This window comes from candidate division TA06 bacterium, from assembly GCA_004376575.1.
Lineage (GTDB): Bacteria > Hydrothermota > DG-26 > E44-bin18 > E44-bin18 > E44-bin18.
Map to the genome: position 1 here is coordinate 1 of SOJN01000078.1, position 49,944 is coordinate 49,944.

The following is a 49,944-nucleotide window of genomic DNA, read 5'->3' on the forward strand; positions in this document are numbered from 1 at the left end:
CTCATGGCTGAACCCGAACCAGGGAATAATCTTGTGAAAATCCTTGCCCTCCGAAGCCACAAAGGGCGAAGGAGGGTGTGTCAATCTGTGGTTAGGAGGTTTCCCGATTTGAGAGCTGAGAGCTATCTCACGTCTTACATCCTAGGTCTTGGACAGATGTGGGGGAGGGATGCAGGGCTTTCGTAATTCGTAATCAGGAAGTCATCATTTCTTCAGCAGGGTCATCTTCTTCGTATCTCTGAAGCCTCCAGCCTGCAGCCGGTAGAAGTAGATGCCGCTCGAGGCTGTTTTGGCCTTCCATTCTATGCGATAAGACCCAAGCTTTTGATGCTCATCCACGAGAGTCTTAACCAGTCTCCCCGTGATGTCATAAACCTCAAGGGTTACAGCACCAGCCGCTGGTAGACTGTAACCAATTACAGTCCTTTGACCAAATGGATTGGGCTCGTTCTGGAGTAGCTCGAACCTCAAACCTCGAACATTGAACTCTGAACTCTGTTCCTCCACTCCAACCGGGTTGTACGCAAAGATGGACTTCTCTCCACAATCATTGGTTGAATCCACATCATCAAGAACACGGGTGCAGACGGTCATGGTGTAACTGACAGAGTCTGTGGAAGGAACCTGCCAGTTCTCGAAGGTCACCTGGATGGAGGAGTCAGGAGCAAGACCTGATACTTGAACAGTGTCACCATGTCCATCAATGGTGGCCACTACATTGAAGGTGAGAACAACATTGCCCAGATTCAGAACAGTTGCCATAACGCCATAGCTCGAGTCAACGAAGACGGTATCCGGTGGTGCATCGAGACTTAACACACCGCCGTCCTTTTCAATGCTGGCCGTCCGAGTGAAAAAGACAAAGGCTTCTCCAGCAGTCTCCATTCCATGTACATCGCCCAGGGGAGCGCCAACGACCAGATCGGAAAGGCTATCCCCATCCACATCTCCGGCTCCAGACAGAGAGTAACTAAAGCCGGCATCCGAATCTGGGGCAGGTTCACTGAACGAGATGACACTGTCTAAATCAGGACCGAGAAATAAAAAGGCCTCCCCGGCCATAGCTAATCCGTCCACGGTCCCGGCTGCTCCCACCAGGACATCATTAAAGCCATCCCCATTCACATCCCCTGCACCGGAGACAGACCAGCCAAAGAGTGCGAGCTCCTCCGGGACGGGCTCGCTCAAGGGAATTACACTGTCCAGGTCAGGACCCAGAAACAGAAAGACCTCACCCGCAGCAGAAATCCCCCAAGGGTCGGCGTAGCGGGCTCCGACAATCACATCGTCAACGCCGTCGCCATTCACATCCCCTGCACCGGAAACAGAGCCAGCGAAGAAAGCACTCTGCTCCGGGACGGGCTCGGTCAGGGGAATTACACTGTCCAGGTCAGGACCCAAAAACAGAAAGGCCTCACCTGCGTCAGTAATTCCCCAGGGATTGGCGCCGCGGGCTCCCACAATCACATCATCAAAGCCGTCCCCGTTCACATCGCCTGCACCAGATACCGTAGCACCAAAGCGTGCGAACTCCTCTGGGACGGGCTCGGTCAAAGAGATTACACTATCCAGGGCGGGACCCAGAAAGACAAACGCCTCTGCGGCGCCATGAAGCCCCCCAACCTCGGATTCCTCTGATCCCACAATCACATCATCAAAGCCATCCCCGTTCACATCCCCCGCGCCAGAAACGGAAATGCCGAAATTTGCCCATCTCTCTGGGACGGGCTCGGTCAAGGGAATTGCACTCTCTAGGTCCGGACCCAGAAAGACGACAGCCCTCCCGTCCGAACCAGGCGCACCCACAATCACATCGTCAAACCCATCCCCGTCCACATCCCCAGCAGCGGAGACAGTGCGGCCAAAGTATGCTGCACTCTCTGGAACCGACTCGGTCAAGGGAACCACGCTAATCAGATAGGGACCCAGAAACAGAAAGGCCTCACCGGCACTTCTGAGTCCATCCACCTCCGCCAATCGTGCTCCCACCAGGACATCATGGAAACCATCACCATTCACATCCCCTGCAGCGGAGACAGACCAGCCAAAGAGCGCGTCCTCCTCCGGGATGGGCTCCGTTAAGGAGAGAATGGTGAAGGGCTGGGCAGAAACCGTTGAAAAGAGAAGCAGAATTGCATAGATGATGAGCGTTTTCATCGGATATGCTCCTTATTTACTGTTATACTATTTTCTACTTCGCTGTCAAGAAAAATCTAGTTCGATAGACATGCCCTTTACAACTCGTCATTTTTTGCAGTGTTGGGGGGGGGACCACCAGAACAGCCCTCTTGTTCCCGCGGCTCCTCCCCATCAACAGAACACCTTCGTGCCAGTTGATCAGGTCACTCGGGACATGGATCGTCGCAATCCACCTGCGCGTTCGCGCAATCAATCCCCAGGTCGAAGTTGACATGGATGTCGCCGGGATCAGCGTCTTGTGAGGGTAGTTCGACCATCTCCCAGCACTCAAACCCGGAGATCTGGCAGGGGTCCGCGGTAATACAGCCAAAAAGCCCCCAAACCTTGTACTCCCACAGAGTATTAAGGCCGGTGAAGGCATATTCACCGCAGCAGTCGGTCACCGTCATATGTGGTTCTGCCTCGCCCTCAGCTTTAGCCCAGATTGTAATATCTGTGGCACCTGAATCATGCTCCGCTTCGTTCCAGAACACTTTGCCGCAAATGTAATCTTCGGCAGACGCCTCGCCTGAGAGGACCAGGCCGAGAGTCACCATTACGGCAGCGAGAATCAGCCATCTTGCCATTTTCTTTCACCTCCTTTCTTGTAGAAATCAAAAACCCCTTCACAGACGCGCGCATCTGCAAAAGGGAATCTTGGACCTAGCCTTTGTATTTTGGGTGTAACTATCTCAAGAGAGAGAGAGTATCATGGTTTGCGCCCTCCCTTTTCCTTGACCAAAAGTCTTAATTCATTATATGGGCTGCCCTAGTTCCTGTCAATACAGTTCTTAAGAATAGTGGGCAAAAGGCAGGAGTCCTTCTGAGATAAGGCACGCACTTCTGCAAACCTGGATATACACGACAAAATGGAAGCCGCGTCCAGCGACTAACACTTCGAGGTGACACTGACAACTGTGCCGCGCCGGGGGCTCAAAAGTCCATGCCTGGCACCATACGATTTCGTACTCTGTCCTCGGCACTTCGTCTACGGTGTCTCAGAATAAAGGTTTTGTTCAATGAATGATTTCATCTTTTTTGCATAATCCGAACGTGTGCCCAGATAGTATTCATTATGGCTCCCCGTGAGCTCAAAGAAATCCTTTGGCTCTAATGCAGAATTGAAAATCTTTTGTCCGTGTTCGAAAGGAACAAGTTCGTCATCTCTGCTGTGTATTATGAGCTTCGGCATCTTCACCTTCGAAATCTTTGATTGAGCATCAAAATGATTTGACAGGACCCATCTCGGGGGCCTCACTCCATAGATAGCTCTGGCCATGTCTTCTATTGAGGCAAATGCGCTCTCACTTATGAGACAGGCTGCCTTGACTCTGGTTACTAGGTCTATTGCGACGTTTCCTCCTAAGGACCGACCAAAGACTACCACCCTGTCATAGGGTATGCTTCTAACCCTAACCAGATAATTGTATGCAGCCAGGGCATCGGCATAGACTCCTTTCTCGGTTGTCCACCCCCTGCTTCTTCCGTAGCCTCGATAGTCAAATATGAAGACGTCAAATCCCATCTCCTTGAAGAGGAAAATCGATTCGAGCCTGTGGCTGATGTTTCCTGCATTGCCGTGACAGAAAAGAACAACCCCTTTGTTAGTATCGGCCTTCACAAACCAGCCATTCAAGCTCAACCCGTCATCTGTTCTGAAATACACGTCTTCGAAGCCCAGACCTATATTTTTCGGTGTCATCCCAATTATCCTGGTGGGATAAAATATCTGGCTTCTCTCGAAATACTTGAGAGCCAACCATAGAAAAGCTATTAAACAGACAATCGTAAGAACTCTCACAAGTCTCCTACCTGCACGCAACAGGTTCTATCTCCTCTTTGTTCCACGGCGGCGCAGAACAGCAGTCATGGCGAAGAAAGCTATCAAGACGACGGACAGCCCTGGAAGCAGGATCCGCCACCGCGGTTCGTTCAGTACTATAAGAGTGTCCACAGCGGAGTACCGAGCGGTCCCTGGCCCGAACGCAAAACCGTAGTTGATCCCAGATGAGTTGTCTCTCCAGTTGATAAGACCTGTGCTGCCCGGGTTCTCTTCACATTGAACAGCGAATTCGGCCGGCCTGGTTTCACTTTTTGAGACGAAAACAATGTGATTGTGGTCCCACTCTGCAACTGACCATCCCTCTGGGGCCGTTGCCTTCCTTGCGCCACTCATGTTGAAAAGCACCAAAGTGTCACCACGTCCAGTGTAGGTGTAAACCTGTCGCGTTCCCTGAGCCACAGAGCGTCTAACAGAAATTTCCGCGGCGCTTGACCAGTAGTCAGTAGTAAACTCACGTGGCTTCTCCTCACAGGTTCCATAACCCACCCTCAAAGGCCTATTTGCCAGGTCGATAGTCTCAGCTACTGCCAGAAAGAAAACGAGATCTATCGTCGCATTTTTCTCTATGCCTCCCAATTCGCATTCAGCAGCCCACATCCTGTCCGGCGGAGGAAACCACAACTCCTCATGCACGAGGCTTCTCCAGACACCCATACCGCCCCTTTCAGAACCCCTGATGTCCATGAAGGATCGTCTCCATCTAGCCTCGCGTGGCTCATGCCAATTCCAGTCAACCTGATCGTAAGGAATCAGAAGAGCCGAAAGAAAGTCGGAATCCCTGTTGCGGAGCTGAAGATTCACTCTGTAGATTCTATCACTCCCTGAAATACTGACCAGGTCAAATCCTCTTCTTATCTCGGGCTGTACTCCCGCCTGAAGCGACGCACTCGTCAGGAACGGGATGGTCATAGCGACCAAGAGCGCGCGTCCTGCATTTGCCATTTTTGTCCTCTGTACTTCGGCCTCCTCCGCCGGCCTATGCCGACGAAGGACGAAATATGCCCCGTGTATCTCACTTCGTGAGAAACGGGGCAGGCCTCACACCCTCTTCAATGGCGTGGCCCTATTTCGTTCGCCCCTCATCCTTCTTTCGTGATTAGTAACCTCTAATTCGTAATTGATATCTTGTATCTCGTTCTTTGTGCCCTATTTTTTGTGGACAATACTTACCCCCACACTGGTCCCGATTCTCGTGGCCCCTGCCTGAACCAGAGCGACTGCCTGTTCAAATGTTCTTATTCCACCTGAGGCCTTGACCCCCATATCGTCCCCCACTGTCTCCCTTATCAAGCGCACATCCTCCACGGTCGCTCCGCCAGTTCCGAAGCCCGTCGAAGTCTTCACGAATTGGGCTCCGGCCTTCTTAACAAGTCTGGACGCGCCTGCCTTCTCTCCATCTGACAAAACGCAAGTCTCAATTATGACCTTCGTTACTCTATCTGGACCAACAACTTCCACTGCTCTCTCTATCTCTTCAAGCACGAACGAATAGTCACGGTCCTTGAAGGCACCCACATTCATTACCATGTCGATTTCATCTGCCCCATCATCTACACCCCATTTTGCCTCCAGAACCTTTGCTTCAGTGTTCGAAGACCCCAGCGGAAATCCTGATACAGAGCAGACCTTTACGCCCGAACCTTCAAGGATGTCCCGAACAGTTTTAACCCAATGCGGGTTCGTGCAAACAGAAAAGAAATTGAACTTTCCCGCCTCATCGCAAAGCTTTTCTATCTCCTTTTTTCTTGCATCAATCCTGAGCAGAGTATGATCGATCAGCCTGGCCAGTTCACCTTTCGTCAAATCACTTCACCCCTTGTAACCACAGATTAGCACAGATTTCCACAAGATTATTCTCTGGTTCGGGTTCAGCCATGAGGATGTGGTTTGAATCTGTGTTAATCTCGTGTAATCTCGTGGTTCCAAGTGTTGGGCCCAAACCTCTGTAACCACAGATTAACACAGATTTCCACAAGCTTATTCTCTGGTTCGGGTTCAGCCATGAGGATATGGTTTGAATCTGTGTTAATCTCGTGAAATCTGGTGGTTTCAGTGTTTTTGATTTCGGAATTTCGTAGTTTCGCAATTTCGTGTTTCGGACCAACATCCGGAGGATGTTGGTCAGGGTATTACGAATGGCTGTGGTACAAAGGTCATGACAAGAACCACCATAGCAAGAGCAGCTACGGCCTTGTGCACAAATGACAGTGGTGTGACATCGTCAAGAGGTGGTGGATGTCTGAATCCGACGAGGAGTATGAGAATCCCAAAGAAAGCGTAGCCAAGGAACCTGAACACAATTCCGAATGCGACAAGCATCCCCAGGAAGACAAGTCCCAGCTGCCTGTGTGACCTCCCAAAAATGGAGTAGGTGATGTGGCCTCCATCAAGCTGGCCGATTGGAAGAAGATTGAGCCCTGTCACGAACATACCCAACCAGCCAGCAAAAGCAACGGGATGCAAGAATACACCCTGGGTATCAGAGACTCCTTTGATGAATACTCTTTCCAGTAACGAAAACATGATTGAACTTCCTATTATCAGGCCACCCGTCACCTCTTCCATGGGCGCCACCGTGGAAAGCTTCAGGCCAACTATGACCAGTGGTATGGCCACAACCATTCCAGAAAGAGGACCAGCAGCTCCCATGAGTACTAGAGCTTTCTTATTGGGAATGGGAGATCTTATTCTTATGACTGCACCAAAGGTTCCTATGAAGTGCGGGAAAGGTATGAAATAGGGCAGAGTGGTGTCGATCCCCAGCCTCTTGGCAGTGAAGAAGTGCCCAAGCTCGTGTGCACCCAGTATGCAAAGCAGGGAGAATGAGAAAGGAATTCCTCTTTGCAGGTTGAGAAGAGCATCCAGCAAATCCTCAGACTGCCAGAGGGAGCCTGCAAACAAAGTAGTGAGTATGGTGAGGAGGAAAAGGAGAAGGTTGAGAGATGGCCTGGTTTTTGAACCAGGAGATCTTATTCGGGCCAGTGTCAACACGATGGATTCTCCACGTTTTGAAAGCATGGGAGTAAGTCCCTTTTCCTTGAACCTCTCTTTGAGCGCCTCCAGCGCCACCTCTGGTTTGACCAGAAGCTTGCCCCTGAGGCGAAGGGCACCTCCGCTAATCCCACCGGTTTCCGCGTGAAAGACATCGCCAACCAGCACCGATATCCCCTCTACATCCTCTCTCTCTTCTTGCTCTTCAACAGAGTTCACACTGCCCGCCTTCTAGACTTCGCGCTTAGTGATTTGCAGTTCGCAGTTTGTAGTTTTGTCATCGTACTTTGTCTTTCGTAGTCCGTCCATTACATTCAGATTGCCACGGCTCGCCTCCTGCGAGCCTCGCAATCACAGGGAGGGAAGAGTACTTCGTTTTTTATAGATTTTTTGATCGATTTGTCAGATTTGAAGCTTACCATCTTTGACAACGATCTTCCCGTCAACAGTAAGCACAGGGTTTCTTATGATACCATCCAGATGGACGGGGACAGACACCGAGCCTCCAAACGTGGAGTTGTCTCCCACCGCAACGTGAACCGTCCCAAGTACCTTCTCATCCTCGAGCACATTGCCGGAAAGTCTAGCCCTGTCATTTGTGCCCACGCCAAGCTCAGCTATATTCCTGGCCTTCCTGCCGTACTTCTCCATTATCTTTTCAAGTTCCCTTGAGCCTTCAATCTTGACTGCCTCACCTTTCTCGATTGTCAATGTGATTGTCTTTTCAACCATCCCAATGCCGGCCATCGAACCATCAACCACCAGTATGCCTTCCGCCCGTCCTGCAGTCGGAGCTATGAATGCCTCACCAGCTGGAAGGTTGCTGAAGTTCCCGGGATCATGGATTATTCCCGTGTCGGCGTGACCGGCCATTCCTTCCAGCGATAGCCTAAGATCTGTGCCTTTGTCTGACTGTATGTGAGCAATCTTTCCTTCGGTAAGTATGTCTCTAATCTGGACAGTCCTCTGTGCAATCGTCTTATAGTCGGCTGAGAGTCCTCTTATCAAGATGTCCTTGGTTATCCCCGGAAGGGTGGCCACCCGTGCTCCGGCTTCGCAGGCCTTCTTCCGGGCCTCCGTGTGGGAAAGGGACCTGCTCGTAGGTGCCACTATGCACTTCGCCCTTGCCATCATGGCTGCCAGGGCAGGAGGCGGCTCTTCTCCATGGCTGGACCTAGGAATTATTTCCGCGTAAATGGATTCTGCATTCATCTCTTTTGCTACTTCCCAGAATGCAGTAGCTATCTCTCTTGACGGTTCGTCACCTATCGAAAGAAACTCTTCCCCTTGCTTCAAGGCCATACAATCCTTGAGGGCAGTCGCAATGGCTTTTCTCATCTCATCCATCATTTGACTCCCTGGAGCTCACCAGCCGTACGGACACGATTCCTTCCGTCGTTCTTGGCAAGATAAAGAGCCCCATCAGCTAATTCTATCAGATTTGATTTGTCATAAGCGTGCTCTGGGTACAGAGCCACTCCTATGGAAACTGTAACTGAAAATGTGTGTTCATCATATGTAGTTATGTTTGCTGCAACCTCCTTTCTCAGGTCTTCAGCTATCTCGTATGCCTTCTCCGCTTCTTTGGTGATCAGTGCAACGAACTCTTCACCACCATATCTGGCAGCCAATCCTAATTCCTTCTCCCAGTTTGTAAGTATCTTGCCTATGGTTTTCAACACCTGGTCACCAGCCATGTGACCATAGGTGTCGTTGAAGTGCTTGAAATGGTCTATGTCCATCATTAGAAGCGCGATGGACTTGTGGTTTTTTTTGGCCTGCATCACTCTCTTATCAAGTTGATCCTGAAAATACCTGTGGTTATATAGGCCAGTCAGGCCGTCACGTATGGCCATAGCTTCCGTATGCTCGTGCAGTATGGCCCTCTCTATTGCATTTGATGCCTGAGCTGAAAGAAACATCATGTTGTCAGAATCCATCTTTTCGTAGGATGCCTTTCTCAGGCTGAAGACAAAAAGACCCCCAAAGACTTTTCCTTCAATGAGCAAAGGGGCTCCCACGAAGGATCTCAGGTGGCCCAAGCCTCTTTCTCCAGCGTAGAATATGGGTAACCGAACCTCTCGTTCCCGCAGGTCCTCGTTAGCCATAAGAATAACATTCTTTACCATTATCGCAGTCAACGAGTTCCCCAGTTCGAATTCCAGGCCTTCCTTGAAATCGCCACCGGTTCCTTTCGCCCAGAGAACCTTGCACCCGGATGTCTCGTCTATGTCGAGTATGACAAAGACATCACAGTCGAATAGCTTCCCTGCAGCATCGTCAATCACCTCCAGAACATCTCTCAGCTTCAGCTTCTTTGATAAGTCCTTCGCTAGTTCCTGCAGTGCTGAGAAATGAACAACAGCCTTTTCCATCCTGGTACCCATTCTTGCATAACCTATGAGCACCGATGCCTGACGCGCTAGGCCCTCGAGCCTCTCCCTGTCATCAGGCTGGTATGCATTCGGTTCCCTGGAGTCAACAACAAAAACTCCCTCCAACTCCGCTCCGAGAGCAATGGGCACGCAAACCAAAGATCTGACCTGTTCTTCATCGTGATAGTAGCCCAGCGTATTGGGGGGATTGACGAAGTCCCCGGTAAGGAGGCTCTTCCGTTCCTTTGCGACCCATCCCACCACGCCGGCACCCACAGCCATTTCCACACGCTTCGTAATCGTCTTTCTGCTTGTTCTATTTGGACCCATGAGGAGAAGCCCTCTCTTTGAATCGTACGTGAACATGCACGCGGTCTCACACTTGAAAGACCTGTAGGCAAGCTCAACCAAATCAGACAGCGCATCTTCCAATGCCTTGTGGATATCGAGCCCGACTTCACCTTTCCTGGCCAGCGTCTTGACTACAGACTCGCGATCGATGTCTGTGGCCGTAACCCTTTCCTGACGACCCTCCTTTGTGCCCCTTCCTTTCTGAGACACGTATTCGACGACCCTCCCTACGAAAACAGATAAGACTCCGAGCAGAAGGAGAGCCGAAAGGTGTGTTCCGAAGGTGGAGTAGTCCTCTCTGACAACAGAAGACCCAACCTCAGCGACGAAGATACCTGCAAAGGTGGCGATTGCCAGTCTCACGTCTCCCAGAACAGAAGCAACAAATATCACTCCGAAATAGACGAGGAATATGGGAGAGGCTAGCCCTCCAGTTGACTGGACAGACAGATTTGCAACCAGAGCCAGCCCCACAAGAGTGCCCACCATTTGCCTTCTGGTGGGAGGGAGCTCCTTCTTCAGCCTGTAGTAAATGAGGAAAAAGAATACACCAATGGGCAGAAGGAGGAATATTGACAACCAAATCTGGGGCGGCCGGTAAAAGGCCCCAAGCAGGCTGCTCAGGAAAATTGTTCCGGCCAAAACGAGAAGCAGGATGCTTGAGCTTCTGCGGCTTCGCGCGATTTCCATGGTGCAAATAAACTATCAGAAGTCACAACGTATTTCAAGAACGAAGTACGAGGTATCCGACAATGCCGAAGGGAACAAAATGGGGGTGATGCGGATTCTGCAGTGGTCGAGCCTGCCGAAGCAATCTCGTGTTTAGGTTTTCATTTTGACTTTTGATTTCTGCAAACTTCAGTTAGTAGATTTTTGCCAAATAGGCCCCCTTATAGTAATGCCTCAGTATCTTATCATATGTGAAGCCCTTTCTGGACATACCAATCGCACCCCATTGACACATCCCCACCCCGTGCCCCCATCCTTTCCCTTCCATCGTGTACATCCAACCATTGAATTTGAGCCTGAAGTTGTTAGACGGCAAATCAACCCACCCGCGTTTGGGATCTCTGAACAATCTCCTGATGTTACCCTTCCGGATTGTGTACGTTGCTACAGTCGTCACAACTCTGACACTCACGACTCTGCCGAACCCATCCCTCTTGGTCACCTGCATAGATTTGAGAACGCCTTTTGGGGAGATGCCTAGAATTGACGCCAGGTTTGCCTTCACCATACGCTCAAAGTCTTCCTTGCCCCACGACCTGGTCCACTGATACATTGGTGAGCCTCTGCAAAATGGCCGGGACCCACCAAACAGGGAAATTATCCTGTCAGGGCGAGCCCGGAGGTAGCGCACAGCAGAACCAAACCATGCGTCTTCATTAGAACACGTGTGCCCTCCACAAGTAGAATGATATGCAGCTCTTACGGGCTTACCCTTGTGCATGAGGATTATCCCCTTCGTCTCAGAAACTGCCCTGTTTGTCAACCGCGATTCCTTGATTACTCCAGAATAGACCTGGTCGCTGGTAGTGGCAACCACATCGTAGCCAAGTGATTTACGCTTGGTCATTTTGGCAACTGCGTATGTCCTTGCGGCAACAGCCTGTGCTTTTGCAGCTTCAAAGGCCGTGGAATCTCTGTTGCCGATTTCTGATGGAACGACTGAGCGAAGGTAGTCCTCCATAGGCAGTATGTTTGTGACAAGCAGATTGTTCACACCAACCCTGCTGACCTTGACGATCCCCCTGTAGGGCAAACCATTGACTGTGATGAAACCATTCTTGACCTTCTGCGAGAAGATTACTGGGAATGCTGGATTCTTGATCACTCCTTTTGTAGAGCCTCTGGTTTCAATTTTCTGTTTGCCCTGGACCAGTTTTATGTGCCATTCCTTTCCTGCAGGAAGAGTCGCCTTCTTCCGACCCATAGCAACTCTGCAAGAACGCTTTCCTGAAATTCTAACGTTATTGGTGCTCTCCAGAATGTTTACTCGTATGAAGACAGTTTTCCCTTTTTCTTTCGCCAGTTGTGGTATTTCTGTTCTGATTATGCCTCTTGGCGCACACCCCCCGACCACAAATAACGAAACTACGAAAATCGAAATTGCGAAATTAGCAAACCTGCTCTTTTCCAAAGTCACTCTATGCCCCCCAGCTTCCGCGCTCTGTACACTCGTTTCTCTGCATTACTGTTTTGTAATTAGTAATTCGTGATTTGTAATTTTGTTCATCGCTGTTCATTCGTTACTCGCTTCCAAGATCCTATCGATGTAGGCTTTCATGGACCTCGTGTGTGTTCCCGGCCAGTAGATCCTGCCGCAGGAACCGCACATCTTGAATCTGCCCTGGGTTTGGAAGACGTATAAAGGAACCTTCCCTTTCACGTCATCCTTCTCTACATCATTTAGCTCAACATTACATACATTGCACCTTGTAAAAGGCGCAAGCCTGTGCTCCAGGTGCAGATCTTTAATGACCTGTACTATTTGCTCCTCAGGAATCTCACTTTTGACAAGGAGGACCTCTACGCTGTAAGCGGAAGGTATTCTGGTATTCCGGGTAACTACTGTTCTTTCTTCATTGAGCGCTCTCTTCAGCAGTTTGGTGGACTCTGTCTCACCATAGTATTCGGCATCCACACCCAGCACCCTCAGCCACCTCGCCAGCTTGCCGCACATGAAGTCTACTATCAGCCGCACACTTGCCGGTTTCCCAGGCCCCTGCACAATAGACCCATCCACATTCTAACAGACTTCAGGTTTGCCTTCTCCGAACTCTAGTATGCGCCACCTTTTTCTTCTCGTCAACCACTAACTGAATCCGGACAGTTTTCGGTTGACGCATATCTTCAATCCATGTTACTTTTACAGCAGTCTTATTGGTGCCTGGGGAAGGGATGAAGACGATGGGCAAACCTCCGCTCTCAATTTCACTCTTCACACAAATACAGAGAAGCATGCTCGTCGTTCGATTTTCCGCGGTGTAGTCGTACGAGGTTTTAGCTTGGCGAAAGTAAAGAACACAGGTCCAGACAGAAAGTTGTATCGCGGTGACCGCCAACCCCCCATGTCATTGCGAGACTCGCCAAGCGAGCCGAAGCAATCTCGTCGTTCACTTTTCTGAAATATGGTTACATGAGGTAGTACGTTGGCAAAAGCAAAGAGCAAGGGTCCAGACAGAAAATTGTATCGCGGTGATCGCCGAAGAAAGAAGAGGAACATCTGGCTCTTCCTCGGCAGTCTTTTCTTCTTGTGGATGGCCTACCTTTTCCTTGGTGGCGACTACGGCCTCATCCAGGTTATCTCTCTGAAAAGACATGAACTCGAGCTCAAGTCAAGGTTGCTCAAGGTTAGAGCAAAAAAAGAATTACTTCTGAAGGAGACCGAAAGACTCAAGAACGACCTGGGAACCATTGAAAAGATTGCCCGTGAGGAACTCGGGATGATTGGTGAGGACGAAACCCGTTACCAGTTCCCGGAACACTTTGCAGAGGGCCAAAGCAATCCTCCCAAAACCCCTTGACATTCCCCTCTGCCCCTGATACTCTTAACCGATGAAGAAGAAACCCGTAACAACGGGTTTTGAGTTTCGATTTGACTCTTGCATTTTGATATTTGAAATGCTTCCCTCTTACGGGGGAACCCTCCACTTTTTCTTCCCCTTGATGGGGGAGAATAGAAGAGAGGGTGTGTAAGAAATCGCAGATCGTAGAGCTAAGATCGAAGATCGCGCACTTTATCTTTCGTATTTTGTGGTTTTTCATTATGATTTTTGTACTTTGAAATTTGCAATTTGATACACTTCCCCATAGACGGAGATACCTTCCACCGTTTCTCCCCCTTGATGGGGGAGATGAAAGAGGGGGTGAGATTTAGGTTTCAATTTCTTAATTTCTAAATTTCCTAATTTCGTTGTTCTTGGTCACCGCGGGGTGGAGCAGTCTGGTAGCTCGTTGGGCTCATAACCCAAAGGTCGGAGGTTCAAATCCTCCCCCCGCTACCACCGCAAAAACAGATGCCGCATCACCAGATGCGGCATTTATCTTCCTCACTAAAATAACCCTTACAGCCCTCTGGAGTAGCGCCACTTGCCTGGCTCGTTTCACGGGGTGGCGCGCGCGCTGACATCGCCCCTATCCTTCCCCCCACGGGCGAAGTTTGGAAGAGCATAGTCTGCTCATTGCGAACCAAAAAGGTCCGGCTTTTCCAGAGAAAAGACGAGGCCTGGCGCGTTCCACGGGGCATTTTTGGTCCTTCGTTGGCGGGAGCCAACGGAGGAGGATCTACTTTCTTAGCCCGCATCAAAACCTTCCGAACCGCTACAACCCCAAGCCCATCAGTTTCTGGATAGAATCTATGTTTTCTTTTGCCTCTTTCCGTTCAGGGTTTAGTTTCAAAACCTCCTCGAAGTGCTTGATTGCCCTCATTCCCCAGATGTCGTCGTCATATTTCTTTTCGAACAGCTCGTCTTTCTTCAGATCTTCCTCCACCTTCCGCATGCAGGTTACTCCCATGCCGAAATGAGCATCTTCATTATTCGGATGTGACTCCAGGACAGCTTCGAGCTTTTTGATCGCGCCACCCACATCACCCTCTCTTAGCAGAGAATCAGCTTCTTCTATTGACGACCTGCTTTCATCTTTCGTTGCCATCACACTCCTCCTCTTTCGCCTATCTAACTTACCACTCCCAAACTAATAGTTTAGCCATCGAACCAGATTTATCAAGAACAAACCTGCCTGTGCAGGCGAAGTACGAAGCACAAGTTGCAAGGTACCAGGTGCGTCACACCCGGTGTTTCGCCCTTCATAATTGGCCTTTCGACTTTGCCCGCCTACGCCCTTCCTGACTTCGCCTTCGCTGGCTACGACAGGCTGACGCGTGGTTTCCCCACTTCACTTTTCCAAGCTTCGTGGGACTTCGCGCCTGGCTTCGCTCATGATCTTTGAGAGTTTGCGGTTTGTAGTTCGTAGTTGGTAATTGTGCAAAGTGTTTTGAGTGGTATCATACAGAGTCCTATGTTAACATATAAAGGTAATCGCGAACATTGCCAAGCCGGCAGCAGGGACAATGGAGGTCAGCATTGTCTTCTACGATTATCAAGAATATGATAAAGGGGCTCGACGCCGAGCTAGCCGCCGTCCACAAACAAGGTGGCTCGTCTCAAGTTGAGCTGCGCGGAGGCAAAAGTAAAGGTAAAGTTGGCGATGGTTTTCTTTATGCATTCACTCTGACAGACCAGGTCTACCTGAGAGACGATGCACCCATTGAGATAACAGTGGAGGGAGAGCGGGTCGGAGGAAGAATGGTCTCAGAACGAGATGGTATTGTGACTCTCATCTCGGAGAAGGGTCTCGGTTCCCGTCTCCCCTCGGTCCATTTAAAGGCAGACAATTCCATCCTCCCTCAGCAGTTGAGAGACAGGCTATCGGAGATCATAACGGGCGACTCATATTTCAACAGCGTGCTTGCAGACAAAGTAATAGGCCACGACAGACCGCGCGTTTCTGAATTCTCATATTCACCGTCCCCGGACGCCCTGCGAATGCCCAGTGATGAGCAAAAAAGGGCCATTGAGCTTGCCCTCGGCACTGACGTCTGCTACCTCTGTGGAGCCCAGGGCACTGGAAAGACGACTACTGTCGCCAGGGTTATTCACCAGCTGTACCGCAAAGGACACTCTGTGCTACTCGTTTCAGATACGAACTTCGCCGTAGATACAGCACTTGAGAAGGTCTTTAAGCTCCTCCGGAATGAACAGGATTTCGGTTTGGGTGCTGTGGTGCGGTACGGACCTATAGTAAAAAAGGAGCTCGCAAAGTTTGCCTCGAATGTATTACTCGACAACATTGTTGAGAGACTTTGCATAAAGAGACAGAAATCAAAGAGAAAGGCACGCTACCTAAAACAACTGCGTCCTGAGACAGCCGTCCTGGTTCTGGCAAAAGATTTGGAGAATGTGAGAGAGGAAGTCATGCACCTCTGTAGAGTCATGGCAACAACTGCCCACATGGCTTGCGACAAAGACCAGCTCGACCGAATGTTTGATGTAGTTGTAATAGATGATGCTTCAACGCTTCCGTTGCCCCTCGTATATTTTCTTTCTGGTCTAGCCAGGCACAAGGTGTTGATCGCAGGAGACTTCCAACAGCTTCCACCAATTGTCAGGGCCAACAATCCTGCATGCGAGGAATGGTTTAAGAAGGACGTGTTCCGCAAGTCAGGAGTTGTCGCAAGTCTGAAAGCAGGCGAATATCACGAGGGATTGGCTGTCTTGCATTCTCAATACAAAATGCGTGAGCCAATATCCAGGCTGGTGAGCGATCTCTTCTATGAGCACACCCCAATTGTAACGGATTCGCGCGTGCGCGGTAGGCGTCGGAGTAATTTCCCGACTGAGCTTGGCGCAAAGGAGTTGCTGTACGTGGATACTTCCTCTGTGGCTCCTTGGGCCAGTCAGCGTCAAGGAACCCGTTCTACATATAATTTTCTCCACGCCCTCGTAGTTAGAAACATTATATGCCGCCTTGGAAAAAAAGGTCTTATGGCAAAGAAGACAGGCCGGAACACCAAAATCGGAACCGTAACCCCGTATTGGGCACAGGCAGCTCTAATCTCTGCCCTTGCAAGCGAGAAACTGGACTACCACGGCACTGACATAGCGGCGACGGTGTACAGGTCTCAACATAACGAAAAAGATTGTGTCGTCGTTGACCTGTGTGACTCGATCGGCGTCAAACCAAGTCGTATTATGAGTGCACACGAGCTGGATGCTGATGGCGCCAGGCTCTTAAATGTAGCTCTGAGTAGAGCAAGGGATGTCCTTATGTTGGTGGCGAATTTCGACTACGCGAAGACTGAGATTCGTGAGAATTCTTTTGTGAGGCGGATCATCGCAGCTTTCGAAAAAGACGGTGAGCCACTTAAGGTGGAGGACATACTTCCCCTGGGGCCTGAAGATTGGCTCGACGGGCTGTCAACAGAAACTGGCCGTGAACTGAAGATGTCTCCAGAAGCATCGGGACTCTTTAATGAAAGCACTTTCTACCAGGCGTTTAAGCAGGATCTGATGGATGCCAGAAAAGGGATTGTGATCTTTTCTCCATTTTTTTCTGAGAGAGGAATTTTTCGCTGGACTGACACTTTGCGGGTCAAACGAGAAACGGACGTTAAGGTCGAGATTGTCACCCTTCCTCCCTATCAACAACCTGCGGCCGGTGAAGAGACTGGCAAGGTTCTTAAAGGACTGGAGGAGTCCGGGTTCACCGTGGCTCTAAGATCCAATATGCACGAGAAATTCGCTATGGTGGACGGTCGAATTCTCTGGCTGGGACCCCTCAACATTCTTTCACACAAGGACACGGACCAAGTCATGCTAAGACTGAGCAGCAAAGCAGCGTGTAGAATGATGACTGAGATGCAATCCTTGCCTGAGAGGATGAAGGAGGTGCCGAGTTTTGCGAACCCCAAATGTGGAAAGTGTGGAGGCCTGACAGTTTGGAAATCAAGCGCATACGGTGTCCATTTTCAATGCTTCGACTGCGGACACAGGGAGGAACCAAAATAGAGACGAGGTTGAAGAAACCGCTGCCGTTGAGGAACTCTCCGGAACGCTCAGCAACACATTTAAGAACAGCTGCAATCCACACAGAACCACTACTCTACTCCATCAACGCTTGCACCCATAACTTGACTTATTGTAGGGGCGTATTGCGATACGGCCCTACAAAGGTAAATGACTATTCGCTCCAATGGGCCGAAGGTGGTGGTATTGAGGTCGAATTTGCAACCTGAAGGCTCATATGGGCAAGGACTATTTCGATGGGGATTTCGCATCCGGTACCAGGTTTTACATTTTTACATTTTCAGACGGATGGTGAGAAATTGCTGCTCCATCTTGCTTTTCTGGGCCACACAACCGCCAAAAACTCAATACCTTACGTCAGAGCTAGCTTCTCGGCTGGCAAGAGAGCCAAAATGTAAAAATGTAAAACCTGGTACGAAGCAGTTTGTTCTGCCATTTTTGGGATTTACGTATATGTCATGCTTTTTGCCGCGACGCTTCATGTAGCATCCGGCATCTACGAGTTCTCGGATGAGAGCATACCGCTTCAAACCTCGACCCCGATTTCCTTGGTCTCAACCCCTGTCCGAGGTGGTTCTTCCTCCTCCTGTATCATCAATCGGTATGCGTCCCGGATATTCTCCTCCAATTCCTGTATGGATTCTCCTTGACTAAACACCCCTGGAATTTCTTTTAGTCTGCCGACATACCAGTCTTCATCCTTCCAGTACTCCAGTGTAAAACGCCTTAGCATGATTTTTCTCCTGTTACCGTTTTCTGATTGCTCGATGGGCCGTAGAGTCGAGACGGCAACCAGTCTCCCTCTCCATCGAGAACTCCCTCATCTACATGAATAACCGAAACAAGCAGTCCCGTCAACAGAAAAACTGCGCCACTTGTGATCGGAAACTCAGGAGCGCTTCAGTTCGTGGATCCCCATGCAGGCAACGATACTTGCATATTCCCAAGAATTCGAAAATACGCAAGTGTGGAAATGCGGGAATGTGAAAACGCATTTTATGAGGTTCGTCCCAGGATGCACCCTGACCAGATCACTCTTCTCATATGCTCATATGAACATATGCTCATTTGAGCAGATGTGCACGGCACAGGAGGACGCAGTTGTGTATCTTTCGGTCTAAGTTCTGCGATCTACGTTCTAAGTTCTAAAGGGGCCTGTCGTGCCTGTCCTGAGAGGAGCAATCGAAGGGAGCCCAGTCGAACGGCACCGTCCCCAAGGTCTCACCCTATGTTCTGCGCCGGAGACGACCCGACCGGCTCAAGACGCTCCCTGTGTAGCCCCCGACCACCCCACTCAAAACGTCGACTGCGGTCAACCTGAGCAACATGAGTCCGCTCTGTAGTCCGAGGTGGCTCAGAAAGAGACTGAGAGGATAGGGTCGTATGTTAGCGCGCCCAATCAGCCACAGAACCATCAAGGTGAACAATATGTCAATCATTCCGATAGTGACGCCACATATCGGCCCCTGCTTCCTGGCAATATATCCAGCCACTACCGCGGCCAGAAGCACCGGGATGCCATTCCTCACTGGTCGGCAATTCTCGAGACTAGGGAATAGGCCGACAAGCAGAAGCAGGACGGCCCATGCCGGCAATCCAATAGCCAGCCCAAGTGCGAATTTCTTCATTCACCACCTCAAGGGTCTGGAGGTAATACATCAGGAATGACCTGGCCAATGCAAATGTAGTACCTGAGCCAGCACAACAGTTCCTCCGGAGTTTTCTCCGGGCCTTGGCACTCCTTCTTCTCCATGGCGTCAGCGACGCAGTTCGTCAAATCAAGACCGCAGCAATATGTGACATGGGCCCTCTTACACATCTCGTTAATGATGATATGGCATAGCGCTTTGGGGATAGTTGGGAGCCAATCGCAATACTTATACCTGCTGAACCCAGATGGGTCCGTCCAATCGGGTGGACTGTTTGCGACATATAAGTACCTGTTCAAGTCTTGGGGAAAATCCGTGAACATCCTGTTCTCCCGCAGGCGGCCCACGCAATCTCTCCCGCAGATCGGAGCAATCACTGCTCCGGTTATCAGGTCTTCTTGCGTGAACCTGCCGATTTCGGGCTCGTAGTAGCGGGCAAGGTAATTGTAAAGTTCAGAAATGGTGCCGTCATATTCCTGGGCTGTGTATTTGTAGTTGCTGTGTGGACCCGTCGGTGACGCCTCCTGCAACAGTCTTCCGAACTCATCATAGCGGTACGACTGCACGACGCTCCCCTGTTTGTCTGTCATGCCGATTATACTGCCAAGCCCATCGTGATGGTAGAAATATTTTGGCATTATCACCCTCTCTCTAACTTCCCTCGACGGGCTCGGGACAAGCTTCCCCCATCAAGGGGGAGAGAAGTTGAGGGATCTTGCATCATGAGAGCTCGTGAGAAGCGCGCCGCAAGCGGCGCTACTCCAATCAATACTCGCAAACTGACTATTCGTTCCAATGGGCCGAAGGTGGTGGTATTGAGGTCGAATTTGCAACCTGAAGGCTCATATGGGCAAGGACTATTTCGATGGGGATTTTGCGCGCGGACAGAACAAAAAAGATATGCTGTGCTCAGGCACCATCTGAAAGGCTTCAGTAAGGGTTATGGCCATCTCGCCTTCAGGCTTCAGAATGGAGAATATCTTCTTCTGCTCTGAAAGGTCTGGCCACGAAGGATATCCAGGGCTGAACCGTCTGCCCATGTCTTCCGGCAACGCTAGTTCCTTCCTTATCGCTGCCTGAACATAGCCCGCCAGGGCTTCTGCCATCTCGGCTGAAAACCCATGCAGATAGAAGGCCTTTTTCGTCTCCCCCATTTCCGTCAGCTCTCTTTCCACTTCTGCTGCATCCTTGCCAATCGTTACCACCCCGAGGACTGCAATATCCTTCTCTTTGGTGGGAAGGAAATACCGTGTGATAGGAGATCTTCTGGCGAAGTTGAGGGTGACGCTCTCACTGTCGTTTTCAATAACAAGAGAATCTCCCGACACCTCGCAATTGAAGTATCCATACGATGCCGACAGGTCGAAGATGTTCCTCTTGACAGATTCAACCTTCAATTCCTTAAGAGCAGGAAGAAACTCCTTCTCCCTCAGTTCAGGCGAATCCTTCGCTTTTGCTCCCCATCTTGCGCGAAAAAGAGAATCCAGGTTCAGCCAAGGAAAGACTTCATCAAAAGGCATGTCTTTGACGAATTTGGTCCCCAGAAATGGTGCCGCAATCACTCCTCCTATCGTATCAACCTTCTTTCTGTCACCGCCAATATCTTCCTTCGCTTTCCCCCTGTCTAATTGACGGGCAACATCCTTTCTGTACTGCTCAATCATGGATTCTCTGTCTCTCATGAGACCGTTCAGAATCTCAAGTCCATGGAAAGCATCTTTCGCGCAGAAGACTCCACCTGGGTACGCCCTGCCATCTCCAAGAACTGAGATGCGGCGGGCGAAGGATGGGCTAACCACGGCTCCTCCAACAATTAAAGGAATGTCCATCCCCGCTCTGGAAAGTTCTCTCACACATACTCTCATCTCATTTGAAGTAGAAACGAGAAGAGCTGAGAGACCAATGGCATCCGCATCTGTCTCCTCAGCCTTACTAATGACATCGTGAACGGGCACCCTTTTCCCCAGATCATAGACTGTGTAACCATTGTTTGAAAAGATAGACTTGACCAGATTCTTCCCTATGTCGTGCACATCGCCGAACACTGTCGCCAGCACAACCCTTCCCCTTTTCTCCACTTTTTCCCCTTTGAGATGGCTCTCCAGGAAGCCTGTTGCTTTGCTCATGATCTCTGAAGACTGGAGGACAAAGGGCAGGATCATTTCTCCGGAATCGAATCTCTTCCCCACCTCTTCCATTGCAGGCATGAGGATGTTGCTTATTATCTCCTGTGCACTCATCCTGCTGAGGGCCTTTTGTAGAAGCTCTTCAAGGTTCTCCGTCGAACGATCAAGGATTCTTGATCTTATCGCCTCCTCTAGTGAAGGCTCCCGGCCCCTTTTCTTTTCACGTTCTTCACCTTTGTCTTTCGTCTTCACCCACTCCACCAGATTCAAAAGAGGATTCTCGCCGCTGTTGAATATGAGGTTCTCGCACAGCTCTCTCTCGTGAACGGGGATCTCTTGATAGGGGGTTATCTCGCTGGCATTCACGATCGCCGCATCAAGTCCATGCCTGATCGCATGGTACAGGAAAACACTGTTTAGGAGCTTTCTTGCTTCTGGCATCAGGCCATACGATATGTTGCTGATGCCCAGAATTGTAATGGCCTCAGGGAACTCTTCTTTTATCTTCTTGATCCCCTGCAGTGTCTCCCTCCCAGAGTTCCTGTACTTCTCCTCGCCAGTTGAAAGAGGAAGGGTCAGACAGTCGAAGAGCATGTCGCCAGGAGAGAGACCGCATTCTTCTACTGCTATCTTTCTCATTCTGGCCGCGGCCTCCAACTTCTCTTCTGCTGTTTGGGCCATTCCAAACTCTGTTATGGTCATCGCAACAACAGAGGCTCCATATTCCTTGACTAGTGAAAGCATCCTGGAGAATGCCTTTCTTCCTTTCTCCAGATTGACCGAGTTCACCACTGCTCTGCCCGGATATATCTGGAGCGCGGATTCAACCACTTCTTCCTCCCTTGAATCTATCATGAGAGGGACCTGGATCGACTGAGAGAGAAGCGTTACTATCTTCTCCATCCGTTCTTTCTCTTCTGAACCTGCCATGCAAACGTCGACAATATGGCAGCCGTGGGATTCCTGCTCAAAAGCGATGGAGAGCAGTCCCTGATAGTCTCCGTTTTCAACGAGCTCCTTGGTCTTCTTGCTGCCCAGTAGATTGAGCCGTTCTCCGACTATCAGGGGTTTCGGCTCTTGATGTAGAAGGACTCGCTTGAACGGGCTGGACACAGACGGAACTCTATCCACCTTCCTCCTTCTAGGCCTTTTATTCTTCATCCGCCTGTGAATCTCTTTTATGTGGGCTGGAGTGGAGCCACAGCACCCCCCGATAATGTCGATGGAGTACTGCTCTGCGAGAGCTGTCAGGTTCTTCGCCATCTCCTCTGGACCCAGTGGGAAGTATGGCTTTCCATCTCTATTTTCCGGAATGCCTGCATTGGGGACACAACCGATGTAGAGTGAGCAGTTCTTTGCAAGAACTCTAACAAAGTCCCTCATCTCTTCAGGGCCGAAAGAGCAGTCTATGCCGATACCACTAACTCCGAGGGGTTCGAGTATCGAGCACGCGGCCACAATGTCCGTCCCCATCAACATTCTTCCATTCTTGTCAATGGCGATGTGGACCAAAATGGGAAGTTCCGTCCCTTTCTCTTTGAATGCATCCCTTATGCCAAATATCCCTGCTCTTGTCTCGAGAATATCCTGCTGGGTTTCGAGCAGCAGCGCATCGACACCCCCTTCAATCAGGCCCGCTGCCTGCTCTGACAAGACCTCCCTGATCCTGGAGAAAGAAATGGTCAGTTCCGGATCACTCGAAGAAGGAAGTTTGGCCGTGGGACCAATTGAACCCACAACAAAGCGAGGCCTGTCCGGAGTTGAAAAACTGTCTGTTGCCTTTCTGGCAATTCTCGCCGCTGCAACATTTATTTCGTGTGTCTTCTCACCCAGGCCGAACTCCTCCAGTTTCAGCCGGGACCCCTGAAATGTGTTCGTTTCGACTACGTCAGCCCCGGCTTCGAGGTAGCTCCCGTGAATCTCTTCTATCAGGTCAGGCCGGGTCAGGTTGAGGATTTCGCAGCAGCCTTCCTTTCCTTCGTAATCTTGTGCGCCAAGATTCTTTGAAAGGAGGAGGGTGCCCATTGCCCCATCGAACAGGACTCTCTTACTCCTCAGTAACTCTAGAAATGTCAGTTCACTCATCATCCCTCATCGCTTTTATGACTTCAATGGCTCTCTCGTATTTCCCAAAGGGGGTGCTCACCTGAACGCCCTGGACGCTATCCCTGACCTCCAGAAGACTTTCCCTTGCTATGTTGATCCCTTCCCTTGCCGCTTCGCCTTTCTCTTCGGCCTTTTTCATTCTCTCCATCACGCTGTCTGGTATGTAGATTCCGGGAACTTCACTTCTCAGGAACTCAGCGTTCCTCAGCGAGGCAAGAGGCCAGATTCCCGCAATGATCGGGATGCGACAGTGGCTGATTTTTTCAAGGAAACTGAGAAGGGCCTCAGGGTCAAAGACAGGCTGCGTGATGGCAAACTCGGCCCCGGCATCCACCTTGTACCAGAAACGGCGGATCTCATAGTCAAGATTGTGTGCCTGGGGGTTAACTCCGACACCAATGAAAAAGCCGGTTGGATCTCCGAATGCATTATCGCCAATGTCCCTTCCGTGATTGAGACGATTGACCACGTTCACGAGTCCTATGGAATCCACATCGAAAACTGCCGTGGCATCTGGATAATCTCCAAGTTTTGGAGGATCGCCGGTAATGAGGAGAAGGTTCCTGATTCCCAGGGTGTAGGCTCCCAGCAGATCTGACTGCATCCCCAACAGATTCCTGTCACGACAGCAGTAGTGGAGCACACTTTCTATGCCGGTCTCCCTTTCCATGGTAGTGGCAAGAGCCAGGGGACTCATTCTCGAGCTTGCTCTTGGTCCATCAGGAATGTTAACCGCATCGATTCCTGCTTCCATGAGGGCTTTTGCAGCCTTTAGCACTTTTGATGGATCGCATCCCCTGGGAGGAGTGATTTCTACAACCTCAACAAATTCTCCTTTCGATATCTTTCTCGCCAGACCTGATTTCTCCACTTGCGGAACGAGTTTGACAGGAGCAGCTTCGACTGTGACCTGTTTCCACTGCCCCCCATGTTCCACAGGCTTCAAGGCCTTGATGGCAGCCTTTGCTGCACGAATGTCCTTTGGGGTCGTTCCACAGCATCCTCCTATCACTTTCACCCCTGCCAGGGCAAAGCGGCGTGCATACTCAGCGAAGTAGTCCGGAGAAGACAGATAGATATTTCTCCCTTCGATCTCCTTTGGCTTTCCAGCGTTCGGCATTGTTGAGCGCGGCTTTTCGGTGCGCGCAGCCATAGCCTCAACAGCTTCTAACATCGCCTCAGGACCAACGGAGCAGTTGAGACCAATCACGTCCACATCCCATGAAGACATCTCTTTTGTATACATTTCAACAGGTGTACCGAAAGGAGTACTGCCATCCTCCCGGATAGTGAGTTGTGCAATTATCGGGAGATCGCATATCTCTCTAACGGCAAGGACAGCCTGTTCAAGAGGAGAAAGTTCTAGAAAAGTCTCGAGCAGGAACAGATCAACACCGCCCTCCAGGAGAGCCTTTGCCTGCTCCTTGAAAATTTCACGGGCTTCCTCCCTGGCTGTCTTCCCCCAGGGTTCTATCCTTATTCCCAGAGGACCAATGGCGCCTGCAACATATGCCCTCCCCTGGGTAACTTCCCTGGCAATTTCTACCCCACGATGATTCATTTCAAAAAGCTTGTCATCCAGGCCGTGCTTTGAGAGCTTCAACCTGTTGGCTCCGAATGTATTCGTCTCAATGGCCTCCGCCCCAGCTTCGATGTACTGCTTGTGCACATCAGTGACCATCGCCTCATCGGAAAGATTGAGTTCATCAAAGCAGCGGTTGATAAAAACGCCTCTCTTGTAGAATTCAGTACCATTGCCTCCATCGAAGAGGAGAAGGTTCTTCTTCAGAAATTCACGAAAAGGCTGCACGTCATCCTCCACCAGATTGGTTCACGTTTTTACATCTCTCCCGGTAAAGAGGCTCGCCTACAAAGGTGTTCAGCAAAGGATATCTTGCGCAGTTTGCCGCTGTCAACCTGTTTTTGTGATCGGAGATTGCTGCTCCATGCCGAACTTCTTACATCTGCTCGAAAGACTACCGTTCTACAGTAGTCCGGGCCTGATACTGTCACCAGTGTTCACGTCGGACAATCTCTTCCAATGGGAGGCGCGTTTTTGGTCGTGTGGCTCCTGATACTGGATAGCCCAGTGTCAGAAGGGAGACGATGGGAACACTCTCGGGGATTCCCAACAGTTTCCTCACCTTGCCAGCATAGAATGCTCCTATCCAGCAGGTCCCTAACCCCAGTTCCAAGGCAGCCAGAGTGATGTGGTCAATAGCTATTGCCAAGTCTATGGGATAGCTCTTCTCTCCACACCTCATCACGTGCTGTTCCGTCTCCGCGCAACAAACCAGGACAACTGGAGCCCGTGCGACGAAAGACTGGTTATTGGCAGCCTCTGCAAGGCGCGCTCGCATCTTCTTATCGCGGACCACGACAAAGCGCCACTCCTGAAGGTTCGCACCCGAGGGCGCCAGGCGTGCACATTCCAAAAGTGTCTGAAGCTTTTCGTCTTCCACATCTTTGTCCTGGTAGTCCCTTACGCTGCAGCGTTCTTTTATTGCCTCTATGACGTTCATAGGATCCTCCTTCTTGCAATTCGTCAGCACCCATAAGCTAACATAGAGTGGAGGCGTGGACAATCTCAATCTGGGCATAAAGGTCATGAGGTGTTGTTCTTTTTGTGTGTTTTGAAGTAGCAGAATCACCTCAGATACGAGATCTTATGCCCAGCCCCGGTGCCAGGCGTGACATCTTGCCGTTTCGCTGGGCTGTTCCCCATTTTTCGACGCATAGAACTATCGAAAGCGGGAAAATTGCCGCCGAAAGCCTACCTTGGTCGAAATCCTTATAGCTGACTCATTCGGCCAAAGCCTCAAAAGAGCAATACTTACACCTGGAAACACCCAAGATGTCAATGTGTCACGCCTGGCACCAAGCAAAACATCTTTGTCCTGGTAGCCCCTTATGCTGCAGCGTTCTTTTATTGCCTCTATGACGTTCATTCTGGCCTCCTTCTTATGCGCTCAGACTAGCATAGCACGGTTGAGTTGGCAACCACTGAGTCCGCAACCTGCCTTCTTCCATGGGGTCTCCATCACCACTCAAGATGCAAGACATAAGACAGCTGTCAGCTAATACATGAAATTACGAAATTCCCATCGTCCAGTCCCCGCACCTTCGAAATTCCCACCTACCCACCCTGCACCTTCGAAAATGGAAATTAGAAAATCTAGATCGAAAGAACTGCAGACTCGCGAAGGCCCCCGAAGTTATGCAACAGCCTCGTCGTTGGTGGTTGTGTTTTCGATCTTCTATTTTCGGCTTCTGGAATCTCGCGTGATCCTGTGGTTTCAGGTTTTATTTTCGATTTTCGATTTTTTTTGGTCTAGGGGCTTGACAGAATTCGGCTTTTTTGGTATATTCTGATTGTTCGGAAAGTTCAGAGAATTCAAGACAATCGCAAAAAGGAGGAAAATCAAATGGTGCGTTTTGGCAGATACAATCAGCTAGAATCGACCATATCGGTTAAATCGCTCTGGGGAACAGAACTGGGATATTCGGGAAGCCCGGCCGCCCGACTCCCTTCACATTGGTTTGCTGCACATACTCGAGGAATCCAGGCGGCCAGGGTGGAGGCAGAGCCACACTGCCAGCAAAAGTGCAAATGCTGCTAGCCGTCTTTGGCACATGCTGGTAAACCTCAGGTTGCTAATGAGTTACGAAAGGGGGTGAAGACCATGGCCAAGAAAGCCAAGAAGACGAAGGAGAGTGCTCCGTGCTGCGGGCCGTCTGTAAGCACTGAGTGCTGCTGTATGGACGCAATGGTAACAGTCGACGCGAGGGGACAGATAGTTCTTCCCAAGGACCTGAGAAAGAAGGCCAAGATAAAGACGGGCGACAAATTCGCTGTGATAAGCTGCCTGTCTGAGGGCAAAGTATGCTGCATCTCTCTCATCAAGGCCGAGGACTTTACAGGGAGCATAAAGGTGGTGCTCAGTCCGATGATGAAAGCGATGCAGGAATAAGAAGCGAGGTGTGATCAGGATGAAGAAAGAAGAGATTAAGAAGACGGTGCGAGAAGGGTACGCCAAGGTTGCGAAGGAGAGCAGTTCTTGCTGCACCACGGCCAGCTCTTGCTGCGGTACCACCAGCGTGGCAGAGAATGTGAGCAAGAAGATAGGGTATTCGAACAAGGAATTCAAATCCGTGCCCGAGGGGGCAAATCTCGGTCTGGGCTGCGGAAATCCAGTAGCGCTTGCATCGCTAAAAGAGGGCGAAACCGTTCTTGATCTTGGTTCGGGTGCTGGATTCGACTGTTTCCTTGCCGCAAACAAAGTAGGACCGAACGGAAAGGTCATTGGCGTGGACATGACAGCAGAGATGGTTGAGAAGGCGAGAGAGAATGCACAGAAAGGTGACTATGAAAACGTAGAATTCCGGCTGGGAGAGATCGAGAACCTCCCCGCGGCTGACAACTCCGTCGATGTGATAATCTCAAACTGTGTCATAAACCTCTCACCGGACAAGGGAAAAGTCTTCAAAGAAGCGTTCCGAGTACTGAAGCCGAGTGGCAGACTCATGGTCTCCGATATCGTCCTTCTGAAAGAGCTCCCCGCTTTTGTGAAAGAATCGAGAGAGGCCTATGTTGGCTGCATTTCGGGGGCCATCATGAAGGACGAGTACCTGGATCAGATAAGAAACGCGGGCTTCGAGAAGATCAACATAGTAGAAGAGTCTGCCTTCGGTCTCGACTGCATAGTCAGTGGTTCAGTAATAGGTCCAGTTACCGAAAAGACGGATATCTCTCAAGGAAAGGCGAAGGAGATCGAGAATTCAATTGCCAGCATAAAGGTCGCGGGCAAGAAAGCGAAATGAGCTGAAGTGTGGTCAGGAGAGTACGGGTCCCCAATCCTTTAGCGTAGCGGTGGTTCACACTTCACCGGGAGGGAAAAATGGCAAGGAAGGTTGAGGTTTTCACAGCGGGATGCCCGTTGTGTGAAGAGACTGTTCAACTCGTAAACAAGATTGCCTGCCCGAGCTGCGATGTCACAGTCTACGACCTCAAAGAGAAAGGGCTCGAGAAAGCACGTGAGTATGGTGTGAGCTCGGTTCCTACAGTGGTGGTTGACGGAAAGATACTCGACTGCTGCAAAAGAGGTAAACCGACCGAAGAGGATCTGAGGGCAGCAGGGATCGGACAACCCGTCTAACATAGGCCATCAAGCTGGAAGAAGGCTTGCATATTCTACCCCCAACCTAGTATAATAGCGCAAACCTACTGGAGGGTGGCTATGCTCGGATTCAAGGGTAGTGCTCTGCCCGGTATCCCTTCATTTGTGACAGGCCTGGTGATCATCGCCGTAGTCTTCGTTGCTGCCTACATCCTGAGACGGATCCTTCGCAGGACAGTCAGGATTTTGAACATAGATCAAAGAATCCATTCCCTCCTGATCAACGTCCCATTCTATCTCGTAATCGCCATGGGTTTTCTCTCCGGCCTGTATGCGATGGGCATAAACGTGGGACCAATTCTCGCCACCCTCGGGCTCGGTGGGTTCGCTCTTGGCATGGCATTTAAAGACGTACTCAGCAACCTCATTTCAGGGGTCCTCATTCTCATCTACAGGCCGTTCGACACCGGGGATTTCGTATCCGTGGCCGGATTCGAAGGTGTGGTCAAGGAGATAAACCTGCGTTATACAGTCCTGGACAAAGATGAGGAGCTTATACTCATCCCCAACTCAAAAATCTACACCACCCCACTGAAGCTCGCAAAAGCTGAAAAGAAAGAGCGGGACTGAGTGCTGGGCACGAGCTCACAATAACCAAACAACAAATCACAAACAGATGACGGTTCAAGTCTGGAATTTGCGATTCCAGTATCTCTGCAAAATCAGCATTGACCCTGACCTGTAAATGTAACAGTTGGGGCGTATTGCAATACGCCCCTACACTTTTCTATCTTCGTGTCCGGGGGGTGGGGCTTTCGTAATTTGCAATCAGTAATTTGCGGAACTAGGGTGCGGTCTGTTCCATAGCTTCCAGGTAATTAAGGTCGAAATTCAACCGCTCCGCCTTTGGAAGGTAGTCAATGATCAACTTTCCGTCTATGTGGTTAACTTCATGTTGTATGACGCGTGCCAAATCCCCCTTCGCATCCAGTGTCAGACTGTCGCCATCGAGATCAAGTCCCTCCACCTTAAGTGAAGCCGCACGCGGTACCTCTACCTTCACACCGGGGATTGACAGGCAGCCTTCTTCATCCTTAACCTTTCCCCTGGGATTAAGAATCCGTGGATTTGCCAGTGCATAGTAGATGTCATCAACTTTCATCACTATCACTCTCTGAAGCACTCCTATCTGGGGGGCAGCCAGACCCTGCCCCATAGACTGTTCCATCACCTTGAACATGGTGTCCATCAACCTTCTGATTGAATCGTCGACTTCACACACTAAAGAACACTTCTGTGTGAGCACAGGGTCCGGGTATCTACGAATTTCGAGCATCACAAATAATCCTTACAGTCTGTGATCAGCAATTTACCACTTATGCGCACATGATACCAGGAAAACGACAGCGGGCAAGCTCTGTTTCTATCCCTTCTTTTCCTTGTCAGTCTTTACTTCTATCTTCAACTCCTCTAACTGCTCCTTAGCAACTTCCGAAGGAGCGTCTTCAAGGGGAGCGCTCCCCGTCAGAGTCTTCGGGAAAGCGATCACTTCCCTTATCGATTCTTTATCTGCCATAAGGGCAACAATTCTGTCAACTCCCGGAGCTATACCACCATGAGGAGGAGCGCCGTAGTCGAAGGCATTCAGCAAGAACCCGAACCTACTCTCCGCCTGCTCATGGCTCATTCCTACAATCTTCATCACCTTTTCCTGAATGTCTCTTCTGTGAATTCTTATGGACCCGGATGCAAGCTCAATGCCGTTACATACAAGATCATACACCTTCCCCGTTATCTTTCCAGGGTCACCATCGAGCGCCGATACATCTTTGGGCATAGAGAACATGTGGTGCGTGGCAACCCATCTCCCTTCTTCTTCGTTGTATTCAAAAAGAGGAAAGTCTGTAATCCAGCAGAACCGAAAAGCACGTTCACCTGGCAAGTATCCTTTCTTGCCAATTTCCGTCCGAACAGCTCCTAGTGCTGTAAGAGCAACGTTTTTCTCACCGGCAACAAAAAGAAGAAGATCTTTAGATTTGGCATAGACTGCCTCCATAATCTCCTTTTCAGAGGAACCTTTGAAGTATATGGAGAGAGGCCCTGAAAGGGAGCCCGTCTCCCCAACCTTCACCCATGCTATTCCTTTCGCACCAAAAGCCCTAGAGGTCTCACCCAGACCATCTATCTCTTTTCTGGAAAACTTTGATCCTCCATCGACCTTCAGGCACTCGATCCTTCCCCCAGACTCGGCAGTATCTGCGAACACTTTGAAATCAGACTTGCGAGCGATATCTGTCACATCCCTTATCTTCAGACCGAGCCGCAGGTCTGGCTTGTCTGTGCCGTACATTTCCATCGATTCCACGTAGGTGAGTCTCTTGAAGGGAGTGCCTAACTCCACACCAAGAGCTTCCTTGAAAGCGTGCGCAAACATTCCCTCAGCGAGCTTAAATACATCGTCTTCATCTACAAATGACATCTCAATATCTATCTGGGTGTGCTCCGGCTGCCTGTCACCCCGCATGTCTTCGTCCCTGAAACACCTTGCGAATTGGTAGTACCTGTCGAATCCCGCTATCATCAGAAGCTGTTTGTAAAGCTGGGGAGACTGAGCCAGGCAGTAAAACTTGCCGGGCTGGAGCCTGCTGGGCACAAGGAAGTCGCGTGCACCCTCAGGCGTGGAACGGGTGAGATAGGGAGTCTCCATCTCCACGAACCCGTTCTTGTCGAGATGTTCACGAATGGCCCTGTAAACTTTTGCCCTTAAGAGGAAGGCATCCTTCACTGGATTCCGCCTCATATCCATGAATCTGTACCTCAGCCTCAGTTCCTCAGTCGCCTTCACATCATCTTCGAGGACAAAAGGTGGAACTTTTGCCTCATTAAGAATCTCCAGATGTGAGGCGACCACTTCGATTTCACCAGTGGCAAGTTTTGCATTGACCATATCGGCAGGTCTTTCCCGAACCTTGCCTCTCACGGCAATAACGTATTCCGGCTTCAACTGGTGAGCAAGCTTGTGAAGGTCCTCGTTTTCAGGACTGAAAAAGGTCTGGGTCATACCGTATCTGTCTCTAATGTCTATAAAGATCAAGCCGCCATGATCTCTCCTTCTGTGCACCCACCCCATAAGGACCACTTTCTTGCCAGAGTCACTCTTGTTCAGTTCACCGCATGTATGCGTTCTCTTCATTTCTTGACTTCCTTTGAGATCTCTTCTGAGGACGACAATGAGACCTCTGTCTGCGCGCCGGTTTCTAATGTCTTGAGTTGTGCCTTCCCGTTTTTCAGTTCATCCTCGCCGATTATCAAAACCTTTCTTGCACCCATCTTGTCTGCCTGTCTCATCTGGGCCTTGAGACTTCTCCCCACAATGTCCATGTGGCAGGAGATGCCTTGAGCCCGTATGGAAGTTGCAAGCCTCATCCCCTCGACCTGAGCCTTCTCACCCAACACAGCAATGAACAGATCCACAGGGGGATAGCTTTTTGCTCCGACCTTTTCCTTCTCCATGGCAAGAAGAATTCTCTCCATGCCCGCGGCGAATCCAGCCGCCGGAGTGGGCTCGCCTCCAAGTTCCTCCACGAGCCGGTCGTATCTCCCGCCCCCACCGAGAGAATCCTGTCCGCCCAATACCGTTGAGACAGCTTCAAATACAGTTCTGGTGTAGTAGTCCAACCCTCTCACCAGCCTGGGATCGACAATGTACTCCATGCCAAGTAGAGAAAGATACTCCTTCACCGTATCAAAGTGCCGGGTGCAGTCTGAACACATGTGATCAACAGTCCTCGGCGCATTCTCTGTTTCTTTAATGCATTGCTCTTTCTTGCAGTCCAGTGACCGGAGAGGATTCGAATCAAACCTTCTCTGACAGTCCTTGCATAGTTTATCCAATCTGGGCCTCAGGTAGTCTCTGAGCATACTTGTATACTTCATTCTGTCATCAAAGCAGCCTATCGAATTGACCTTAAGTTCAACCTGTTTCAGTCCGAGGGTCTTCAAGGTCTCAAGCAGAATCTGTATCACTTCAACGTCCTGAGCCGGTCTGTCCGACCCTATCGCCTCTATGCCAAACTGACTGTGCTGTCTGTACCGGCCGGCCTGAGGCGATTCATACCTGTACATTCTGGAAATGTAGTACAGCTTTACATATGGAGATTTCTTTGCCATCCCGTGCTCGATATAGGCTCTGACCACAGAGGCCGTCCCTTCAGGAATAAGAGTCAGGCTCCTTTTGCCTGCATCCTGGAAAGTGTACATCTGCTTTTCGACTATGTCGGTTGTCACTCCTATCGACCTTGTGAAGAGCTCGGTCTCCTCAAATGTGGGAAAACGGATCTCCTTGTAGTTGAAACGGCGCATCGTCTCCCGGATGCACGCTTCCATGTGGTGCCAGTTCGGAATCTCTTCTGGTAGGATATCTCTGATACCCTTTGGACCCTTAATCAACTTCTCACCTTTCTGAATGTGATGTACACGATCAGACCTAGACCCAATCCCGCTGCATCAAAAAGAAAATCTCCCCATTCGCAAAATCTGTTAGGGATGAATAACTGATGAAGCTCATCCACTCCAGCAAAGCCAAAACCAAGAGCTAAAGTACCAAAATACCTGAATCTGACAAGCCTTCCCGAGACTGAAAACAGCCTGCCCAGGAGAACACCGAGTATGGCATACTCCGCGAGATGGGCCAGCTTGTCACCCCAGTCGAACGAGAGATACTCCACCTCAACCCCTGGCAGGGACGAGACGATGAGTATGACAAGAGCCCAACAAGCCGGGGGTCCCCAAAGGCCAAACCTCCCGGATGGACTCAATCCTCAAACTCCTTCTCCTCTTCACTGACCAGGGAAAACACCTCTTTCGCGCTTCGCGCCCCGAGAAGGTATGACCTGAAGGTCTCCTGATTCAAAATCCTGTAAAGCCGACATAGAATCCGCACATAGGTGTCGTCCACCTTCTTCGGAGCCGCAATCATGAAGAATATCTCGACGGGAATCCCATCAACAGCGTCGAACTCGACTCCGCCATGCCTTATTCCCAGGGAACAGCAGATTTGTCTCACATCCTCACTCCGGCAGCGAAAGACTGCAACACCTTTCCCCAGACCCGTGGACATCCGATTTTCTCTGTCCCTGGCAGATTCAAAAAGCGATTTTCCATCCAGACTATCGTCGTTGGATACCAACAAACCCACCAACTCCTGAATCGCCTCCTCCTTGGAACCAGCAGACATATTCAACTTAATCGACTTTTCACTCAACAGCTCAGCAATCACAGAATGCCTCACAGTATGGTCAGTTTACGAAGTTCGGCAATGGCAGATGCAGGATCAGGAGATCTAAACACAGCATCACCTGCAACTATGATGTCCACACCTGCTCTTGCCACAAGCTGGACAGTGCTTGGATTTATGCCTCCATCAACTTCCACTTTGACATCAAGGTTGCTATCGTCAATTGCCTTACGGAGAGTCTCTATTTTCTGCCCCACTGAGTCAATGAATCTCTGCCCCCCCATGCCCGGATAGACACTCATCACCAGAATGAGATCTATCTCACCAAGCAGGGTCAGAACACCTTCAACTTCAGTGTCAGGATTAAGGGCCACTCCTGCGAGGGCGCCGAGCCTTCGAATATCTCTTAGAACACTCACAGGCTCCTGGACAGCCTCCACATGTATGGATATGATATCTGCACCAGTTTGTATAAACTTCTCTATCTGTCTCTCGGGCTCGACTATCATTAGATGAACATCGAGAGGAAGGTCAGATATCCTGTTTGCAGCATCTACAATCAAGGGACCAAACGTGATGTTCTCAACGAACTGCCCATCCATCACGTCTATGTGCAGTAAATCGCAGCCTGCCCGCTCTACGACCGTTATCTGTTCGGTGAGATTGGAGAAATCTGCAGAAAGAATAGAAGGCGCAATTTCAACCAACTGCCTTCTCCTATTATTGACGTGTCAGTGGGCGGCTTCTTGCGATGGGCAGGCTACAGCCTGCCTGAGCTTATTGCAAAAATTATCTTATCGCCCCTTTTTACAGTCATCCCCGCCGGTGGGGACTGAAGTAGAATCATACCTTTCTGGGAATCACTAGTCTCCAATATCCTGACATCACCAATCTCAAGACCAAGGGCGAGTATCGAATCTCGAACAGAGTCAAACGTTTGGCCCAGAAAATCGGGCATAGCGAAAAAGGTTGCTTTTGCCCCACTTACAGTGAAGTCTACGGATGTCCCCCTGTAGACCACAGAATCAGGGGGAGGATTCGTGGAGACTATTCTCCCACCCCTGACCGTATCGGAGTAGGCCGTGTCTACTCTCCCTACCTTCAGTCCCATCCTTTCTATAAGACTCTTTGCCTGCACGATGCTTAGGTCAACTAGATGCGGTATAACAACTTTCTCTTGCCCCAGACTCGTAACCAGAGATACCAGTCCGCCCTCCTTTATCCTCTGGTTAGGCATCGGCTTTTGAGATATGACAAAGCCAAGAGGAACGATATCGTCATATCTCTGTTCATCAACATTGCATCTCAGCCCAGCATCATGCAAAACGGCCTTCGCCTCGGTCAGCGTCCTGCCCGTTACATCTGGCACATCAAGTTCCTTTCCAAAGCCGACAAGGCGCGGCATCACCATTTTGTCGACAATAACATATCCCACAACAAATGCCACGGCAACCAGAACAACCATAATCAGAAACCCTCTAATGAATCTTGTCATCATAACTATGCACTCATGTCAGATTTCGTTTAGATTCAGTTAAGAGCAGATCCTTCGACTACGTCGCTCGCAATATTCTCCTCGACAGGCTCGGGACAGGCACAGCAAGTAAACCCTTCGACAGCCTCGGGGTGCTCCCTTCGGCGCTGCCTCAGGACTAATTTCCCTAGACTTCGCCCCTCGATAGACTCCCTCCGACTTCGCGAAGGACAGGCGGGGCTACGCTCGGGATCGAGACTCTCTAAGCTTCGACTGCGTCTCAGCAAGAGAGACTAAGCAGGGTTAACTCCCTTCGATGACTCTCAGGACTCCCGCTTTCTAGAATTCGACATCCCAAGGATGTTCAATTTTCATCTCGCTTCCGAATTGACGATGATCTTGACTGTGGAACCTTTCCTCACCTTCGTACCAGACCTTGGATCCTGGCCTACCACAATTCCGAACTCATACTCAATGTTTGTGGTGTATCTTGTACTCACCTTTAGGCCCAGCCTCTCCAGTTTCGAGCGCGCCCTCCCGGGACTCGCCTTGAACACACTGGGTACAGTCACCAAGGACTCTCCACTGCTGATTTTGATATTCACAACCGTTCCCGCCGGAGCCCTTGTCCCTGCTGGCGGGTCTGTGGAGATAACGGCATCCTTGGATATTGACCCATGCATCTCACGACTGATTGTCCCCACAACAAGGTTGATGCTTTCCAGCTGGAGGCGCGCTTGACCCTGTGGAATCCCTTCAAGGTTTGGAATAATCACCTCAGGTCCTCCGGCCGATACTACTACTTTCACCAGAGCGCCTTTATCCAACTTGAAACCTGGAAGTGGATCCTGACTGACTATGGATCCTACGGGCACATTTGGGTCCTTCTTCTCCTCTAGCTCCATCATGAGAAAACCCTTGTTCTGAAGGACTAACCTTGCCTCCTCGACAGGCATATTCGCGACTGCGGGGACTTCAACTTTCCCCCCTCCTCCAAACGAGAAAGGAAGACCTCCAGACCTGGGCAATACGAGCAGGAAGACTGAGCATATGATTACTGAAACGATGAATGATGTCACAAGCGATATAGCGAATGCTTTCCCGGTATACATGTAGACCTCCTCTCAGAGTTACTTTCCTGCTTTTACCAACCTTGCAGCAAAAGCACCGTCAAGTCCCTGCTTGTGCGGAAGTGTGCGGTAGTAACCTTCCTCATCAACCAAGCTGCTAGCCACAAAACCCCCAGCATCCTCCAGCCGATAATCACCACGAAGTTCGAGGAATCTTGAGACAACCAATTCGTTTTCTTCCGGCTCGATTGTACAGGTAGAGTAGACTAAGATGCCTCCGGCTCGCACAGAATCAGCTGCGCTGAGCAGGAGAGCCAACTGGAGCCTGCTGAGGTTCACTATCTCCTTCTCGCTCATCCTCCACCTCAGGTCAGCCCTTCTCCGAAGGACCCCGAGGCCTGAACACGGAGCGTCAACAAGAATACGGTCGGCGCTTCTGGCTCCAAAGAACTGACCGTCAGCGACGACTCCCACGATGATATTTAAACCAAGCCTTCCAGCATTGTCAAGGACAAATTTGAGCCTGGAACGCCTTATATCAACAGCAATCACCAATCCTTCATCTTCCATCAGCTCCGCTATGTGGGTGGTCTTGCCTCCCGGGCCACTACACAGGTCGACTATTGTCTCACCAGGTCTCGGTTCGAGTATGTCTGAAACGAGAACTGAAGACTCATCCTGCACCTGGAATAGTCCTTTCCTGTAACCTTCGAGCGAAGCAAGGTCGTCTCTTATCACAATGGAAAGCGAAGAGCTCGAGAGCCTCCCAGGTTGTGAGCTGACATTCTCCTGTTGGAGCTTTTCGCTCAGTTCTTCTCGGGTAGTCTTCAACAGATTCGCCCTTATGGAGAGTGGAGGAATAGAGTTGTTGGCTTCACAAAGCCTTTGTGTCTCCTCGACCCCATATCTTTTGACCCATCTGTCTACTAACCATCGGGGATGGGAGTAGAAGGTGGAAATATGCTCTACTGGCTGGTGCTTCCCGTCGGGAAAGACAATGTCCGAACTGCGCTCTGCCATACTCCTCAACACTCCGTTGACCAGGGACGAGCATCCCTTTGACCCGAATTTCTTCGACTGCTTGACAGCCTCAGAAATGGCAGCATAATCGGGAATCCTGTCCAGGAAGAACACCTGATATGCGCCAAGTCTGAGTATGTTCCTTGTATAGGGATCCAACCTGGCCACCTCACCTTTTAGAAATTTGCTCAGAATATAGTCTATTCTCTTGCGCCACCTGATACATCCGAAGGTAAGTTCGGTTGCGAGCCGCCTATCTCTGGGATCCAGGTCTGAACCTTTCAAAATACCTTCAAGCGCAAGGTCTGCATAGCTGGATCTGACCTCCACTCTGTAGAGGGCTTCCAATGCGGCATCCCTGGATGTAAGCACATACTTCATGGCAATCGAGCTACAACTAGATATGACCCCTCTGACCTGTCTACTCCTCTCCACTCAACACAAAAACCTTTCTCTTCTAAAGATTCGCAAAGCTCTTCCGGGGAATAGAGAGAAAGTGTCTCATTCGAGAAAATATGGAACAGGCGCCTGTGAATTCTGGTCAATGGAGTCTCTCTTGTGGCCACTATGAGAGCGCATGCTTTGGGCCTCAGTATGCTCTTCAGTTTCTCGGCGGCGCTACGCAGGGGGAAGAAGTGCCAGCAGTATGCGGCGGTCACCATATCGTACGTGCCGGTCTCATCCCAGAAACTCTGCGCCACGTAGTCGAGGGAAGGGTGGCCGTGGAACTTCTTGGCATATTCAACCATGTAGGAAGAGGAATCGATAGCCTTTATGTTGCTGCGGGGGTTCTTCAAGGCTATCATCTTGGAGAGAACTCCCGCTCCACATCCGATATCGAGAAAATCCCTGCGACTCTTGTCCAGCTGACCAAGCTCCTTCAGAATGGCACCGAACGCATGCGCCCTCCACCTTCCCTGCGGAGGAAAAGCAAACGCCAGCTCATACAGATGCGGAGCACGATACTGCTTTGAAATAACCATAGATTACGAACAAATCACAATAACCAAACACCAAACTACACACTACTTACCCACGAAATTGAGAAATCCCACCCGGCCCTTCTCTTAACCTTCGAACTTCCCTCAGCCCTTCCCTGCACATTCGAAATTGCATCCGACCACATCCCCGATACCAATCCGAAAATCGAGAATAAAATCCCAATCTTGAGACAAATTGCAGTGACCAAACTCCAAATCACAAACAAATGACTGTCCAGGTTAGTCATTTGGGATTCGGGAGAGGAGCCGTAAATTCAAAGGGCTAAACAACTGTGTCCGGATTACCTTCTTCCGAATCTATCACCGGGCAGCGGTCTGAATCCATTTCTGAAATCAACCCAGGACATCTCCCGCTTTCCTTCAGGCTGTAAGGAGAGCAACCTGACGACACCATTCCCAGAGGCTACTTCTATGCCATTGTCTGTTCTCAGGATTTCGCCCGGCTCTTGCTCCACAACCTCCGTCAGAGCGTTCGCCCTGGCCAGTTTTATCAGTTTGTCTCTATAGTAACTATAGGCCCCTGGTCTGGGATAGAGTCCTCTCACGAGGTTCTTGATCTCGACTGCAGTCTTTGCCCATACCACATCACAGTCACTCTTCTTTATCCTTGGAGCCTTCGTCACCTTTGTCTCGTCCTGGGCAGTCCCCTCTACACTGCCTTGTTGAATGGCTTCGAGGACCCTGACCATCAGTTCTGAACCCAAATTGGAGAGGCGAACCGAAAGTTCGCCGGCCGTTTCGTCCTCCCGAATCTCAATAGAGTCTTGCATCATGATTTCACCCGCATCAAACCTCTCATTCATCTTGATGATAGAGACCCCGGTTATCTTCTCTCCCTTGATAATCGCCCAGTTAATGGGCGCGGCCCCTCTATAAAGCGGAAGAAGAGAGGGGTGTATGTTGAAGCACCCCTTTTGCGGCAGGCCCAGCAGTCTGGGACCCAGTTTGTGAGCATAGGCCACAACCACAATCGTATCCGGCTCATATTTTTCAATTGTTGAGACAAAAGAGTCGGAATTGGGGTCTTCGGGTTGCTCTATGTCCAAACCTGATTCCTGTGCGACTATCTTGACAGACGGCGGCTGCAATTTTCTTCCTCTCCCCTTTGGCCTATCTGGTTGAGTGACCATAGCCACAACCTGAGCCCCGGTTTTGAGTAGTCTCCTCAAAGGCTCCTCGGCGAACTCTGACGTGCCAAAGTACACCAGCCTCATCGCCCGGTGTCCTCCTCCATCCTCCTCACTCCCGTAATCGCACTCTTCTCCACCTCAACCTTCACCTTCTCGTCCACCTTCATTATGACCACACGATCCTTGAAGCCGACAATGCTCCCGTGTAACCCACCCGAGGTTACCACCCGATCACCCTTTTTTAACTGTGACATCATCTCCAAGTGTTTCTTCTGCTTCCTCTGTTGAGGAAATATGAGCAGAAAATAGAGAACCAAAAACATCAATATGAAGGGGAGAAGACCAATCAGTCCGGATGAACCGCCTGTCTGACCTCCCCCGGGGGCCATTGCATATGCAGTGCCTATCATTCTACTACCTCCTGTTCAATCTTGTAGTTGCTCAAGAACTCCTCCTTCCAATCCCAGAGCCTATCCTCCATCAAGGCTCTTCTCATTTGAGAAACAAGTTGGGTGAAATAATGGATGTTGTGCATGGTGGCGAGTCTGGGAGCCAGAATCTCCCCCGCGTTGAACAGGTGCCTGATGTAGGCGCGGGAGAAGTTCCTACAAGCATAGCAGTCACAATCTTCGTCTATCGGATTATGGTCACTCTTATACTCAGCGTTTTTCACTACCAGTTTCCCATTCCTGGTGAATACCGTTCCCGTCCTTCCGTTCCTGGTGGGGATGACGCAGTCGAACATGTCGACCCCTTTTACATAAGCCTCAACCAGGTCCTGAGGCAGGCCGACACCCATCAAGTACCTCGGCTTTTCTTTGGGTAGTTTTTCTACGGTAAGCTCTACCATCTCCATGGTCAGGACCTTTGGCTCTCCGACTGCCAGTCCCCCAATCGCGTAGCCGGAGAAATCAAGATCGACAAGCCTCTCTGCACACACCCTCCTCAGGTCCGGGTAGGTGCCCCCTTGCACAATCCCAAAAAGGGTGAAGCTCCCATTGTCAAGCGCCCTCGCTTTGCGCGCCCATTCAATTGTGAGTTCCATGGAGGAAGCGGCGTAGTCTTTTGTCGACGGATATGGAACTGGCTCATCCAACACCATACCAACATCCGGAGAGAGGCCGTCTTCTATTTCCATAACCTTTTCCGGGGTGAAGAGGTGAAAGGAACCGTCAAGATGGGATTGGAACCTCACGCCATCCTTGTTTATCTCTCTCAAATCTGCAAGGCTGAATACCTGAAATCCGCCACTGTCAACCAGAACTGGCTTTTGCCAGCTGATAAACTGGTGAATGCCACCGGCCTCCCTGATCAGCTCATGTCCTGGCCTCAGATAAAGGTGGTATACATTGCAGACGATCATTTGAACCCCTGCTTCTTGCAACTCCCTTGGTGACATTGTCTTGACTGTGCCCTGGGTTCCAACAGGCATGAACACAGGGGTCTCTACGATTCCGTGGGGAGTGCGAAGAATGCCTACCCTGGCATTGGTCTTCTCGTCCTCCTTGACAATCTCGAATGCAAACTTTTCTTCTTCCATGAGACCTGCTAACGTTACAAAATCAGTTCGTATTGAAAAAGAAGCCTTGCGGCAATCTGCATGGCCATACCACTGAACGCGGCTACAGTGAAATTGTCATCCACTGGAAGGGGCGCGGCTTCCGCAATCATTGCTACAAAAGCGCCGATCAGCACTATCCAGACTCCCAGGTATATGCCAGGTGCTAACCTGAGAAGAAATCCAACTGCGACTGAGACAGCAAGGAGAGCCAGACTCCCTTCAATGCTCTTGTTGTTAAAGAACCTCCTCGTTCCAAATCTCACACCGATTATGGTGGATGCTGCATCACCAAATGTGAGAAATAGAAGTGCACAAAGCGCAATAGACCTCTCCAGAAAGACGATACAGAACAAGGTAGACAGAAGGAAGTATGTTTCGCCTAGAATAAGACCTGACTTTTCCTTGAAGGCACCCCTGGACCTCTTACAAATCCATACCCAGGCCAGAGGGTTTGCCTTTCTGGCTATCTCCAATGCAGTCACCAGCCCAAGGAAAAACATCACTGCTGCGATGGAAAGTAGCTTGTCCGGCGAGAAGTAGTACAGGACGGGGAATATGAGCCCCACCACTATCCTGTATCCTTTTCTAACCGCAACAATCAATAGGAAGCTTCCTCCAACTCCTTCGCTTTTCTTCTTAGCTCGCGCATTTCCCTCATCGCTTCAGTGTTGGCAAGAGCACCTACCCCGATCAATGTCACAATCCCTGCAAGAAGAGTGAGCCAGTTCTGTGGATAGACGATATAAACAAGCCCTACGAAGAATACCATTGCTGTGATCAAGACCGCCAGTGAACGGGGCGCCACCTTCTGTATATAGAAGTGAAGGGCAATAGCAATAAGAAAAAGCTTGGGCGTAAGATAGAGCAGAACTGCTCCAGAGGTGGCCAGACCCTTTCCCCCTTTGAACAAGAGGAATATCGACCAGCAGTGACCCACAACAGCCGCCGATCCCACCAGTGCAACCCAGTAGCCGGAAAGCCCAAGCCACCTTTCAGAAACGATCATGGCAGCAACACCCTTGCCCGTGTCAAAGAGCCAGGTGAGCAGACCGGGAGTTGCTCCCACCTCTCTGAAAACGTTGGCAGCACCCGGGTTCTTTGTTCCCACTCTCCTTATGTCCACATTCTTGAGCAGTCTGGAGAAGACGACTGCAAATGGTACGGAACCGAGAAGGTAGCCCACAAAGGCTCCCACTACGATCTTCTGCCAACCCAGGAGTTCCATCTTCGCTGCACCCTACTTTATTAACATTGCATCGCCATACGAATAGAACCTGTATCCCTTGCCAATTGCCTCCATATAAGTACTCTTCAATCGCTCCAGGCCTGCAAATGCTGCGGCCAGCACAAACGTGGTGGATCTGGGTAGATGGAAGTTGGTAACCAGGGAGTCCACTATCCTGAACTGATAAGGCGGGTAGATGTAGAGCTGAGCTTCACCCGTTCCTGCCTTTACTTCCCCTGATGCCCCGGAGTCTTCAAGGGCTCTCGCCACAGACGTACCCACTGCGATAGTATGCCCTTTGGCAGAGTTTATCTTCTCTGCTGCCTCTTGTGATATCTCGTAGTACTCGCTCTCCATATCATGCTTTGAGACATCTTCCACTTTCATCGGTCTGAAAGTTCCTAGTCCAATATGAAGGGTTATGAAAACTACTTCGGCCTTGTCTCTTATCGAGGACAGAATTGCATTTGTGAAATGTAGACTGGCCGTGGGCGCAGCCACGGAGCCATCCTTCCGAGCGAAAATTGTCTGGTACCTTTCCCTGTCCATCTCCTCCGGTTCCCTTTCAATATAGGGCGGCAGAGGCACGCTACCAGCAGAATGCATCAGACTCTTCACATCACCACCGAACCTGAGGACTCTTTTGCCGGAGCTGAGCACTGAGCAGACTTCACACGCTCCATATCCATCGAAGATTATCCGCGTCCCCTCCTTCGCCTTTTTCCCTGGTTTTACGAGTGCCTCCCAGACATCTTTCTCACGCTCCCTTAAAAGGAGAACCTCAACTTTTCCTCCCGTTTCTTCGCGGGTTCCAAACAATCTGGCCGGAATAACCCTGGTTTCATTCAGAACGATCACGTCCCCGGGCTCTATGTAGTCAATGATGTGCTCAAAGACAGTGTGCGTAGTGATTCCTTTTTTTCTATCAAGAACCAGAAGCCTCGCCTGCCCCCTTTCCTTGGGAGGATACTGGGCAATGAAGCCCTCAGGAAGCGTATAGTCAAACTGGTCTATGTTCATTTCTTCTGCCTCTGTCCCAAAAGGGCGGCCGTAATCCATCATCATATGTGCAGTGGCCAAACCTCACTTGTTGTTTTCGCCGCCGTCACATTCAGATTGCTTCGTCGCTAACACTCCTCGCAATGACAAGCCGGCTATGTCATTGCGAGCCCTGCCTCTCCTGCCTGCCCGGGCCGTTTCACGGCCTCCCGAGCCGAGTCGAGGGGAGGGTATCCGAAGGGAGTGGAACGAAGGGCGTAGCAATCTGGGTCTTGGGAGAGTTCGGCAGTTTGTTCATTTTGTTTCTTTTGGCGTTACTATCTATGTTCCCATGATACAGCGTATTCAACACTCCCAGAACGTCGCGTGATTCATTTTCGAAAAAAGAGATTTAAGACGACGGTCAGAACAAATGACACAAGCAACATTGTTACAATGGGAAAGTAAATTGTGAAGTTCCGCCTATGGATGAATATGTCGCCCGGAACTCTCCAGGTGAAACCGAACCTGGCCGAGACCAGCATTAGGAGCCCCACCACGGCGAGAACGAGACCGCTCACGATGAAGAACTTGCCTATGGCTGTCAACGGATTGAAGATGGCCAACTCCCTTTTTCATAAGAAATCACACTAACGATCTTATTTCAGGAATTCTGCTCTCCCTCTGGACTTGATAGAAACGCCTTCACTATCTCGTCCGCCTCCTCAAAGTCATCGCCCCTCACCAACACCTCACCCCAGTTAGGCTTCATCATCATCCCTATGCTATCGTACATGGCCACTTGATGTGATTTAATGAGCGCATCTATCCCTTCATTTTCCAGAAGTGACTTTATCGTATTCGCCATAAACTCGTCCGGAGCTTTGTACACTACCTTGAGGTCGCTCTTACTTTCTCTCATCTCTGTCCCACTCTCAGAGAAGCCTCTTTTGCTCTCTTCTTGTTATCCCAAAATGCTTGTAAGCCAACTCCGTCGCTTCTCTGCCCCTGGATGTTCTCTTAAGATACCCTTGAAGAATCAAGAATGGCTCGAAAACCTCCTCTATCGTGTCCGGCTCTTCACCTACGGCTACCGAAACTGTACCCAAACCTACAGGTCCACCATCGAACTTCTCAATTATTGTCCTCAGAATTCTTTTGTCCATCTCATCAAAACCCATTTCATCGACATCCAGGGCCTCCAGGGATTCCATGGCTATTTTTAGGTCGATCTTTCCTCCACACTTCACCTGGGCGAAGTCTCTCACCCTCCTCAGAAGTCTGTTTGCCACCCTGGGAGTACCCCTTGATCTCTTCGCAATCTCAAGGGCTGCGGACTCTTCTATTTCAGTAGCGAGTATACTTGCTGAGCGAATTGCGATTTTGTGGAGATCATCCGGCGGATAGAAATCCAATCTGGAGACGACGCCGAACCTTGACCTGAGCGGCGAGGTAAGAAGTCCTGCTCGTGTTGTCGCGCCAATCATAGTAAAAGAATTCAGGGTCAGTCTGACGGAGCGTGCTCCAGCACCCTTGTCCAACATTATGTCAATATTAAAATCTTCCATCGCAGGATACAGATACTCTTCAACTGTCTTGTTCATTCTGTGAACTTCGTCTATGAACAGAACCTCCCTTGGCTGGAGCTTGGTAAGTATCCCGGCCAGGTCTGCGGGCCTCTCGAGAACAGGTCCCGTGATAGTTTTTATCTCCACCCCCAGTTCTCGCGCCACTATGTGCGCAAGAGTGGTTTTACCCAAACCTGGAGGTCCGTAGAACAATATGTGGTCGAGTGCATCTCCCCTCTGTTTTGCGGCCTCAATGAAAACCTTCAGGTTTTCTTTAAGCTTGTTCTGCCCCACGAATTCATCAAGGGTTCTGGGCCTCAGGGTTCTATCGAACTCCGCTTCGCCTACCATTTCTTGAGGGATAGTTATTCTTTCACTCATGAGAACCTCTTCAATGCTTCTCTCACCATCTCCTCAACAGGAATGTCACTCCCTCTTTCATTCAGCACTTTCTGAAGAGCATCCCGTCCTTCACTCTCCCTCAATCCGAGGGATTTCAGTGCTCTGAGCGCATCATTACAAGGCCCAAGCATCTCCTCAGCTTCCCTGCCCTCCTCTGCAAACTTGTCCTTCAGTTCAACTATTAACCTCTCCGCAGTCTTTCTGCCTATGCCCTTGATGCTTGATATGAACATCTTGTCACCGGAAAGAACCGCCTTCCTCAACTCGCCAGGCCTCGCGCCGGAAAGCACTGATATCGCCGTCCTACCACCTATCCCGGATACCGAGGTGAGCAACAGAAACAGGTTCTTTTCATCACTGCTGCCGAATCCAAAAAGCTCCATCCTGTCATCTTTGACTGAGAGGTGGGTGAAGAGTTTCGTGGTTGTCCCCAGTTCCCCAAGCGACTCATAGGTAGAAACCGGTATGCGCACACTGTAGCCCACACCCCTTATATCTATCACTGCGCTAGTGGGGTTCTTCTCGACCAGTTTACCCTCAAGATATGAAATCATAAGAAATCTCTCAGCAAGTTGCCGTCAGCTACCAATCGGTAAGGAAGATATACACTCCACGCCGTAATCACCTTCACCCGACTGTCTCCTGCGTATGAAGACAGCACAGAGCCACAGCCAGCGCGTCCGAGATATCGGTGGATTCTGGTAGATCTTCCACACCTAGCTGAGCCTTCACCATGTACCTCACCTGCTCCTTGGAGCTACTTCCTCTGCCCCCCACTGCACTTTTAATACGCCGCGGCGAGAACTCCACAACTTCTACACCAGAACTTTCCGCAGCAAGTAAGACCACACCCCTCGCGTGGCCCAGCAGTATGGTTGATTTGGCATTCTTGCCATAGAATACCGTTTCGCAAGCCAGGGTATCTGGCCTGTACTTCCTTATTATCTCCTGCAGTGAACTGTGGATGAACATAAGACGGGATGAAAGCGGGTCATTCTTTGAAGTGGCAAAACTCCCAAATCCCTTGACAAGGATGTTCTTTCCGTCGCTTTCTAGAACTCCATATCCAACGGATGTCAGGCCTGGATCAACACCAAGGACAGTCATGCTACGCTTCGCTTCCACCTACTATCTCTATTTCGAGACAGTCGAAACTTCCACCCCACTACCCGGCCAGGCTGACCATCACCTCCTCAGGAATGTCAAAGTTGGCGTAAACGTCCTGAACATCATCAAGTTCTTCTATTGCCTCAATCAGTCTTAGCATCTGCTCAGCCTTCTTGCCGGTCAATTTCACAGTACTCTGAGGAACCTTTGTCCTCTCTGCACTTGTGTATTCTATTTTCTTATTCTCGAGCGACTTTTTCACCTGCTCGAAATTTGTCAGATCTGTCACAATCTCATAGGTATTTGCGTCAGAGCCTACATCGTCGGCCCCCGCTTCCAGAGCAACAGACAGAAGAGTGTCCTCGTCAACTTTGGATTTGTCTATCATTATCACGCCTTTCAGCGAAAAGATCCATGAAACACACCCGGCAGAGCCCAGGCTGCCACCGTGCTTGCTGAAGGCTTTCCGCACGTCTGCTGTTGTTCTGTTCCTGTTATCGGTCATGCAGTCTACAAGCATCGCCGTTCCACCCGGCCCGTACCCCTCGTAGCTCACCTCCTCATAGGACACACCGGGAAGTTCGCCCGTCCCCCTTTTGATTGCCCTCTCCACATTCTGGGCTGGCATGTTGGCTGCCTTGGCCATGGCTATGGCTGTCCTCAGTCTGCGATTGCCTTCAGGATCTCCGCCACCTTCTCTGGCCGCAACCGTTATCTCCTTGATCAGTTTGCTGAATATTTTGCCGCGCTGCGCATCTGCCTTTCCTTTCTTCCTCTTTATTGTTGACCATTTGGAATGTCCGGACATTTATACCTCCTTGCGCCATCGACGCTGCACATCTAAAATATCAGATATTACGCGCAAGTTCAAGGGCATTTTGAAAGCCCTGGGGCAGGGCCATGCCTTGAGAATTCGCAGAAATCGGGCGTCCGTCAGTGTGTGGCCATCACCTCATCAGGTGGGGTTGCGACTGTAGTGTGACCACTGTCCCAGACAACGAAGATTCTTCCGTAGACTGTCATGCCCGGAGTCACCTGAGTTGCTCCAGAGATGAAGCCACCGAATTCAAGGTTAATCTGTTCACCAGGAAGGAGGTTATTCTCAACGGGACTATTGGGAGAAGGATCAAGCTCCATGCTTCCAAGGTCCTTCTCCTCATCATCAAAAACCGTGTATATGGTGGCACTGACAGCTTTCACATTCTTGACTATGGCCTTGCCGCTATTTGTAACCTTTATTTTGAAGACTGTGTGGAATGAGGGGCCCTCCTTCGGAATGACTGGCATCAGATTAAGCCAGTAGTATCCAGATGGTTCAATTGATAAATCGACCTGCGTCTCGGTCTTCATCTCTTTTTTCGAGCAGCCCAGTGCCAGTATGCTGACAGTAAGCAGAGCAGAGAGCAGATATCTCATTTCTCCTGCTCCTTTTCCTTCGCTGTCTCGCTGATTATTCGCTCGGCGATCTCCCTGGGTACTTCCTCATAATGGCTGAACGTCTGGGAAAATGTCCCTCTACCCTGAGTCATGGACCTCAACTGAGAAGAATACCTGTACATCTCGGCTTGAGGAACCGCAGCCTTTATCTTCTGTAGTGTGCCCTCGGATTCCATACCCTGTATCTTGCCCCTCCTTGAGTTCAAATCCCCCATAACGTCTCCCATGTACTCCTCAGGGATGACCACCTCAACAGCAGATATCGGCTCAAGCAGGTAAGAATCGGCAGTTTCCTGTCCTTTCTTAAAAGCGAGTGAGCCCGCAATCTTGAAGGCAATGTCAGATGAGTCAACCGAGTGGTAGGATCCATCATACGCAGTGGCCTTTAGATCAACGGTAGGATAACCTGCTATCACTCCTTTCTGCATCGCTCCCCTTATCCCCTTCTCAACCGATGGGATGTATTTCGATGGGATTGATCCACCCACAACGCCATTGACAAACTCGAAGCCTGATCCACGCTTGAGCGGTTCGAACCTAACCCACACATCACCATATTGGCCTCTGCCGCCTGACTGCTTTTTGTACTTGCCTTGAACTTCAACCTTCCTGCGGACCGTTTCCCTGTAGGGAATCCTTGGCTTTACCAGTTCCATATCCACCCCGAACTTTCTCCTCAGTCTGCTCACAACAACCTCGAGGTGGAGTTCCCCCAATCCATATATCAATGTCTGTTTCAGTTCGGCGTCATACTTCACAGAGAAAGTGGGATCTTCCTCAGCAATCCTGGCCAAGCCCGAAGACACCCTGTCTTCATCTCCCTTAGTTCTGGGAACAATCGCTATTGAGGCAGCGGGCCTGGGGAAATCTATGCCTTCCAGCACAATTGGATTTCCTTTATCAGCCAGAGTATCCCCGGTCCGGGTGTTCTTCAGTTTAACTAAGGCACCGATGTTCCCTGCCTTTATCTCCTTCACCTCTATTCGTTCCTTCCCTTTGAAAAGGAAAATCTGACTGATCTTCTCAGCGGAGCCCTTGGTGGAGTTGATTACCTCCCTGCCGGATGAAAGCACACCGGAGTACACTCTCACCAGATTCAGCTCACCGACATGCGGCTCCACCAGGGTCTTGAAAACGAGTGCTGAGAGTGGTGCATCCGGACTGTTCTCCCTGGTTGCACTCTTATCCTTACCAGTGATCGGCGGCCTATCTTTGGGTGATGGTAGATACTTTGATATTCCATCCAGAAGTCGATCAACTCCAGCCCTAGAGAAAGCATCTCCGCAGAGGACAGGAAACAGCTTGCCGCTTGTAACCCCTGCCTTTAGACCCGTTATTACCTCTTCGCGCGAGAGCCCTTTATCGAGGTATTTCTCTGTCAGACTGTCTTCAGTTTCTGCGACCGACTCAACCATCTTCTCCTTGAAGCTCTCAAAAGATTCTTTCATGTCATCTGGAATTTCCGACTCGGTCATCTTCCCATTCTCGTAGGTTATCGCCTTTTCCTCAATTAGATCGACCACTCCCTTGAAGGAAGAACCTGATCCAATAGGTATCTGGAGTGGAAGTACACTCGTCCCGAACCTTTCGATAATCTTCTCCAGGATTTCGCGGAAGTTCACATTCTCCTTTGTCATTTTGTTCACAAAAAGAATCCGGGGCAGGTTCATCTTGTCCGCTTCCTGCCATGCCATTTCTGTCCCCACTTCGAGCCCTGATGCCACATCTATGACTATTATGCAGGAATCTGCCACCCGCATGCCGGCTATCCTCTCGCCCATGAAGTCGGCATAACCAGGCGTGTCAATGAGATTAAGGAATTTGTCCTTCCAGTTGAAATGGGCAAGTGAAAGATTTATTGAACACTTTCTGTCAATCTCGTCCTGATCATAATCCATTATGGAATTACCTGCATCCACCTTGCCCAGTCTAGTTGTGGCTTTGGCGTCGTAGAGCATCGCCTCAGCAAGAGTCGTCTTCCCGGAGCCGCCGTGTGAGGCCAGGCATATGTTCCTTATCTTCTCAATATTGTAGTCCTTCAAGTCCCAAAACCTCCTTCATTTCTGTATTTTTGCACTCGCGTCGCGAATTGTTTATGTTAGCCAACGAGCCCCCGTATGTCAAGACCAATAACAGAGCTATCAGCTCTGACTGGAAACACGAAATTCCCCACCACACCGCACGACCACGCCCGAAATTACGAAATTGCGAAATTCCTCTCCACCCCTCGCCCGGGCAGAACGAGCAGGGCAATTTCGAAGGTGTGGGGAAGGGCGGATAGGAATTTCATAATTTCGAAGGGGCGGAGAAAGGGAGCTGGGAATTTCGTAGGTTGGATCCGCGGACAGCCCCCAGTTTTACATGTAACAGCGAAGGATAAATAGACACATCACAAGAAAGATTTTGGAAC

Annotated in this window: 47 protein-coding genes, 1 tRNA gene and 1 pseudogene; 7 read left to right on the top strand and 42 right to left on the bottom strand. The window is 50.3% G+C overall.

Going from position 1 to position 49,944, the window contains the following annotated elements:
- Positions 1-204: 204 nt before the first annotated feature.
- The 10 genes from E3J62_06695 to E3J62_06740 all read right to left on the bottom strand — a co-directional run bounded on the left by E3J62_06695 (position 205) and on the right by E3J62_06740 (position 12,442).
- Positions 205-2,157, bottom strand: coding sequence for a T9SS type A sorting domain-containing protein (locus E3J62_06695; protein TET45637.1), 1,953 nt, complete (start codon positions 2,155-2,157; stop codon positions 205-207).
- 185 nt (positions 2,158-2,342) lie between these two features.
- On the bottom strand, positions 2,343-2,765 hold the full coding sequence (locus tag E3J62_06700) for a hypothetical protein (GenBank protein TET45638.1): 423 nt from the start codon (positions 2,763-2,765) through the stop codon (positions 2,343-2,345).
- Positions 2,766-3,166: 401 nt separating this feature from the next.
- The gene (locus tag E3J62_06705; protein TET45639.1) at positions 3,167-4,000 is read right to left on the bottom strand and encodes an alpha/beta hydrolase; all 834 of its coding nucleotides are present in this window, start codon (positions 3,998-4,000) and stop codon (positions 3,167-3,169) included.
- A gap of 6 nt (positions 4,001-4,006) precedes the next feature.
- The gene (locus tag E3J62_06710) at positions 4,007-4,963 is read right to left on the bottom strand and encodes a hypothetical protein (GenBank protein TET45640.1); all 957 of its coding nucleotides are present in this window, start codon (positions 4,961-4,963) and stop codon (positions 4,007-4,009) included.
- A gap of 204 nt (positions 4,964-5,167) precedes the next feature.
- Positions 5,168-5,824 carry a deoxyribose-phosphate aldolase gene (deoC, locus tag E3J62_06715; protein ID TET45641.1) on the bottom strand — a complete coding sequence of 219 codons (657 nt, stop codon included), beginning with the start codon at positions 5,822-5,824 and terminating at the stop codon, positions 5,168-5,170.
- A gap of 318 nt (positions 5,825-6,142) precedes the next feature.
- Positions 6,143-7,231, bottom strand: coding sequence for a site-2 protease family protein (locus E3J62_06720; protein ID TET45642.1), 1,089 nt, complete (start codon positions 7,229-7,231; stop codon positions 6,143-6,145).
- 183 nt (positions 7,232-7,414) lie between these two features.
- A complete protein-coding gene (locus E3J62_06725) occupies positions 7,415-8,359 on the bottom strand; it encodes an aminopeptidase (protein ID TET45643.1) in 945 nt (314 codons plus the stop codon).
- Positions 8,359-10,428, bottom strand: a complete 2,070-nt coding sequence (locus E3J62_06730) for a diguanylate cyclase (protein ID TET45644.1) — start codon at positions 10,426-10,428, stop codon at positions 8,359-8,361. The genes E3J62_06725 and E3J62_06730 overlap by 1 nt, the downstream gene beginning before the upstream one ends.
- A gap of 172 nt (positions 10,429-10,600) precedes the next feature.
- Positions 10,601-11,671 carry a SpoIID/LytB domain-containing protein gene (locus E3J62_06735; protein ID TET45645.1) on the bottom strand — a complete coding sequence of 357 codons (1,071 nt, stop codon included), beginning with the start codon at positions 11,669-11,671 and terminating at the stop codon, positions 10,601-10,603.
- A gap of 309 nt (positions 11,672-11,980) precedes the next feature.
- On the bottom strand, positions 11,981-12,442 hold the full coding sequence (locus E3J62_06740) for a hypothetical protein (GenBank protein ID TET45646.1): 462 nt from the start codon (positions 12,440-12,442) through the stop codon (positions 11,981-11,983).
- Positions 12,443-12,890: 448 nt separating this feature from the next.
- Here E3J62_06740 and E3J62_06745 point away from each other — a divergent pair, with 448 nt between their 5' ends.
- Both E3J62_06745 and E3J62_06750 read left to right on the top strand, forming a co-directional pair.
- The gene (locus tag E3J62_06745; GenBank protein TET45647.1) at positions 12,891-13,265 is read left to right on the top strand and encodes a septum formation initiator family protein; all 375 of its coding nucleotides are present in this window, start codon (positions 12,891-12,893) and stop codon (positions 13,263-13,265) included.
- 403 nt (positions 13,266-13,668) lie between these two features.
- Positions 13,669-13,745: transfer RNA gene (locus E3J62_06750), tRNA-Met, on the top strand.
- Between the two features lie 316 nt (positions 13,746-14,061).
- Here E3J62_06750 and E3J62_06755 read toward each other — a convergent pair.
- Positions 14,062-14,394 carry a hypothetical protein gene (locus E3J62_06755; GenBank protein ID TET45648.1) on the bottom strand — a complete coding sequence of 111 codons (333 nt, stop codon included), beginning with the start codon at positions 14,392-14,394 and terminating at the stop codon, positions 14,062-14,064.
- Positions 14,395-14,825: 431 nt separating this feature from the next.
- Here E3J62_06755 and E3J62_06760 point away from each other — a divergent pair, with 431 nt between their 5' ends.
- Complete coding sequence (locus tag E3J62_06760) at positions 14,826-17,309, top strand: hypothetical protein (GenBank protein TET45649.1); 2,484 nt, start codon at positions 14,826-14,828, stop codon at positions 17,307-17,309.
- A gap of 440 nt (positions 17,310-17,749) precedes the next feature.
- On the opposite strand, the pseudogene E3J62_06765 reads toward E3J62_06760, so the two are convergent.
- The 7 genes and pseudogenes from E3J62_06765 to E3J62_06795 form a co-directional block, all read right to left on the bottom strand.
- A pseudogene (locus E3J62_06765) lies at positions 17,750-17,857 on the bottom strand (addiction module toxin, HicA family).
- On the bottom strand, positions 17,854-18,060 hold the full coding sequence (locus E3J62_06770) for a type II toxin-antitoxin system HicB family antitoxin (protein TET45650.1): 207 nt from the start codon (positions 18,058-18,060) through the stop codon (positions 17,854-17,856). Before E3J62_06770 ends, E3J62_06765 begins: the two are co-directional and overlap by 4 nt.
- Before the next feature lie 493 nt (positions 18,061-18,553).
- Positions 18,554-18,955 carry a hypothetical protein gene (locus E3J62_06775; GenBank protein ID TET45651.1) on the bottom strand — a complete coding sequence of 134 codons (402 nt, stop codon included), beginning with the start codon at positions 18,953-18,955 and terminating at the stop codon, positions 18,554-18,556.
- A gap of 8 nt (positions 18,956-18,963) precedes the next feature.
- Entirely contained in the window at positions 18,964-19,614 is a 651-nt protein-coding gene (locus E3J62_06780; protein TET45652.1) for a hypothetical protein, read from the bottom strand.
- A 219-nt stretch (positions 19,615-19,833) separates the two neighbouring features.
- Positions 19,834-23,190, bottom strand: a complete 3,357-nt coding sequence (locus E3J62_06785) for a methionine synthase (protein TET45653.1) — start codon at positions 23,188-23,190, stop codon at positions 19,834-19,836.
- Complete coding sequence (locus E3J62_06790; GenBank protein ID TET45654.1) at positions 23,180-25,018, bottom strand: bifunctional homocysteine S-methyltransferase/methylenetetrahydrofolate reductase; 1,839 nt, start codon at positions 25,016-25,018, stop codon at positions 23,180-23,182. The genes E3J62_06785 and E3J62_06790 overlap by 11 nt, the downstream gene beginning before the upstream one ends.
- 199 nt (positions 25,019-25,217) lie before the next feature.
- On the bottom strand, positions 25,218-25,730 hold the full coding sequence (locus E3J62_06795) for a nitroreductase (GenBank protein ID TET45655.1): 513 nt from the start codon (positions 25,728-25,730) through the stop codon (positions 25,218-25,220).
- Positions 25,731-26,891: 1,161 nt separating this feature from the next.
- Between E3J62_06795 and E3J62_06800 the strand changes: the two genes are divergently transcribed.
- The 4 genes from E3J62_06800 (at position 26,892) to E3J62_06815 (ending at position 28,955) form a co-directional block, all read left to right on the top strand.
- Positions 26,892-27,179: an AbrB/MazE/SpoVT family DNA-binding domain-containing protein gene (locus E3J62_06800; protein ID TET45656.1), complete on the top strand. Its 288-nt coding sequence runs from the start codon at positions 26,892-26,894 to the stop codon at positions 27,177-27,179.
- A 19-nt stretch (positions 27,180-27,198) separates the two neighbouring features.
- A complete protein-coding gene (arsM, locus tag E3J62_06805) occupies positions 27,199-28,029 on the top strand; it encodes an arsenite methyltransferase (protein ID TET45657.1) in 831 nt (276 codons plus the stop codon).
- 77 nt (positions 28,030-28,106) lie between these two features.
- Complete coding sequence (locus tag E3J62_06810) at positions 28,107-28,364, top strand: thioredoxin family protein (protein TET45658.1); 258 nt, start codon at positions 28,107-28,109, stop codon at positions 28,362-28,364.
- Positions 28,365-28,445: 81 nt separating this feature from the next.
- Positions 28,446-28,955, top strand: coding sequence for a mechanosensitive ion channel (locus E3J62_06815; protein TET45659.1), 510 nt, complete (start codon positions 28,446-28,448; stop codon positions 28,953-28,955).
- Between the two features lie 214 nt (positions 28,956-29,169).
- Here the strand turns inward: E3J62_06815 and def are convergent, their stop codons facing one another.
- The 24 genes from def to fusA form a co-directional block, all read right to left on the bottom strand.
- Complete coding sequence (gene def, locus E3J62_06820) at positions 29,170-29,661, bottom strand: peptide deformylase (protein TET45660.1); 492 nt, start codon at positions 29,659-29,661, stop codon at positions 29,170-29,172.
- 87 nt (positions 29,662-29,748) lie between these two features.
- A complete protein-coding gene (gene aspS / locus E3J62_06825; GenBank protein ID TET45661.1) occupies positions 29,749-31,518 on the bottom strand; it encodes an aspartate--tRNA ligase in 1,770 nt (589 codons plus the stop codon).
- Complete coding sequence (locus tag E3J62_06830; protein ID TET45662.1) at positions 31,515-32,774, bottom strand: histidine--tRNA ligase; 1,260 nt, start codon at positions 32,772-32,774, stop codon at positions 31,515-31,517. The genes aspS and E3J62_06830 overlap by 4 nt, the downstream gene beginning before the upstream one ends.
- Positions 32,771-33,142 carry a hypothetical protein gene (locus E3J62_06835; protein ID TET45663.1) on the bottom strand — a complete coding sequence of 124 codons (372 nt, stop codon included), beginning with the start codon at positions 33,140-33,142 and terminating at the stop codon, positions 32,771-32,773. The genes E3J62_06830 and E3J62_06835 overlap by 4 nt, the downstream gene beginning before the upstream one ends.
- Complete coding sequence (locus tag E3J62_06840) at positions 33,139-33,603, bottom strand: PTS sugar transporter subunit IIA (GenBank protein TET45664.1); 465 nt, start codon at positions 33,601-33,603, stop codon at positions 33,139-33,141. Before E3J62_06840 ends, E3J62_06835 begins: the two co-directional genes overlap by 4 nt.
- A gap of 8 nt (positions 33,604-33,611) precedes the next feature.
- Positions 33,612-34,268 (bottom strand): ribulose-phosphate 3-epimerase, encoded by a 657-nt coding sequence (rpe, locus tag E3J62_06845; protein ID TET45665.1) that lies wholly within the window; start codon positions 34,266-34,268, stop codon positions 33,612-33,614.
- 53 nt (positions 34,269-34,321) lie between these two features.
- Positions 34,322-35,059, bottom strand: a complete 738-nt coding sequence (locus tag E3J62_06850; protein TET45666.1) for a PASTA domain-containing protein — start codon at positions 35,057-35,059, stop codon at positions 34,322-34,324.
- A gap of 347 nt (positions 35,060-35,406) precedes the next feature.
- Complete coding sequence (locus E3J62_06855) at positions 35,407-36,147, bottom strand: PASTA domain-containing protein (GenBank protein TET45667.1); 741 nt, start codon at positions 36,145-36,147, stop codon at positions 35,407-35,409.
- A gap of 18 nt (positions 36,148-36,165) precedes the next feature.
- The gene (gene rsmB / locus E3J62_06860; protein ID TET45668.1) at positions 36,166-37,506 is read right to left on the bottom strand and encodes a 16S rRNA (cytosine(967)-C(5))-methyltransferase RsmB; all 1,341 of its coding nucleotides are present in this window, start codon (positions 37,504-37,506) and stop codon (positions 36,166-36,168) included.
- Positions 37,503-38,108, bottom strand: a complete 606-nt coding sequence (locus E3J62_06865; protein TET45669.1) for a class I SAM-dependent methyltransferase — start codon at positions 38,106-38,108, stop codon at positions 37,503-37,505. Before E3J62_06865 ends, rsmB begins: the two co-directional genes overlap by 4 nt.
- Positions 38,109-38,407: 299 nt before the next feature.
- Positions 38,408-39,340 carry a methionyl-tRNA formyltransferase gene (locus E3J62_06870; GenBank protein TET45670.1) on the bottom strand — a complete coding sequence of 311 codons (933 nt, stop codon included), beginning with the start codon at positions 39,338-39,340 and terminating at the stop codon, positions 38,408-38,410.
- The gene (yajC, locus tag E3J62_06875; GenBank protein ID TET45671.1) at positions 39,337-39,666 is read right to left on the bottom strand and encodes a preprotein translocase subunit YajC; all 330 of its coding nucleotides are present in this window, start codon (positions 39,664-39,666) and stop codon (positions 39,337-39,339) included. The genes E3J62_06870 and yajC overlap by 4 nt, the downstream gene beginning before the upstream one ends.
- Positions 39,663-40,796, bottom strand: a complete 1,134-nt coding sequence (gene tgt / locus E3J62_06880; protein ID TET45672.1) for a tRNA guanosine(34) transglycosylase Tgt — start codon at positions 40,794-40,796, stop codon at positions 39,663-39,665. The genes yajC and tgt overlap by 4 nt, the downstream gene beginning before the upstream one ends.
- Positions 40,797-40,810: 14 nt before the next feature.
- Positions 40,811-41,419 carry a hypothetical protein gene (locus E3J62_06885; protein TET45673.1) on the bottom strand — a complete coding sequence of 203 codons (609 nt, stop codon included), beginning with the start codon at positions 41,417-41,419 and terminating at the stop codon, positions 40,811-40,813.
- Entirely contained in the window at positions 41,416-42,042 is a 627-nt protein-coding gene (locus E3J62_06890) for a glycerol-3-phosphate acyltransferase (protein ID TET45674.1), read from the bottom strand. Before E3J62_06890 ends, E3J62_06885 begins: the two co-directional genes overlap by 4 nt.
- 12 nt (positions 42,043-42,054) lie before the next feature.
- Positions 42,055-43,062 (bottom strand): tRNA preQ1(34) S-adenosylmethionine ribosyltransferase-isomerase QueA, encoded by a 1,008-nt coding sequence (gene queA, locus E3J62_06895; protein TET45682.1) that lies wholly within the window; start codon positions 43,060-43,062, stop codon positions 42,055-42,057.
- 350 nt (positions 43,063-43,412) lie between these two features.
- A complete protein-coding gene (locus E3J62_06900; protein TET45683.1) occupies positions 43,413-43,628 on the bottom strand; it encodes a DUF2905 domain-containing protein in 216 nt (71 codons plus the stop codon).
- A 56-nt stretch (positions 43,629-43,684) separates the two neighbouring features.
- Positions 43,685-43,942, bottom strand: a complete 258-nt coding sequence (locus E3J62_06905) for a DUF2007 domain-containing protein (protein TET45675.1) — start codon at positions 43,940-43,942, stop codon at positions 43,685-43,687.
- Positions 43,943-43,955: 13 nt separating this feature from the next.
- On the bottom strand, positions 43,956-44,969 hold the full coding sequence (gene ruvB / locus E3J62_06910; GenBank protein ID TET45676.1) for a Holliday junction branch migration DNA helicase RuvB: 1,014 nt from the start codon (positions 44,967-44,969) through the stop codon (positions 43,956-43,958).
- Positions 44,966-45,544 (bottom strand): Holliday junction branch migration protein RuvA, encoded by a 579-nt coding sequence (ruvA, locus tag E3J62_06915; GenBank protein ID TET45677.1) that lies wholly within the window; start codon positions 45,542-45,544, stop codon positions 44,966-44,968. The genes ruvB and ruvA overlap by 4 nt, the downstream gene beginning before the upstream one ends.
- Before the next feature lie 73 nt (positions 45,545-45,617).
- Positions 45,618-46,115: a crossover junction endodeoxyribonuclease RuvC gene (gene ruvC / locus E3J62_06920; GenBank protein ID TET45678.1), complete on the bottom strand. Its 498-nt coding sequence runs from the start codon at positions 46,113-46,115 to the stop codon at positions 45,618-45,620.
- 40 nt (positions 46,116-46,155) lie between these two features.
- Positions 46,156-46,905 carry a YebC/PmpR family DNA-binding transcriptional regulator gene (locus E3J62_06925; GenBank protein ID TET45679.1) on the bottom strand — a complete coding sequence of 250 codons (750 nt, stop codon included), beginning with the start codon at positions 46,903-46,905 and terminating at the stop codon, positions 46,156-46,158.
- A 125-nt stretch (positions 46,906-47,030) separates the two neighbouring features.
- Positions 47,031-47,513, bottom strand: a complete 483-nt coding sequence (locus tag E3J62_06930; protein TET45680.1) for a hypothetical protein — start codon at positions 47,511-47,513, stop codon at positions 47,031-47,033.
- On the bottom strand, positions 47,510-49,576 hold the full coding sequence (gene fusA / locus E3J62_06935) for an elongation factor G (GenBank protein TET45681.1): 2,067 nt from the start codon (positions 49,574-49,576) through the stop codon (positions 47,510-47,512). Before fusA ends, E3J62_06930 begins: the two co-directional genes overlap by 4 nt.
- Positions 49,577-49,944: the final 368 nt, after the last annotated feature.

What these genes read in the sequence shown, in the direction of transcription:
- E3J62_06695 (TET45637.1), bottom strand. Translation starts at nt 2,157, where the DNA reads ATGAAAACGCTCATCATCTATGCAATTCTGCTTCTCTTTTCAACGGTT.
- E3J62_06700 (TET45638.1), bottom strand. Translation starts at nt 2,765, where the DNA reads ATGGCAAGATGGCTGATTCTCGCTGCCGTAATGGTGACTCTCGGCCTG.
- E3J62_06710 (TET45640.1), bottom strand. Translation starts at nt 4,963, where the DNA reads ATGGCAAATGCAGGACGCGCGCTCTTGGTCGCTATGACCATCCCGTTC.
- E3J62_06725 (TET45643.1), bottom strand. Translation starts at nt 8,359, where the DNA reads ATGGATGAGATGAGAAAAGCCATTGCGACTGCCCTCAAGGATTGTATG.
- E3J62_06730 (TET45644.1), bottom strand. Translation starts at nt 10,428, where the DNA reads ATGGAAATCGCGCGAAGCCGCAGAAGCTCAAGCATCCTGCTTCTCGTT.
- E3J62_06735 (TET45645.1), bottom strand. Translation starts at nt 11,671, where the DNA reads ATGGGTCGGAAGAAGGCGACTCTTCCTGCAGGAAAGGAATGGCACATA.
- E3J62_06755 (TET45648.1), bottom strand. Translation starts at nt 14,394, where the DNA reads ATGGCAACGAAAGATGAAAGCAGGTCGTCAATAGAAGAAGCTGATTCT.
- E3J62_06770 (TET45650.1), bottom strand. Translation starts at nt 18,060, where the DNA reads ATGCTAAGGCGTTTTACACTGGAGTACTGGAAGGATGAAGACTGGTAT.
- E3J62_06775 (TET45651.1), bottom strand. Translation starts at nt 18,955, where the DNA reads ATGAAGAAATTCGCACTTGGGCTGGCTATTGGATTGCCGGCATGGGCC.
- E3J62_06780 (TET45652.1), bottom strand. Translation starts at nt 19,614, where the DNA reads ATGCCAAAATATTTCTACCATCACGATGGGCTTGGCAGTATAATCGGC.
- E3J62_06785 (TET45653.1), bottom strand. Translation starts at nt 23,190, where the DNA reads ATGATGAGTGAACTGACATTTCTAGAGTTACTGAGGAGTAAGAGAGTC.
- E3J62_06795 (TET45655.1), bottom strand. Translation starts at nt 25,730, where the DNA reads ATGAACGTCATAGAGGCAATAAAAGAACGCTGCAGCGTAAGGGACTAC.
- E3J62_06800 (TET45656.1), top strand. Translation starts at nt 26,892, where the DNA reads ATGGCCAAGAAAGCCAAGAAGACGAAGGAGAGTGCTCCGTGCTGCGGG.
- arsM (TET45657.1), top strand. Translation starts at nt 27,199, where the DNA reads ATGAAGAAAGAAGAGATTAAGAAGACGGTGCGAGAAGGGTACGCCAAG.
- E3J62_06810 (TET45658.1), top strand. Translation starts at nt 28,107, where the DNA reads ATGGCAAGGAAGGTTGAGGTTTTCACAGCGGGATGCCCGTTGTGTGAA.
- E3J62_06815 (TET45659.1), top strand. Translation starts at nt 28,446, where the DNA reads ATGCTCGGATTCAAGGGTAGTGCTCTGCCCGGTATCCCTTCATTTGTG.
- def (TET45660.1), bottom strand. Translation starts at nt 29,661, where the DNA reads ATGCTCGAAATTCGTAGATACCCGGACCCTGTGCTCACACAGAAGTGT.
- aspS (TET45661.1), bottom strand. Translation starts at nt 31,518, where the DNA reads ATGAAGAGAACGCATACATGCGGTGAACTGAACAAGAGTGACTCTGGC.
- E3J62_06850 (TET45666.1), bottom strand. Translation starts at nt 35,059, where the DNA reads ATGATGACAAGATTCATTAGAGGGTTTCTGATTATGGTTGTTCTGGTT.
- E3J62_06855 (TET45667.1), bottom strand. Translation starts at nt 36,147, where the DNA reads ATGTATACCGGGAAAGCATTCGCTATATCGCTTGTGACATCATTCATC.
- rsmB (TET45668.1), bottom strand. Translation starts at nt 37,506, where the DNA reads ATGAAGTATGTGCTTACATCCAGGGATGCCGCATTGGAAGCCCTCTAC.
- E3J62_06865 (TET45669.1), bottom strand. Translation starts at nt 38,108, where the DNA reads ATGGTTATTTCAAAGCAGTATCGTGCTCCGCATCTGTATGAGCTGGCG.
- E3J62_06870 (TET45670.1), bottom strand. Translation starts at nt 39,340, where the DNA reads ATGAGGCTGGTGTACTTTGGCACGTCAGAGTTCGCCGAGGAGCCTTTG.
- yajC (TET45671.1), bottom strand. Translation starts at nt 39,666, where the DNA reads ATGATAGGCACTGCATATGCAATGGCCCCCGGGGGAGGTCAGACAGGC.
- tgt (TET45672.1), bottom strand. Translation starts at nt 40,796, where the DNA reads ATGGAAGAAGAAAAGTTTGCATTCGAGATTGTCAAGGAGGACGAGAAG.
- E3J62_06890 (TET45674.1), bottom strand. Translation starts at nt 42,042, where the DNA reads ATGGAACTCCTGGGTTGGCAGAAGATCGTAGTGGGAGCCTTTGTGGGC.
- queA (TET45682.1), bottom strand. Translation starts at nt 43,062, where the DNA reads ATGAACATAGACCAGTTTGACTATACGCTTCCTGAGGGCTTCATTGCC.
- E3J62_06905 (TET45675.1), bottom strand. Translation starts at nt 43,942, where the DNA reads ATGAGAGAAAGTAAGAGCGACCTCAAGGTAGTGTACAAAGCTCCGGAC.
- ruvB (TET45676.1), bottom strand. Translation starts at nt 44,969, where the DNA reads ATGAGTGAAAGAATAACTATCCCTCAAGAAATGGTAGGCGAAGCGGAG.
- ruvA (TET45677.1), bottom strand. Translation starts at nt 45,544, where the DNA reads ATGATTTCATATCTTGAGGGTAAACTGGTCGAGAAGAACCCCACTAGC.
- E3J62_06925 (TET45679.1), bottom strand. Translation starts at nt 46,905, where the DNA reads ATGTCCGGACATTCCAAATGGTCAACAATAAAGAGGAAGAAAGGAAAG.
- E3J62_06930 (TET45680.1), bottom strand. Translation starts at nt 47,513, where the DNA reads ATGAGATATCTGCTCTCTGCTCTGCTTACTGTCAGCATACTGGCACTG.